General features: G+C 72.7%; 54 protein-coding genes and 2 pseudogenes (1 of these 56 cut by a window edge). 13 read left to right on the forward strand and 43 right to left on the reverse strand.

Going from position 1 to position 57,252, the window contains the following annotated elements:
- Positions 1 to 659 carry the beginning of a gamma-aminobutyraldehyde dehydrogenase gene (locus tag J2S63_RS04885; RefSeq protein WP_310299374.1) on the reverse strand. The gene continues 772 nt to the left of window position 1, outside the view, so the window shows 659 of its 1,431 coding nt (coding positions 1-659); it begins with the start codon at positions 657 to 659; its stop codon lies off the left edge, out of view.
- Positions 660 to 837: 178 nt separating this feature from the next.
- Between J2S63_RS04885 and J2S63_RS04890 the strand changes: the two genes are divergently transcribed.
- Entirely contained in the window at positions 838 to 2,253 is a 1,416-nt protein-coding gene (locus J2S63_RS04890) for an aspartate aminotransferase family protein (RefSeq protein WP_425573321.1), read from the forward strand.
- A gap of 277 nt (positions 2,254 to 2,530) precedes the next feature.
- On the opposite strand, the gene J2S63_RS04895 is transcribed toward J2S63_RS04890, so the two are convergent.
- From J2S63_RS04895 to J2S63_RS04910, 4 genes are read right to left on the reverse strand one after another with little or no spacing between them, the layout of a single operon-like run.
- Complete coding sequence (locus tag J2S63_RS04895; protein WP_310299375.1) at positions 2,531 to 3,337, reverse strand: ABC transporter permease; 807 nt, start codon at positions 3,335 to 3,337, stop codon at positions 2,531 to 2,533.
- The gene (locus J2S63_RS04900; RefSeq protein ID WP_310299377.1) at positions 3,334 to 4,233 is read right to left on the reverse strand and encodes an ABC transporter permease; all 900 of its coding nucleotides are present in this window, start codon (positions 4,231 to 4,233) and stop codon (positions 3,334 to 3,336) included. Before J2S63_RS04900 ends, J2S63_RS04895 begins: the two co-directional genes overlap by 4 nt.
- 12 nt (positions 4,234 to 4,245) lie before the next feature.
- The gene (locus tag J2S63_RS04905; RefSeq protein WP_310299379.1) at positions 4,246 to 5,400 is read right to left on the reverse strand and encodes an ABC transporter ATP-binding protein; all 1,155 of its coding nucleotides are present in this window, start codon (positions 5,398 to 5,400) and stop codon (positions 4,246 to 4,248) included.
- A gap of 29 nt (positions 5,401 to 5,429) precedes the next feature.
- The gene (locus J2S63_RS04910; protein ID WP_310299381.1) at positions 5,430 to 6,644 is read right to left on the reverse strand and encodes a polyamine ABC transporter substrate-binding protein; all 1,215 of its coding nucleotides are present in this window, start codon (positions 6,642 to 6,644) and stop codon (positions 5,430 to 5,432) included.
- A gap of 156 nt (positions 6,645 to 6,800) precedes the next feature.
- Here J2S63_RS04910 and J2S63_RS04915 point away from each other — a divergent pair, with 156 nt between their 5' ends.
- From J2S63_RS04915 to J2S63_RS04925, 3 genes are all read left to right on the forward strand, one after another.
- Positions 6,801 to 7,283 carry an Lrp/AsnC family transcriptional regulator gene (locus tag J2S63_RS04915; protein WP_310299383.1) on the forward strand — a complete coding sequence of 161 codons (483 nt, stop codon included), beginning with the start codon at positions 6,801 to 6,803 and terminating at the stop codon, positions 7,281 to 7,283.
- 71 nt (positions 7,284 to 7,354) lie between these two features.
- Positions 7,355 to 8,641 (forward strand): NAD(P)/FAD-dependent oxidoreductase, encoded by a 1,287-nt coding sequence (locus J2S63_RS04920; protein WP_310299385.1) that lies wholly within the window; start codon positions 7,355 to 7,357, stop codon positions 8,639 to 8,641.
- Between the two features lie 156 nt (positions 8,642 to 8,797).
- Positions 8,798 to 9,625 (forward strand): hypothetical protein, encoded by an 828-nt coding sequence (locus J2S63_RS04925; protein WP_310299387.1) that lies wholly within the window; start codon positions 8,798 to 8,800, stop codon positions 9,623 to 9,625.
- A 163-nt stretch (positions 9,626 to 9,788) separates the two neighbouring features.
- Here J2S63_RS04925 and J2S63_RS04930 read toward each other — a convergent pair whose 3' ends face one another.
- A complete protein-coding gene (locus J2S63_RS04930) occupies positions 9,789 to 11,687 on the reverse strand; it encodes a propionyl-CoA synthetase (protein ID WP_310299389.1) in 1,899 nt (632 codons plus the stop codon).
- Between the two features lie 19 nt (positions 11,688 to 11,706).
- Entirely contained in the window at positions 11,707 to 13,170 is a 1,464-nt protein-coding gene (locus J2S63_RS04935; protein WP_310299391.1) for a M1 family metallopeptidase, read from the reverse strand.
- A gap of 179 nt (positions 13,171 to 13,349) precedes the next feature.
- Here J2S63_RS04935 and J2S63_RS04940 point away from each other — a divergent pair, with 179 nt between their 5' ends.
- Positions 13,350 to 14,246: a serine protein kinase RIO gene (locus J2S63_RS04940; RefSeq protein ID WP_310299393.1), complete on the forward strand. Its 897-nt coding sequence runs from the start codon at positions 13,350 to 13,352 to the stop codon at positions 14,244 to 14,246.
- A gap of 2 nt (positions 14,247 to 14,248) precedes the next feature.
- On the opposite strand, the gene J2S63_RS04945 is transcribed toward J2S63_RS04940, so the two are convergent.
- On the reverse strand, positions 14,249 to 14,914 hold the full coding sequence (locus J2S63_RS04945) for a response regulator transcription factor (protein ID WP_310299395.1): 666 nt from the start codon (positions 14,912 to 14,914) through the stop codon (positions 14,249 to 14,251).
- A gap of 129 nt (positions 14,915 to 15,043) precedes the next feature.
- Here J2S63_RS04945 and J2S63_RS04950 point away from each other — a divergent pair, with 129 nt between their 5' ends.
- The 4 genes from J2S63_RS04950 to J2S63_RS04965 are packed head-to-tail and all read left to right on the forward strand — an operon-like array spanning position 15,044 to position 18,045.
- Positions 15,044 to 15,694 carry a PIG-L deacetylase family protein gene (locus J2S63_RS04950; RefSeq protein WP_310299398.1) on the forward strand — a complete coding sequence of 217 codons (651 nt, stop codon included), beginning with the start codon at positions 15,044 to 15,046 and terminating at the stop codon, positions 15,692 to 15,694.
- Positions 15,687 to 16,274, forward strand: coding sequence for a class I SAM-dependent methyltransferase (locus tag J2S63_RS04955; protein ID WP_310299400.1), 588 nt, complete (start codon positions 15,687 to 15,689; stop codon positions 16,272 to 16,274). The genes J2S63_RS04950 and J2S63_RS04955 overlap by 8 nt, the downstream gene beginning before the upstream one ends.
- Entirely contained in the window at positions 16,271 to 17,272 is a 1,002-nt protein-coding gene (locus J2S63_RS04960; RefSeq protein ID WP_310299402.1) for an acyl-CoA dehydrogenase family protein, read from the forward strand. Before J2S63_RS04955 ends, J2S63_RS04960 begins: the two co-directional genes overlap by 4 nt.
- Complete coding sequence (locus J2S63_RS04965; protein ID WP_310299403.1) at positions 17,269 to 18,045, forward strand: glycosyltransferase family 2 protein; 777 nt, start codon at positions 17,269 to 17,271, stop codon at positions 18,043 to 18,045. The genes J2S63_RS04960 and J2S63_RS04965 overlap by 4 nt, the downstream gene beginning before the upstream one ends.
- Here the strand turns inward: J2S63_RS04965 and J2S63_RS04970 are convergent.
- Positions 18,000 to 20,660 (reverse strand): hypothetical protein, encoded by a 2,661-nt coding sequence (locus J2S63_RS04970; protein WP_310299405.1) that lies wholly within the window; start codon positions 20,658 to 20,660, stop codon positions 18,000 to 18,002. The two genes, J2S63_RS04965 and J2S63_RS04970, sit on opposite strands and share 46 nt — an antisense overlap.
- Before the next feature lie 214 nt (positions 20,661 to 20,874).
- Here J2S63_RS04970 and J2S63_RS04975 point away from each other — a divergent pair, with 214 nt between their 5' ends.
- Positions 20,875 to 21,369, forward strand: a complete 495-nt coding sequence (locus J2S63_RS04975) for a flavodoxin family protein (RefSeq protein WP_310299407.1) — start codon at positions 20,875 to 20,877, stop codon at positions 21,367 to 21,369.
- Positions 21,370 to 21,490: 121 nt separating this feature from the next.
- On the opposite strand, the gene J2S63_RS04980 is transcribed toward J2S63_RS04975, so the two are convergent.
- The 8 genes from J2S63_RS04980 to rpsB all read right to left on the reverse strand — a co-directional run bounded on the left by J2S63_RS04980 (position 21,491) and on the right by rpsB (position 27,665).
- A complete protein-coding gene (locus J2S63_RS04980) occupies positions 21,491 to 21,814 on the reverse strand; it encodes an IS3 family transposase (RefSeq protein ID WP_374725103.1) in 324 nt (107 codons plus the stop codon).
- Between the two features lie 14 nt (positions 21,815 to 21,828).
- Positions 21,829 to 22,149, reverse strand: coding sequence for a transposase (locus tag J2S63_RS04985; RefSeq protein ID WP_310299409.1), 321 nt, complete (start codon positions 22,147 to 22,149; stop codon positions 21,829 to 21,831).
- Positions 22,150 to 22,219: 70 nt separating this feature from the next.
- Entirely contained in the window at positions 22,220 to 23,344 is a 1,125-nt protein-coding gene (gene rlmN, locus J2S63_RS04990; RefSeq protein ID WP_310299411.1) for a dual-specificity RNA methyltransferase RlmN, read from the reverse strand.
- 5 nt (positions 23,345 to 23,349) lie between these two features.
- Positions 23,350 to 24,225, reverse strand: a complete 876-nt coding sequence (locus J2S63_RS04995; protein WP_310299413.1) for a phosphatidate cytidylyltransferase — start codon at positions 24,223 to 24,225, stop codon at positions 23,350 to 23,352.
- Positions 24,226 to 24,249: 24 nt separating this feature from the next.
- Positions 24,250 to 24,804: a ribosome recycling factor gene (frr, locus tag J2S63_RS05000; protein ID WP_425573323.1), complete on the reverse strand. Its 555-nt coding sequence runs from the start codon at positions 24,802 to 24,804 to the stop codon at positions 24,250 to 24,252.
- A 47-nt stretch (positions 24,805 to 24,851) separates the two neighbouring features.
- Entirely contained in the window at positions 24,852 to 25,571 is a 720-nt protein-coding gene (gene pyrH / locus J2S63_RS05005; protein ID WP_310299417.1) for a UMP kinase, read from the reverse strand.
- A 147-nt stretch (positions 25,572 to 25,718) separates the two neighbouring features.
- A complete protein-coding gene (gene tsf / locus J2S63_RS05010; RefSeq protein WP_310299419.1) occupies positions 25,719 to 26,531 on the reverse strand; it encodes a translation elongation factor Ts in 813 nt (270 codons plus the stop codon).
- An 81-nt stretch (positions 26,532 to 26,612) separates the two neighbouring features.
- On the reverse strand, positions 26,613 to 27,665 hold the full coding sequence (gene rpsB / locus J2S63_RS05015; protein WP_310299421.1) for a 30S ribosomal protein S2: 1,053 nt from the start codon (positions 27,663 to 27,665) through the stop codon (positions 26,613 to 26,615).
- A 371-nt stretch (positions 27,666 to 28,036) separates the two neighbouring features.
- On the opposite strand from rpsB, the gene J2S63_RS05020 reads away from it, so the two are divergent.
- Positions 28,037 to 28,639, forward strand: coding sequence for a murein hydrolase activator EnvC family protein (locus J2S63_RS05020; protein WP_310299423.1), 603 nt, complete (start codon positions 28,037 to 28,039; stop codon positions 28,637 to 28,639).
- A 66-nt stretch (positions 28,640 to 28,705) separates the two neighbouring features.
- Complete coding sequence (locus J2S63_RS05025) at positions 28,706 to 31,111, forward strand: hypothetical protein (protein ID WP_310299426.1); 2,406 nt, start codon at positions 28,706 to 28,708, stop codon at positions 31,109 to 31,111.
- A gap of 116 nt (positions 31,112 to 31,227) precedes the next feature.
- Here J2S63_RS05025 and J2S63_RS05030 read toward each other — a convergent pair whose 3' ends face one another.
- From J2S63_RS05030 to J2S63_RS05110, 17 genes and pseudogenes are all read right to left on the reverse strand, one after another.
- Positions 31,228 to 32,154, reverse strand: a complete 927-nt coding sequence (locus tag J2S63_RS05030) for a tyrosine recombinase XerC (protein WP_310299428.1) — start codon at positions 32,152 to 32,154, stop codon at positions 31,228 to 31,230.
- Positions 32,155 to 32,226: 72 nt separating this feature from the next.
- Positions 32,227 to 33,447 carry a DNA-processing protein DprA gene (dprA, locus tag J2S63_RS05035; RefSeq protein WP_310299430.1) on the reverse strand — a complete coding sequence of 407 codons (1,221 nt, stop codon included), beginning with the start codon at positions 33,445 to 33,447 and terminating at the stop codon, positions 32,227 to 32,229.
- Positions 33,444 to 35,003, reverse strand: a complete 1,560-nt coding sequence (locus J2S63_RS05040) for a YifB family Mg chelatase-like AAA ATPase (RefSeq protein ID WP_310299432.1) — start codon at positions 35,001 to 35,003, stop codon at positions 33,444 to 33,446. The genes dprA and J2S63_RS05040 overlap by 4 nt, the downstream gene beginning before the upstream one ends.
- Positions 35,004 to 35,042: 39 nt before the next feature.
- Positions 35,043 to 35,408 carry a YraN family protein gene (locus tag J2S63_RS05045; RefSeq protein WP_310299434.1) on the reverse strand — a complete coding sequence of 122 codons (366 nt, stop codon included), beginning with the start codon at positions 35,406 to 35,408 and terminating at the stop codon, positions 35,043 to 35,045.
- A 112-nt stretch (positions 35,409 to 35,520) separates the two neighbouring features.
- Positions 35,521 to 35,985 carry a TadE family protein gene (locus tag J2S63_RS05050; RefSeq protein ID WP_310299436.1) on the reverse strand — a complete coding sequence of 155 codons (465 nt, stop codon included), beginning with the start codon at positions 35,983 to 35,985 and terminating at the stop codon, positions 35,521 to 35,523.
- A complete protein-coding gene (locus tag J2S63_RS05055) occupies positions 35,985 to 38,237 on the reverse strand; it encodes a TadE/TadG family type IV pilus assembly protein (protein WP_310299438.1) in 2,253 nt (750 codons plus the stop codon). The genes J2S63_RS05050 and J2S63_RS05055 overlap by 1 nt, the downstream gene beginning before the upstream one ends.
- 15 nt (positions 38,238 to 38,252) lie before the next feature.
- Positions 38,253 to 38,753: a hypothetical protein gene (locus tag J2S63_RS05060; RefSeq protein WP_310299439.1), complete on the reverse strand. Its 501-nt coding sequence runs from the start codon at positions 38,751 to 38,753 to the stop codon at positions 38,253 to 38,255.
- A 180-nt stretch (positions 38,754 to 38,933) separates the two neighbouring features.
- Positions 38,934 to 39,242, reverse strand: a complete 309-nt coding sequence (locus J2S63_RS05065) for a DUF2469 domain-containing protein (protein WP_310299441.1) — start codon at positions 39,240 to 39,242, stop codon at positions 38,934 to 38,936.
- Positions 39,239 to 39,931 carry a ribonuclease HII gene (locus J2S63_RS05070; RefSeq protein WP_310299443.1) on the reverse strand — a complete coding sequence of 231 codons (693 nt, stop codon included), beginning with the start codon at positions 39,929 to 39,931 and terminating at the stop codon, positions 39,239 to 39,241. The genes J2S63_RS05065 and J2S63_RS05070 overlap by 4 nt, the downstream gene beginning before the upstream one ends.
- The gene (gene lepB / locus J2S63_RS05075) at positions 39,928 to 40,755 is read right to left on the reverse strand and encodes a signal peptidase I (protein ID WP_310299445.1); all 828 of its coding nucleotides are present in this window, start codon (positions 40,753 to 40,755) and stop codon (positions 39,928 to 39,930) included. Before lepB ends, J2S63_RS05070 begins: the two co-directional genes overlap by 4 nt.
- Positions 40,756 to 40,802: 47 nt before the next feature.
- Entirely contained in the window at positions 40,803 to 41,156 is a 354-nt protein-coding gene (gene rplS / locus J2S63_RS05080; protein WP_310299447.1) for a 50S ribosomal protein L19, read from the reverse strand.
- A gap of 198 nt (positions 41,157 to 41,354) precedes the next feature.
- A complete protein-coding gene (gene trmD, locus J2S63_RS05085; RefSeq protein ID WP_310299449.1) occupies positions 41,355 to 42,524 on the reverse strand; it encodes a tRNA (guanosine(37)-N1)-methyltransferase TrmD in 1,170 nt (389 codons plus the stop codon).
- Between the two features lies 1 nt (position 42,525).
- Complete coding sequence (gene rimM, locus J2S63_RS05090) at positions 42,526 to 43,065, reverse strand: ribosome maturation factor RimM (RefSeq protein ID WP_310299451.1); 540 nt, start codon at positions 43,063 to 43,065, stop codon at positions 42,526 to 42,528.
- Between the two features lie 123 nt (positions 43,066 to 43,188).
- Entirely contained in the window at positions 43,189 to 43,428 is a 240-nt protein-coding gene (locus J2S63_RS05095) for an RNA-binding protein (protein ID WP_310299454.1), read from the reverse strand.
- 140 nt (positions 43,429 to 43,568) lie between these two features.
- Positions 43,569 to 44,015, reverse strand: a pseudogene (rpsP, locus tag J2S63_RS05100) (30S ribosomal protein S16); the annotation flags it as partial.
- 124 nt (positions 44,016 to 44,139) lie between these two features.
- Positions 44,140 to 45,039: an EamA family transporter gene (locus tag J2S63_RS05105; RefSeq protein WP_310299456.1), complete on the reverse strand. Its 900-nt coding sequence runs from the start codon at positions 45,037 to 45,039 to the stop codon at positions 44,140 to 44,142.
- Position 45,040: 1 nt separating this feature from the next.
- Positions 45,041 to 46,131 (reverse strand): annotated as a pseudogene (locus J2S63_RS05110) (amidohydrolase family protein).
- 9 nt (positions 46,132 to 46,140) lie between these two features.
- Between J2S63_RS05110 and J2S63_RS05115 the strand changes: the two are divergent.
- The gene (locus J2S63_RS05115) at positions 46,141 to 46,602 is read left to right on the forward strand and encodes a hypothetical protein (RefSeq protein WP_310299460.1); all 462 of its coding nucleotides are present in this window, start codon (positions 46,141 to 46,143) and stop codon (positions 46,600 to 46,602) included.
- Here J2S63_RS05115 and ffh read toward each other — a convergent pair.
- From ffh to J2S63_RS05160, 9 genes are all read right to left on the reverse strand, one after another.
- Entirely contained in the window at positions 46,589 to 48,139 is a 1,551-nt protein-coding gene (ffh, locus tag J2S63_RS05120; protein ID WP_310299462.1) for a signal recognition particle protein, read from the reverse strand. The genes J2S63_RS05115 and ffh overlap by 14 nt on opposite strands.
- Before the next feature lie 59 nt (positions 48,140 to 48,198).
- Positions 48,199 to 50,421 (reverse strand): [protein-PII] uridylyltransferase, encoded by a 2,223-nt coding sequence (locus J2S63_RS05125; protein WP_310299464.1) that lies wholly within the window; start codon positions 50,419 to 50,421, stop codon positions 48,199 to 48,201.
- A gap of 1 nt (position 50,422) precedes the next feature.
- Positions 50,423 to 50,761: a P-II family nitrogen regulator gene (locus J2S63_RS05130; protein ID WP_310299466.1), complete on the reverse strand. Its 339-nt coding sequence runs from the start codon at positions 50,759 to 50,761 to the stop codon at positions 50,423 to 50,425.
- Entirely contained in the window at positions 50,758 to 52,149 is a 1,392-nt protein-coding gene (locus J2S63_RS05135; RefSeq protein WP_310299468.1) for an ammonium transporter, read from the reverse strand. Before J2S63_RS05135 ends, J2S63_RS05130 begins: the two co-directional genes overlap by 4 nt.
- Before the next feature lie 145 nt (positions 52,150 to 52,294).
- Complete coding sequence (locus J2S63_RS05140) at positions 52,295 to 52,633, reverse strand: P-II family nitrogen regulator (protein ID WP_310299469.1); 339 nt, start codon at positions 52,631 to 52,633, stop codon at positions 52,295 to 52,297.
- The gene (locus J2S63_RS05145; RefSeq protein ID WP_310299471.1) at positions 52,630 to 53,964 is read right to left on the reverse strand and encodes an ammonium transporter; all 1,335 of its coding nucleotides are present in this window, start codon (positions 53,962 to 53,964) and stop codon (positions 52,630 to 52,632) included. The genes J2S63_RS05140 and J2S63_RS05145 overlap by 4 nt, the downstream gene beginning before the upstream one ends.
- Before the next feature lie 247 nt (positions 53,965 to 54,211).
- Complete coding sequence (ftsY, locus tag J2S63_RS05150) at positions 54,212 to 55,363, reverse strand: signal recognition particle-docking protein FtsY (protein WP_310306595.1); 1,152 nt, start codon at positions 55,361 to 55,363, stop codon at positions 54,212 to 54,214.
- Positions 55,364 to 55,405: 42 nt separating this feature from the next.
- The gene (locus tag J2S63_RS05155) at positions 55,406 to 55,597 is read right to left on the reverse strand and encodes a hypothetical protein (RefSeq protein WP_310299473.1); all 192 of its coding nucleotides are present in this window, start codon (positions 55,595 to 55,597) and stop codon (positions 55,406 to 55,408) included.
- Positions 55,598 to 55,714: 117 nt separating this feature from the next.
- Entirely contained in the window at positions 55,715 to 57,247 is a 1,533-nt protein-coding gene (locus J2S63_RS05160; protein WP_310299475.1) for an alpha/beta hydrolase family protein, read from the reverse strand.
- Between the last annotated feature and the right edge of the window lie 5 nt (positions 57,248 to 57,252).

A 57,252-nucleotide genomic window follows, 5' to 3' on the forward strand; every position in this document is an offset into this window, starting at 1 on the left:
TGCGGGGTCTTGTGCTCCACCAGCGCGCGGCCGGTGTCACGGTCGCCGCACACGACGTTGAGCACGCCCGGGGGCAGGAACTCCTGGGCGATCTCGGCCAGCAGCGTCGAGGACGCCGGGGTGGTGTCCGACGGCTTGAGCACGACGGTGTTGCCGGCCGCGAGCGCGGGCGCGATCTTCCAGATCATCATCAGCAGCGGGTAGTTCCACGGCGTCACCTGGCCGACGACGCCGATCGGCTCACGGCGCACCCACGAGGTGTGGTCGGCCATGTACTCCCCCGCCGACCTTCCCTCCAACACGCGGGCCGCGCCGGCGAAGAACTTGAAGTGGTCGGAGGCGTAGGGCATCTCCTCGTCCATCGTGAGGCCGAGCGGCTTGCCGGTGTCCTTGCACTCGACCGCGTTGAGCTCCTCGACCCGCTCCTCGATCGCGCCGGCCAGCTTGAGCAGCGCGTTGGAACGGTCCTGCGGGGTGGCGTAGCCCCAGCCCTCGAAGGCGGCGTCCGCTGCGGCGTAGGCCCGGTCGATGTCCTCCGGGCCCGACTTCGGTGCGGTCGCGTAGGCCTCGCCGGTGGTCGGGTCGATGACGTCGTACGTCGCCCCGGAGGCCGAGTCGACGAGCTCACCGTTGACGACGTTGCGGAAGTTCTGAGTCATGGGCCCGAGACTATCCAGGCGAGACGGTGATCCGAAAGGCCTCGGAGGCACTGATTCCGTCGTTGACGCCTCACCCGACGGCATGATGCCGGGGAAAGGGCGGATCCTGACGACGGAATCGCTTGCTTCGCCCCACCCGTAACGGGCACCATGGAGGCGACCCTACGAAGGAGACATCGTGTCCACAGACCCGATCGGCCCGGGCGCCGCCCCGCAGAGCCCGGGGAGCCAGGGGGGCCTCGACCTGCAGCAGGTCGCCAAGGACCACCTCTGGATGCACTTCACCCGCCACTCGACCTACGAGACCGCCGACGTGCCCGTGATCGTGCGCGGCGAGGGCCCCTACATCTGGGACGCCAACGGCAAGCGCTACCTCGACGGGCTGGCCGGCCTGTTCGTCAACCAGCTGGGCCACGGCCGTCGCGAGCTGGCCGAGGCGGCCGCCCGCCAGGCCGGCGAGCTGGCCTTCCACCCGCTGTGGTCCTACGCGCACCCGACCGCCATCGAGCTCGCCGGCCGCATCGCCGAGATGGCGCCGGGCGACCTGGACAAGGTCTTCTTCACCACCGGCGGTGGCGAGGCCGTGGAGTCGGCGTGGAAGCTGGCCAAGGCCTACTACAAGCTGACCGGCAAGCCGACCAAGCACAAGGTGATCAGCCGCAACGTGGCTTACCACGGCACGCCGCAGGGCGCGCTGTCGATCACCGGCATCCCCGGCATGAAGTCGATGTTCGAGCCGCTGGTGCCCTCGACCTTCCGGGTGCCCAACACCAACTTCTACCGCGCGCCGGAGCACGGTGACGACCTCGAGGCCTTCGGCCTGTGGGCGGCCGACCGCATCGACGAGGCGATCGAGTTCGAGGGTCCCGACACCGTCGCGGCGGTGTTCCTCGAGCCCGTGCAGAACTCCGGCGGCTGCTTCCCGCCCCCGCCCGGCTACTTCCAGCGCGTGCGCGAGATCTGCGACAAGCACGACGTGCTGCTGGTCAGCGACGAGGTGATCTGCGCCTACGGCCGCCTGGGCCACATGTTCGGCGCCGAGCGCTACGGCTACCAGCCCGACATCATCACCTCGGCCAAGGGCCTGACCTCCGGCTACTCGCCGCTGGGCGCGATGATCACCACCGACCGCCTGATGGAGCCGTTCAAGCAGGGGCAGAACACCTTCCTGCACGGCTACACCTTCGGCGGACACCCGGTCTCGTGCGCGGTCGCGCTGGCCAACCTCGATCTGTTCGAGAAGGAGCAGGTCAACCAGCACGTGCTCGACAACGAGCCCCGCTTCCGCGCGACGCTGGAGAAGCTGCTCGACCTGCCGATCGTCGGCGACGTCCGCGGCGACGGGTACTTCTACGGCATCGAGCTGGTCAAGGACAAGGCGACCAAGGAGACCTTCGACGACGACGAGGCCGAGCGCCTGCTGCGCGGCTTCCTGTCCAAGGCGCTGTACGACGCCGGCCTCTACTGCCGCGCCGACGACCGGGGCGACCCGGTCGTGCAGCTGGCCCCGCCGCTGATCTGCGACCAGGAGCACTTCGACGAGATGGAGCAGGTGCTCCGCTCCGTGCTCACGGAGGCCTGGACGGTCCTCTGAGCCGAGGCGAGGGGTGGAAAGAGCCCCCCGGACCAGTGGTCCGGGGGGCTCCTTCGCGTCCGGGCTCGACGAGCCCCGAGCAGGTCGAGTGCGTGGAAGGTCGGGCGGATTTCCACGCACCCGAGAATGTGGGTGCGATGCTGCTGGTCATGCTGTGCAAGGTCTGTTAAACCTTGTGCACCCCAATCTAGCCGGTCCTTCCGGAACACGCAACAACTCTGCGCAAAGTATGTGCAAGGTTGTGACGCACGCCGCATCGGCGCACCTGGGAGGTGCGTCAGGCCGGGCGCGACCGGGCCCGGGTGACCAGCTGCTGGCCCACCACCAGCGAGAGCGCCAGCAGGAACATCACCGTCCCGATCACGTTGACCTGCATCGGCACACCGCGCTGGGCCGCCCCCCAGACGTACATCGGGAACGTGACGGTCTGCCCGGAGTTGAGGTTGGTGATGATGAAGTCGTCGAACGACAGCGAGAAGCTCAGCAGCGCCGCCGAGACGATGCCCGGCACCACCAGCGGGAACGTCACGCGCCAGAACGTCTGCCACTCGTTGGCGTAGAGGTCGGCCGCTGCCTGCTCGAGCCGGGGGTCGAGCCCGGCCAGGCGCGCCTTCACCGTGATCACGACGAACGACAGGCAGAACATCACGTGGGCCACGAAGATCGTCCAGAAGCCGAGCTTGCCGGCCAGGCCCCCGTTGACGAACAGCGCCAGCAGCGACGAGCCGAGCACGATCTCGGGCGAGGCCATCGGCAGGAAGATCATCAGGTTGGAGGCGCTGCGCCCCCGGAAGTGGTGGCGCACCATCGCGAAGGCCATCAGGGAGCCCAGCAGGGTGGCCAGGCCCGTCGCGAGCAGGCCGATGCGCAGGCTGACCGAGACCGACGAGCACAGCTGGTAGGGGTCGCACAGGTGGGTCCAGTTGCCCAGCGTGAAGCCCTGGAAGTCGTAGCCCAGGCGGCTCTTGGGCTGGTTGAAGCTCATCAGGATGACCACGAGGACGGGCAGGACCATGTAGAACAGGACGGCCAGCGCGAACAGCAGCACCAGGTGCCGTCCGACCCACTCGCGCGCGGCCCTCACACCAGCTCCTCGGTGCCGGCCTTGCGGACGTAGAGGAACACCATGCCGACGATGACGACCATGAGGATCACCGACAGCGCCGACGCCGCGGGCAGCGCACTGGCGTTGAAGAGACCCTGGATGTCGTTGCCGATCATGCGGGTGCGGGTGTTGCCCAGCAGCTCGGCGTTGATGAAGTCGCCGCAGGCCGGGATGAAGGTCAGCAGCGTGCCCGCCACGAGGCCCGGCATCGCCAGCGGCAGGGTCACCAGGCGGAACGTCGTGATCGGCGAGGCGTAGAGGTCGCTGCCCGCCTCGAGCAGTCGCAGGTCGATCTTCTCCAGGCTGGCGTAGAGCGGCAGCACCATGAACGGGAGGAAGTTGTAGGTCAGCCCGGTCACCACCGCGAACGGCGTGGCGAGCAGCCGCAGCCCGTCGATGCCCGGCAGCGAGTTGATCAGGTTGGTGATGAACGAGTTGTCGCCCAGCAGGAGCTTCCACGACAGCGTCCGCACCAGGAAGCTGGTGAAGAAGGGCGCGATGACCGCGACCAGCATGAGGTTGCGCCAGCGCCCGGCCTTGAACGCGATGGCGTAGGCCAGCGGAAACCCCAGCAGGATGCACGTGAGCGTGGCGATCGCGGCGTAGACGAACGAGCGGACGAAGGCCGGCCAGTACTCCGCGATCGCGTCGGAGTAGTTCGCCACGTGCCAGGTCATCTGGTAGCCGTCGAGCAGGGACCCGCTCGGGTCGTAGAGGCTGCTGGCGACCAGCGTCACGGTCGGGACGACGAAGAACATCACCAGCCAGAACGTGCCCGGCAGCATCAGGAGGTAGCCGGTCCACCCGCGCTTCTGGGCCTCCTCCCCCGACACCTGCGCCGAGGTGGGTCCGGGCACGTGCCCCAGTGCGGTCACGAGGTCACTTCCTCACTCGTCGTCGATCTCGGAGCCGGCCGAGGCGTCCTGCGCGCTGTCGAGCAGGAAGGTGTGGTCCGGCATCCAGGTCAGGTCGACCTGGTCGCCCACCGCGAAGGACGACCGCTTTCCGGTGTTCTGCTCGAAGGCGGCCAGCTCCTGGCCCCAGGGCATGCCGATGAGGTACTGCGTGCTGACGCCGACGAAGCTGACGTCCTCCACCCGGCCGCCGGAGAGCCGGTTGAGGCCCGCGTCGTGGCCCTCCCCGGGCGGCTGCAGGGTCACCTTCTCCGGACGCACCCCGATCCAGCACCGCCCCGAGATGCCGGAGGCGGTGACCCGGGTCGCGCGGAGCCCGGCGCCCTGGACGGTCACGTCGTACTCCCCCGACCCGGCGCGGGTGACCACGCCCTCGAGCAGGTTGGACTGACCGAGGAAGTTGGCCACGAACGTCGACTGCGGGTGCTCGTAGAGGTCGGCGGGTGCGCCCAGCTGCTCGATGCGCCCGGCGTTCATCACCGCGATGGTGTCGGCCATCGTCATGGCCTCCTCCTGGTCGTGGGTGACGTGGACGAAGGTGATGCCGACCTCGGTCTGGATGCGCTTGAGCTCCAGCTGCATCGACCGACGCAGCTTGAGGTCCAGCGCGCCGAGCGGCTCGTCGAGCAGCAGCACCTGCGGGCGGTTGATCAGCGCGCGCCCCAGGGCGACGCGCTGCTGCTGGCCGCCTGAGAGCTGCGCCGGACGGCGCTTGGCGTACTGCTCGAGCTGGACGAGCTCGAGCATCTCGCCGACCTTGGTCCGCACGTCCGAGGCGCCGGTGCGCCTGAGCCCGAAGGCGACGTTGTCCTCGACCGTCATGTGCGGGAACAACGCGTAGCTCTGGAACACCGTGTTGACCGGCCGCTTGTAGGGCTTGAGACCGGCGATGTCCTTGCCCCCCAGCTCGATGCGACCGGAGGTCGGCGTCTCCAGCCCCGCCACCATGCGCAGGGTGGTGGTCTTGCCACAGCCCGAGGCGCCGAGCAGGGCGAAGAACGAGCCCTGCGGCACTGTGAGGGTCAGGTCGTCGACGGCGACGAAGTCACCGAACCGCTTGGTCACCGACACGATCTCCAGGTCTCCCTGGTGGTCGAACCGACCCTGCTGCTGGGCTGTGCTGGTCACCGGTGCTCCGCTCGTGCTGCTCGTGCTGCTCAGGCGCTGATCGCGGTCTGGAAGTCGCGCTCGTACTTCTCCGAGGTCTTGTCGTCGGTCGCCTGGAACGAGAACGCCTTGTCCAGGAAGTCCGGGGACGGGAAGATCAGCGGCTCCTCGACCAGGGTCTTGTCGACCTTGGCCATGGCCTCCTGGGTGCCCTTCACCGGCGAGATGTAGTTGACCCACGCCGAGACCATCGCGGCGTTGGCCGGGTCGTAGTAGAAGTTCATCAGCTTCTCGGCGTTGGCCTTGTGGGTGGCCTTGTTGGGCACGAGGAAGTTGTCGGACCAGATGACCAGGCCCTCCTCGGGCACGACCCACTTGATGTCGGGGTTGTCGAACTGCATCGCGATCACGTCGCCCGACCACGCCTCGCAGGCCACGATGTCACCCTTGTTGAGGTCGTCGACGTAGTCGTTGCCGGTGAACCGGCGGACCTGCCCGCTTGCGACGTAGCCCTTGAGCTTGTCGATCGCCTCGCCCCAGGCGTTGTCGTCGAAGTCGGTCGGGTCGCCGCCGGCCAGCTTGAGCATGAACGACATCGTGTCGCGCATCTCCTTGAGCAGGCTGACCTTGCCCTTGAGGTCCTTGCGGGTCATCAGCTCCTCGAAGGAGCCGACGGGCTTGGTGTACTTCGCGTTGTAGGCGATGCCGGTGAAGCCGCTCTGCCACGGCACGCTGTAGTCGCGGTTCTCGTCCCACTGCGGGCTCTTGAGGTTGTCGACCAGGTTGGCCTCGACGTTGGGCATGTTGCCGTGGTCGAGCTTCTGCAGCCACCCGGCGTTGACCATCTTCTCCGCCATCCAGTCGGTGAGCACGAACAGGTCGCGCCCGACCGGCTCGCAGGCACCGAGCTGGTTCTTGACCTTGGCGAAGAAGTCGTTGTTGTCGTTGACGTCGGTGTTGTAGGTGACCTTGATGCCCGACTCCTTCTGGAACTTCTCCAGCGAGGGCATCCGGTTGCCGTCGACGTCGATGTACTCGGGCCAGTTGGACCACACCATCGACTTGTCGGTCGAGGACTTGTCGGTGCTCGTGCAGTCGTCCTTGGCGCTGATCTTGGTGCCCGACGTGCCGCACGCGGCCAGCAGCGACGACCCGCCGAGACCGAGTCCCGCGGCCCCCAGACCGCGCAGGAACAGTCGTCGGTCGACCTCGGGAAGGTGCTCCAGCATCGGCAGCGGAGCGGGGGTGCGACGGGTTCGGGGCATGGGGCGGCCTCCTCGATCGGTTGGTGAGGATAATCGCATGATGACCTGTCAGCGACAAGGGAATCAGTTGTTACGTTTTCGTGTCACTGCGGATTCGTTTGCTTTTGCGCCCCGGAAACCTTTGACGAGGCTCACCTCTGGTGCGACGATCGGCCCGTGAGCAAGCCTCAGCCCCGGTCCCCGCGGTCCCGCAACCACCTCGACGACGTCTCCAAGGCCATCATCGAGCAGCTGCAGCAGGACGGCCGGCGCTCCTACGCCGCCATCGGCAAGGTGGTGGGCCTCTCCGAGGCCGCCGTCCGCCAGCGCGTGCAGCGCCTGATCGAGTCCGGGGTCATGCAGGTGGTCGCGGTCACCGACCCGACCGAGCTCGGCTTCAGCCGCCAGGCCATGATCGGCGTGCGCGCCTCGGGCGACCTCGAGCCGCTGGCCGACGCGATCGCCGAGATGGAGGAGGTCGACTACGTCGTCATCGTGGCCGGCTCCTTCGACCTGATGGTCGAGGTCGTCGCCGAGAGCGACGAGCACCTGCTCGAGATCGTCTCCAAGCGCATCCGCTCGCTCGCCCCGGTCACCTCCACCGAGACCTTCGTCTACCTCAAGCTGCGCAAGCAGACCTACTCATGGGGTGTCAGATAACCGGACCGCTGTGGTGGGACGGCCCACCCGCCACCGTCCGCCCATCTCTTCCTGGCTCGCTCTCGTGCGACGTGGCCGTGGTGGGGGCGGGGTTCACCGGCCTGTGGACCGCCTCCTACCTGCTGCGCGAGGACCCCTCGCTGCGGGTGGTCGTCCTCGAGGCCGAGACCGCGGGCTTCGGCGCCTCGGGCCGCAACGGCGGCTGGTGCTCCGCCCTCTTCCCCGCCGGCCCGGACCGGCTCGCCCGGCTGCGCGGGTCGTCGTACGCCGGGGCGCGGGCGCAGCACGCCGCCATGCGGGACACCGTCGACGAGGTCGGGCGGGTCGTGGCCGAGGAGGGCATCGACGCCCACTGGGTCAAGGGCGGGACGGTGGTGGTCGCCCGCACGCCGGTGCAGCTGGAGCGGGCCCGCGCGGAGGTCGAGCACGCCCGGGCCTGGGGCCGCGACGACCTGACCCTCCTGTCCGCGGCCGAGACCGCCGAACGGATCGGCATGACGCGGGCGCTCGGGGCGACGTACACCCCGGACTGCGCGGCGGTCCACCCCTACCGGCTCGTCCGCGGTCTGGCCGAGGTCGTCGAGCGGCTCGGCGGCGTGGTCCACGAGCGGACGCGGGTGACCGCGATCGAGCCCGGCGTGGTCCGGACCGACCACGGCGACGTGCGCGCCGACGTGGTGGTGCGGGCGACCGAGGGCTTCACGCCCGGCCTGCGCGGCCAGCGCCGGGCCGTGGTGCCGGTCTACTCCCTCATGGTCGCGACCGAGCCGCTGCCCGACGCGGCGTGGGACGAGATCGGGCTGGCCCGGCGCGAGACGTTCAGCGAGCACCGCCACCTGGTGGTCTACGGCCAGCGGACCGCCGACGGACGGCTGGCGTTCGGCGGCCGTGGCGCCCCCTACCACTTCGGGTCCTCGGTCTCCCCCGCCCACGACGCGCACCCCGCCGTCTGGGAGTCGCTGCGCGCCACGCTGCGCGAGATGTTCCCCGTGCTCCGCGAGGCGACCTTCACCCACGCGTGGGGCGGGCCGCTCGGCATCCCGCGCGACTGGTGCGCCTCGGTCGGCCTCGACCGGCGCACGGGCCTGGCGTGGGCCGGCGGCTACGTCGGCGACGGCGTCGGCACGACCAACCTCGCCGGGCGCACCTTGCGCGACCTGGTGCTCGGCCGCTCCACCGAGCTCACCGCGCTCCCCTGGGTCGACCACCGCTCCCGCCGCTGGGAGCCGGAGCCGCTGCGGTGGCTGGGCATCAACGCGGGCCTGAGGGCGATGGGCCTGGCCGACGGCGAGGAGCGGCTGACCCGCCGCCCGTCCCGGATCGCCCGCGCGATGGCGCCGCTCATCGGCGGCCACTGACCCCTCCTCGACCCCGCGCGGCCCGACGGACAGGACACTCGGCGCCACCCCCGCGCCGACCGCGCTCGTGGTGGCGGCACCGAGCACGAGGTGCCTGTCGGCGGGGCCTGTGGAGAGCGTCGACGGGCCGGCAGCCGGGCCGGTGAGACTGCCCCCGTGGCTGACGAGAGCGTGCGGCAGGCGCTCGCCCTGCACGGCGGGGTGGCGACCCGGCGACAGCCCCTGGCGGTCGTCGGCAAGCGCGCAGTCCGTCGCGCCGTGTCCTCCGGGACGGTGCACCGCGTGGCGCGGGGCCGCTACGCGCTGCCCGACCTCGACGCGTCCCTGGCCGAGGCGACCCGCCTCAGCGCGACGGTGTCGCACCGGAGCGCAGCCCTGCGCCACGGCTGGTCGGTGGCCACCGTCCCCGAGCGTCCCGAGCTGACCGTGCCTCGCAAGCGGCACCTGTCGGCGGAGCGCCGCGGCGATGCGGACGTCCACTGGCGCGACCTGCCCGAGGGGTCGGTGGACCGCTCGAACGGCACCGCGGTCACCCGGCCTGCGCAGACCGTCGTCGACTGCGCGCGCGACCTGCCCTGGGCCGAGGCCCTCGCCGTCGCCGACTCCGCGCTGCGCTCCGGTGCCGTGACCCGCGCGCAGCTCCGTGAGGCGGCCGAGCAGGTGCGCACCACCGGGCGTGCGCGCGTACGACGGGTGGTCGAGTGCGCGGACCGGCGCGCGGCCAACGCCTTCGAGTCCGTGCTCCGCGCGATCGCCCTCGACGTGCCCGGTCTCGTCGTGGAGCCGCAGGTCCGCATCGACGAGCGCGGGCTGCGGGTCACCCCCGACCTCGTCGACCGCGAGCGCAGGATCGTGATCGAGGCCGAGTCGTGGGAGTTCCACGGCCACCGCAAGGCGCTGCACCGCGACTGTGCGCGCTACAACGCGCTGGTGCTGCGCGGCTGGACCGTGCTCCGGTTCTCCTGGGAGCACGTGATGCTCTAGCCCGGCTACGTGCGCGACGTGCTGCTCGCGGTGGTGGGCGGGCCCGGAGGACAGGCAGCTCTCACCCAGAGCCTGGTCTGGGCACCGTGAGTGCCCACCGAGGCCCGAGAGTGTCCTGTCGTCCGGGCCGGGCCGGGCTGCCGCCGGGCCGCCGCCGCGGGGCTCATCCCTCCCGGCGCAGGGTGGGGCGCAGGGCGTCGAGCACGCCGGCGTCCTCGATCGTCGAGGGCGGCGTGGGGTCGGCGCCGTCGGCGATCTCGCGCATCGTCTTGCGCAGGATCTTGCCCGAGCGGGTCTTGGGCAGGCCGGGCACGACGTCGACCTCCCTGAACGCCGCGACCGGGCCGACCTCGTCGCGCACCATCGCGACCAGCTCGCGCTTGACCTCCTCGGGGTCGGACTCGACCCCGGCCTTGAGCACGACGAACCCGCGCGGCGCCTGACCCTTCATCGGGTCGGCCACCCCGATGACCGCGCACTCCGCGACTGCCGGGTGGGAGGCGATCACGGCCTCCATCGAGCCGGTGGAGAGGCGGTGCCCGGCGACGTTGATCACGTCGTCGGTGCGGCCCATGACGAACAGGTAGCCGTCCTCGTCGAGGTAGCCGCCGTCGCCGGAGAGGTAGTAGCCGTCGTAGGTCGAGAGGTACGACGAGACGTAGCGCTCGTCGTCACCCCACAGCGTCGGCAGCGTCCCCGGCGGCAGGGGCAGCCGGATCGCGATCGCGCCCTCGGTGCCCGGCGCCACGGGTGACCCGGTCGGGTCGAGCACCTGGACGTCGTACCCCGGGACCGGGACGGACGGCGAGCCGGGCTTGATCGGCATCGGCGCGAGCCCGCGCAGGTTGGAAGCGATGGGCCAGCCCGTCTCGGTCTGCCACCAGTTGTCGACGACCGGCACGCCCAGGGTCGACGACGCCCACTCGTAGGTGTCGGGGTCGAGCCGCTCCCCCGCCAGGAACAGGTTGCGCAGCGCGGAGAGGTCGTGACCCTCGAGCATCGCGCCGGAGGGGTCCTCCTTCTTGATCGCACGGATGGCGGTCGGGGCGGTGAACAGCCCCTGCACGCGGTGCTCCGCCGCGACCCGCCAGAACGCGCCGGCGTCCGGGGTGCCGACCGGCTTGCCCTCGTAGAGGATCGTCGTCGCGCCGGCGATCAGCGGCGCGTAGACGATGTAGGAGTGGCCCACGACCCAGCCGACGTCCGAGGCCGCCCACCACGCCTGACCCGCGTGCACGTCGTAGACGTTGGGCAGCGACCACGCCATGGCCACCGCGTGACCGCCGTTGTCGCGCACGATCCCCTTGGGCTTGCCGGTCGTGCCGGAGGTGTAGAGCACGTAGAGCGGGTCGGTGGCGCGGACCTCGACGCACGCGGCCGGGTCGGTGCGCCCCGCGCGCATGGCGACGTCCCAGTCGAGGTCGCGTCCCTCGAGCAGCGACGCCTCGGCCTCGGGCCGTTGCTTGACCACGACCGCGGCCGGGGCGTGGGTGGCGAGGTCGAGCGCGCGGTCGAGCAGCGGCTTGTACTCCACGACGCGGGTCGGCTCGATGCCGCAGGAGGCGGCCACCACGACCGTCGGTCGGGCGTCGTCGATGCGCACGGCGAGCTCGTGGGCGGCGAAGCCGCCGAAGACCACCGAGTGCACCGCGCCGATGCGGGCACAGGCCAGCATCGCGATGACGGCCTCGGGGACCATCGGCATGTAGATCACCACGCGGTCGCCCTGCTCCACGCCCAGCCCCCGGAGCACCCCCGCGAACGCGGCGACCTCCTGGAGCAGCCGGGCGTAGGTGTAGGTCTGCTTGGTCCCGGTCATCGCGCTGTCGTAGACCAGCGCGGCCTGGTCGGCACGGCCCTTGGCGACGTGGCGGTCGAGCGCGTTGTAGCAGGTGTTGAGGGTCGCGTCGGGGAACCACCGGTAGAACGGCGGCCGGCTGTCGTCGAGCACCTGCTCGGGCTTGCGGATCCAGTCGACCAGCGCGGCCTGCTCGCCCCAGAAGCCGGCCGGGTCGGTGACGCTGCGGGCGAGGACCTCGGCGTACGACGTGGAAGCAGTCATGGGGCGATTGTGCCTCGCCTCAGGAGCAGCCCGTCAGACCGTTGGCCCGCGTGCGTGCCGGACGCTCCCTCACGTCGAGCCAGGTGTGGAAGAACGTCGACAGCCCGGCGCCCTCCCGTGCGGCCGCCAGGTCACGGAACTGCCGGCCCGTCCCGGTGCCGTCGCGGTGGCGGTCGACCCACGCGCGCACGAGGTCGCGCATCGGCGCCTTGCCGATCCGGCAGCGCAGGGCGCCGAGCATCATGCCGCCGCGGTCGTAGACCGGGGTGCTGAAGATCTCGGTGGGGCCGGGGTTGCTGACCTGCAGGTCCCAGAAGGTGGAGGACGGGACGTAGCTGTCGTAGCGGGAGGTCAGCGTGTCCTGGACCGACCGTCGACCGTGGCCCTCCTGCCAGAGCCACTCGACGTACGTCGCGAAGCCCTCGTTGAGCCAGGTGTCCCGCCAGCGCTGCAGGGCGACCGTGTCGCCGAACCACTGGTGGGCCAGCTCGTGGACGACGACCGTGCCCGCGCTCGAGCCGAACCAGGAGTAGAAGGGCCGCGAGGCGTTCTCCAGCGCGAACCCGGTGTAGACCGAGGAGACCACGCCCCCGGCCGTGGCGTAGGGGTAGGCGCCGAACCGCGACTCCATCCACCGCAGGATGCGCGGGGTGTCGTCGAGCAGCGCGAACGCCTGCTCGACCTCCTTGGCCGACAGCTGCCTCGACACCGCGTAGAGCACCGGCCGGCCGTCGGCGGTGGTGCGCCGGATCTCGAAGCGCCCGGCGACGAAGTAGGCGAGGTAGGTGCTGATCGCCTCGTCGACCTTCCAGCGCCACGCCGTCCAGTCGCCGCTCACCGTGCGCGAGACCAGCCGGCCCCCGCTGACCGCCTGCTGCCCCGTGGGGACCCGGATCGTGATGTCGAAGGTCGCCTTGTCGCGCGGGGTCTCGTTGGCCGCGAACCACCAGGGGCCGATCTGCGGCTCGCCGACCGCGGCGGTCTCGCCCGGCTGGTGGAAGTAGCCGTCCCACGCCGTCGCGCTGCGCAGCCGCGACGGGGTGCCGTGGTAGCGCACGGCGACGGTGAACGGGCTGCCTGCCGCGACGGGGGTCCGCGGGGTCACCTCGAGCTCGTGACCGCTGGGCTTGGAGAAGGTCGCGGGCTCGCCGTCGACGGTGACCGCGTCGGGGGTCAGCCGCAGGTCGAGGTGGAACGCGGAGAGCGCCGACGACCCGGCGACCGCGCGCAGCGTCGTACGCCCGGAGAGCGCGTCGGTGGAGGGCTGGACGCGGTCGTCGATCGTGTAGTGGGTGACCTGGTAGCCGCCGTTGCCGTCCCGGGGGAAGTACGCGTCGGGCCCGTCGGGCGACCCGACGACCGCCGTCGCCTCGGCGGCGACGGCCGCGGCGCCCCCACGGGCGCCGAGCGGGCCGAGGGCGCCGAGGGACAGGGCGAGCGAGGCCGCGCAGAGGAGCGCGACGGCGGGCCGGTGGTGCGACAAGGGACCCTCCTCGGGTGACGCACCAGGGTACGTCGAAAACCCGTTGCGCCTGCCCGCTCCGGCACATCACGCTGGACCCCCACGCGCGCCGCCGGCGCCGGAGGCAGAGAGGAGGGCTGACCCCATGACCGTCCTGGGTCCCCGCACGCCCGTCCGTCCCTCTCCCCTCCGGAGCACACGTGAGCCTCTTCTCTGACCAGCACGACCAGCACGACCAGCACGACCAGCACGACCAGCACGACCAGCCCCTCTCCTCCTTCCCCGCCGCCTGGGCCCTCGACTTCACCGTCTTCGAGGACGACCTGCCCGCCGGCCAGCGGTGGAGCACCTACCTCGACGTCGAGCGCCTGTGCCGCGGGCCCGCACCGGTCCCCGACTGGGTGGTGACCACCCGCGGCGCGGTGGACACCGAGCTCGGCGTCCTCAAGACCGGCAAGGAGGCCGACGTCTTCCTGCTGCGCCGGGCCGAGCCGGGCACCGACGGCGTCGTGATGGCGGCCAAGCGCTACCGCGACGAGCAGCACCGCTCCTTCCACCGCAGCGCGGCCTACACCGAGGGCCGACGCGTACGACGCTCGCGCGACCAGCGCGCGCTCGCCAAGGGCACCGCCCACGGGCGGGCCGTGGCCAGCGGCCAGTGGGCGATCGCCGAGTGGAACGCCCTGACCCGGCTGTGGGAGATGGGCCTCCCGGTCCCCTACCCCGTGCAGATCGACGGGACCGAGCTGCTGATGGAGCTCGTCACCGGCCCGGACGGCCTCCCCGCACCCCGGCTCGCGGCGGTGCGGCCCGACGCCGACCTGCTCGCGTCGTACTTCGAGCAGGTGCGGGAGGCGCTGTCGGTGCTGGCCCGCGCGGGCCTCGCCCACGGCGACCTCTCGCCGTACAACGTGCTGGCGGCGGGTGAGCGGCTCGTGGTCATCGACCTCCCGCAGGTGGTCGACCTCGTGGCCAACCCGGCCGGCCCGGACCTGCTGCTGCGGGACTGCACCAACCTGTGCACGTGGTTCCGTCGCCGGGGGCTCGAGGCCGACGAGCACGAGCTGTTCGGCGAGGTGATCTCCCAGGCCTGGTGAGGTCAGGACCCGCCGCGCCGCACCCGGAGCGTGTCCGGCCGGAAGCCGTTGTCGATGCCCCAGAGCACCGCTCGGCTCCGGCTGGTCGCGCCGATCTTGTGGTAGGCGTGCCGGATGTAGGTCTTGACCGAGTTGATCGACAGGTGGGTCTGCGCGGCGATGTCGTTGTTGCTGAAGCCCTGCGTGATGAGGGCCAGCACCTCCGACTCGCGTGCGGTGAGGCCCTGCTCGCGACCCGGCCAGTCACCCTCCGCGGGCTCCGGGACGGGTCTCGCCTCGACCTCGTCGAGCTCGAGCGTCCGGCCCTTGGCGACGTCGCGCAGAGCCTCGGCCAGCTCGTCGGAGGTCATCGACTTGGCGAGGTAGCCGCTCACGCCGGCGTCCAGGGTGCGCCGCTGGAGCGCCCCGTCGACGTTCCAGCTGTAGACGACCACGTGCCGCACGCGCGGGTTGTCGACCAGGGCGGTGACCTCGGGCGCGTCACCCTCGGCCTGTGCGAACGTGTCGTAGAGCGCGACGTCGACCGGCTCCACCACGTCGGTGTTGGAGTCCAGCTCGACGATCTCGATGTCCTCGAACCGCTCCAGCATGTGAGCCAGCCCCCGCACCACGACCTCGTAGTCGTTCACCAGGGCCAGTCGCAGCCTCGTCGGACCTGCCGTGGCCATGATCACTCCTCCGTCTCATCCACCCATTGGGGGATGTCTCCCCCGGGCATCAGTCCCTACGTTGCCCACGTGGCCCTCATGCAAGCACCCTGCGCGCCGCCGCGTGACCCGGATCTCTGGGCGGACGCCGTGACAGGGCGTCTCGAGCTGCCCGACCTCGACGACCTCCTCGTGGTCGCCGCCCACCCCGACGACGAGACGATCGGGGCCGGCCGGCTGCTCGCCGCGCTCGACGTCACCGCCCGGGCGGTGACCCTGACCGCCGGGGAACGCTGCTTCGACGGCACCGGCGAGGACCCCGACCGGGTGGCGCACGCGCGGCTGGCCGAGTGGCGCTGCGCGCTCGGGGAGCTCGGCGTGGAGCCCCTGCGCTGCGGGCACCTGCCCGACGGCGGTCTCGAGCACCACCTCGACGACGCGGTGGCGCTGCTGGCCGACGCCCTCGCGTCCGGGAGCGCCGTCCTCGCGCCCTGGCGGCACGACCCCCACCCGGACCACGCGGCGGCGGGGACCGCGGCGGCCCGGGTGGCCGAGGCGGCCGGCGTCCCCCTGCTGGAGTACGTCGTGTGGGCGCCCTACTGGCTCGACCCCTCCGACGTCGCGGCCCACGGAGGGGTGCTCGTGGCCGCGCCCACCGGGCCGCGCGAGGACGAGCGCTGGCGCCGGGCGCTGGGGTGCTTCACCTCCCAGTTCCACCCGTGGCGGCCCGGCTGGCCGCCGGTGGTCCCCGCCGACCTGGTCGACCGCCACCACCGGCAGTGGCTGGTCGCGCGTGGCTGAGCCGACCGGGCCCGTCGACTTCGACGGGCGCTACCGCGAGGACCCGGACCCCTGGGGCGTGCACTCCCGGTGGTACGAGCGACGCAAGACCGCCTGCCTGGCCGCCGCCCTGGCGCAGGAGAGGTACGCCGTCGCCTGGGACGCCGCGTGCGGCGTCGGCCAGGTGGCCGCCCTGCTCGCCGACCGCTGCGACCTGGTCGTCGCCAGCGACCTCTCGCCGCGGGCGGTCGAGCTCACTGCCGCCCACACCGCCGGTCGCGTCGAGACCGTGGTCAGCCGGCTGCCGGCGGTGCCCGCCCTGGCCGGTGACGCCGAGCTCGTCGTGCTGGCCGAAGTGGTCTACTACCTCCCACCGGCCGAACGGGCCCGGCTGGCCGAGGTGCTGACCTCCCTGCCGGGTGCGACCGAGGTGGCGGCCGTGTCCTGGCGCCACGAGGCCGAGGACACGTGGGGCTCCGGCGCCGACTCCCTGGCCGAGCTCGGCGGCCTCCTCACCCGCTCCGACTGGAAGGAACACACGTGGCTGCAGGACCCCAGCTTCGAGATCCGCACCTGGGTGCGCTCCCCGGGCAGCGCGTGAGCCGGGACCGCGGCCGCGGCGCCCCTCTCCCCCTGGCCCTGGTCGCGGAGGACCGCCGCTCCCCCGACCCCGCCACGCAGCGGCGGGCCGTGCTCCACCTCGCCGCCCAGGTCGAGGTCGAGGGCGCGAGCTGGCCGTCCTTCCTCGAGGGCCTGCTGCGGCTCGGCGCCACCGACGTCGTCCTCGCCCGGCTGACCGAGGGCCACCTCGACGCGCGCCGCATCCTCTGCGAGGCGGGAGTCACCCCCGTCCCGGAGTCGATGTACGCCGTGTGGGCCAGCCGGTCGCAGGGCACCGGCGTCCACGCCGAGCGGGTCGACGGCGGCTGGGTCCTCGACGGCACGCTGCGCTTCGCCTCCGGGTCCGGCGTCGTCGACCGCGCGCTGGTGCCCGTGTGGACCGCCGACGGCCGCCACCACCTGCTCGACCTCGACGCCTCGGGCTGGGCCTACGACCACACCGTGTGGCACTCGCCGGCGATGGCGCTCAGCCGCACCCACACCGCCCACCTGGACCGCGTCCTCGCCGCGGACGAGGACACCACCGTCGTCGGGCCGCCGGACTTCTACCTGACCCGGCACGCCTTCCACCTCGGTGGCATCGGGGTCGCGGCGGTGTGGGCCGGCTGCGCGAGCCACGTGCTGCGGCTGGTCGCCTCCGCGGTGCCGGCCGCTCGTCGCTCCCCTGCCCAGGAGCGGCGCCTCGGGCTGGCGCAGGTCGACGCGCTGGCCGCAGCGGCCGTCGTACGCCAGGCGGGGCGGGAGGCGGAGGAGGGCTCCCCCGAGACCCTCGACCCGCGGTTGCTGGCGACCTGGGTCCGGTCGTCGGTCGTCGCCGCGACGCACGAGGTGGTCGATCACGCCCGTCACGTGGCGGGGGCCGCGGCGCTGGCCTACGACGCCGACCTGGCCGCGGCGCTGCACGACCTGCCGATGTACCTCGCCCAGCAGGACGCCGACAAGGACGCCACCTGGCTGGCGCAGCAGGGCGACCTGTGACCGCTCCTGCGGTGGTCGTCGCCGTGCCCGCGCGCGACGAGGAGCGCGACCTGCCCGTCTGCCTGGCGCACGTGCTGTGCTCCCTGACCCACGCGCGTGCCCTCGGGGAGGTGGGGCGGACCGTCGTGGCCGTCGCGGCCCACCGCTGCCGCGACCGCACGCGGGCCGTCGCCGCGGAGATGCTCGCCGGGCACGAGCAGGTCGAGGGCGTCGTGGTGGAGGACACCACCTCCCCGAGCGTCGGCGCGGCCCGCCACCGGCTGGTCCGCTCGGCGCTCCGCGACCGGTCGGGTGCCGCGGAGGACTGGTGGGTGCTCAGCACCGACGCCGACTCCGTCGTCCCGCTCACCTGGGTCGGCAGCACCCTCGCGGCGGCCCGCGCCACCGGGTCGGTGGCCGTCGCCGGGCTGGTCGAGGTGCGGGAGTGGGAGGCCGAGCCCCACGTCCGCGCGGCCTACGACCAGCTCGTCTCGGCCGGCGTCGGGGAGACCGGCCACTCCCACGTCTACGGCGCCAACCTCGCCGTCCGCCTCGACGCGTACGACGCCGTGGGCGGCTTCCGCGACCTGCCGCACGGGGAGGACCAGGACCTCGTGGACCGCGTCCGGGCTGCCGGGCTGGGCGTCGCGACGCCGCTGGGCCCGCGGGTGACGACCTCCGGACGGGTGCCCGGACGCGCCGACCTCGGCCTCGCCGCCCTGCTCGGTCGGCTGGCCGACGAAATCGGTCAGCGCACCGCCACGTCGAGCGGCACGCTCTCCGAGCCGGCGTAGCCGGTGACCGGGGACAGCACCGCCCGCCACGTGCCGGTCGCCTTCGGGTAGACCCGTGCCGTCCACGCGCCGGTGCTCCCCGTCGTCGCGGTGGTCACCAGGGCCGGGACCCCACCCGACGGCGTGACGTAGAGCCGCACCCGCTGGGCCGCGGCCGGCTTGGTCGTGCCCTGGTAGGTCTTCCGCACCGACCCGCTGAAGGTCACGTAGCCCCCCGGCGCCACGGAGTACGTCGACGCCGCCGCGGTCACCGCCGTGGTCCAGGTGCCCGCCGTGGCCTGCCCCAGCTCGACCGCGGCGGCGGGCTGGCCGGCCGTGCCGGCGTACACCGCCTTGAGGGTGCCGGAGGCGCGCAGGGCACCGGCGACGGTGAAGGTGCCGTCGGTCCGCGTGCGGCCGCTGCCGACCACGACCGGCGCCTTGCCCGGCGCGGTGACCGTGAGCGAGACGGTCGCCGAGGCGATCGGGGTCACCGTGCCCCCGGCGTCGCGCCGCAGCCGGCCGGTGGCGGAGACCGGGTCGCCGTAGCCGACGTCGAGCGTGGCGGCCGACGCGCTGAGGTTCGTCAGCGGCAGCGTCACCGTGACGACCGGGCCGTTCACACTCATCGGGGAGAGCCCGGTGGTGCCCGCCACCGACGCGACCAGGCGGCCGGACGCCGTCGGCTTGTAGACCGCGCGGTAGGTCCCGTCCGCGGCGCTCCTGGCCGTGCCGAGGCTGGCCAGGGCGCCGTTGTCCTTGAGGAGCTTGACCGCCACGGAGACGCCCCCGACCGGCAGCGCCGTGCCGGCGACGTCGCGGGTCACCGTGCCGGTCACGGTCACGGGGTCGCCGTAGTAGACGTCGGTCGGGCTCGCGTCGGTGGTGAGGTCGAGGGTGCACCGCGACGGCACGGCACGCATCGTCACCGGCGTCGCCGCCCGCCAGAGGCCCACGGCCGTCGACCTCGCCGTGAGCGTCGTGCCGGTGGTCACCGAGGTGGAGAGCACCGAGGTGCCGGTCGCGTCCGAGGCCCTGGAGCCGACCGTCGCGACCGTGAGCGACCCGTCGGCCTGCTTGGTGCCGGCCAGGGTGAGGCCCTTCACCGGCACGCCGGTCGCGGCGTCCACGGCAGTGAGCCTCACCGGGAAGACGGTGCTCGTGCAGACCGACGCGCTCGCGCCGTCCTGCCCGTCGAGGGAGACCGCGAGGCGCACGTCCCGTGGGGTGGCGGTGGTGAACGTCAGCGGGCCGGTGACGGACTTCGTCGCGCCGGTGGAGTCCTTGAGGGTGGCGGTCACGCTGGTGGCCGTCGCGACGCCGGCGTTGCAGACCACCCCGGTGACCAGCTCGGTCGGCGCGGTGAAGGCGCAGTCCGACCGGGCCGCCTTCCAGGTGACCGAGGTCAGCGTGCGGCCCGCCGGCAGCGACGGGCTGATCTCGGCCTGCGTGGGCAGCCCCGGGATCGCGGGGTTGTTGACCGAGAGCGTCGCCCCGAGGACGGTCGGTGCGCCGGCCGACCCGCCCCCGCTGCCGTCACCTCCGCCGATGAGGAAGCGGCTGTCGGCGGCGTTCCAGTGGGTGTCGAGCCACGAGCCGGGGTCCGGGTAGGTGCTGAAGTAGTCGTCGGAGCGGCAGTCGAGGAGGTACTCCTGCGACGGGTCGCAGACCTGGACCATCGCGTGGCCGCCGCCGTCGGCGTAGCACATCGTGTCGGACTCGTCCCAGCAGTGGCCGTTGGTCGTGCCGTGGGGCGCGGTCCGCATGACGCTGCCCAGCGTGTGCACGATCTCGTGCGCCTCGACGCTGTGGTCGTTGCTCCCGTTGCCGAAGCCCCAGCACCCCGAGTCGATGCGCGCGTACTGCGCGTAGGACCCGTTGTTGGGGTTGCCCTGGCCGTCCGAGTCGTAGGGGTACGTCGTCGCGATGCCGCACAGCGACGTCGCGTCGGTCCACATCAGGTACTTGCGCGCCGGGTCGGTGTAGCCCAGCGCCTGCACGGCGCTGATGGTGGCGTTGAAGCTCGACATCGAGCCGTCCGGGACGGTCACGTTGAGGACCTTCGCGGTGCAGCCCCCGGACCCGTCGGGCTCGGTGACGTAGCGCAGGTGGCGCACGCCGCCGGTCAGGGCGGCCGACCGGTTCACCACGTCGTCGGTCCCGGCGGCCCACAGCTTGAAGCTGCTCAGCAGCGAGCTGAACCGGTTGGCCCGGCTCGCCTCCACGACGTACATCGGCTGGACGCGGTAGCCGCTGGTCCCGTCGCCGTCGCACGGCACGCTCGGGCTGGTGGCGTTGGAGGGGTAGTAGCCGGGGACGCCGAGGTCCTCGGCCGCCTGGTACGCCGCGTCGGCGGCTCCCTGCCGCTGCTGCAGCTCGGTGGTGCTCACCGGCTCGGTGACGTCGACGCCGGGGGGTGCCGCGTCAGCGTGGGTGCACACGACCGGGCCGGCAGCGAGCGCGAGCGGCTGCCCGCCGAGGCCGCAGACCGGCGCGGCCTGGGTCGCGCTGAGCACGAGGCCCGCACCGGCCCCTCCCAGCCCGACGAGCAGGGCGCCGAGCACGGCCACCAGGCGGCGGCCGGCGGGTGCGTGGTCCTCCTGCGCGCGCGCAGGCTCCTCCGAGAAGTGCAGCATCGGGTCGTCCCTTCCACCGATTCGTGCGGGGCGCGGTTCCCAGCGGGCGTCCCTGCCCTCCGCGCAGGACCATGGTCCCGAAAGCCGCAGGTCACCGCGCGGCAACCGCGGTTTCTTGACCTTGCGCCCCTGCGCGTGACCGAGCAGACACCTCGCCGACCCCACCCCACCCCGTCGCGGGAGGACGATGGAGGAGGGGGTCAGGAGGAGCGTCATGAGAGCACTGGTCGTCTTCGAGTCCCTGTGGGGCAACACCGAGCAGGTCGCCCGCGCGGTCGCCGCCGGCCTCGGCGAGTCGGCCGAGGTGGAGGTGGTCGACGTCCGCGAGGCGCCCGCGCTCCCGGACGGCGTCGACCTCGTCGTCGCCGGCGGCCCGACGCACGCGTTCTCGATGACGCGCGCCTCCACCCGCGCCGACGCGGTCAAGCAGGGCGCCCCGCACGGCACCGGTGAGCCCGGCCTGCGCGAGTGGCTCGAGGCGCAGCCCCGGACCGGCCACCACCGCATCGCGACCTTCGACACCCGCGTGACCAAGGTGCACCGACTGCCCGGCTCGGCCGCCCGGAGCGCCGCGAGGTCGGCGAGGAAGCACGGCTACGCCGTCGCCACGGAGCCCACCAGCTTCTACGTCGACGACACGGCCGGCCCGCTGGCCGACGGGGAGCTCGAGCGGGCGACCGCGTGGGGCCGCGAGCTCGCGAGGCTCTGACTGGGTGTGTGAATCGCCCCGGGTTTCGTGGAGGCTCGGTTAGTTGGATCCGCCCTCGGTGAGGACCCGGTTCTCACGGTAGTGCTCGGGCGGGGTTGCCGCCCAGTGGTTGGCCTCGAACTCAGCTGGCGGGACGAGCCCGATCTCGCCGTGCAGGCGCCGGTGGTTGAACCAGTCGACGTACTCTGCATCGCGCGACCTTGACGCCTTCGCGGTTGAGCTCGGCGTGGATCTTGCGGGCGCCGTAGACACCGAGGTTGGCCTGGTGGGCGACCCTGATGTCCTCGACCAACTCGGCAACACGCACGCTGCGTGCCGACGGCGGCCTGGTCTTGGCTGCGTAGTAGGTGCTCGGGGCGATCTGCACGCCGGCGTCCTTCAGGACTGCGCACATCGGCTCGACCCCGAACCGATCGCGGTGGCCGTCGATGTAGTCGACGACCACCGCGGTGGGCACCTCTACTTGATCTTGCAGTCGAGCTCCGCGGCCGCGGAGCTAGCTGCGCTCGTCTTCAGGATCTCGTTGGCTCGACGCAACTCCCGCACCTCACGCTCGAGCTCAGCAAGCCTCTGCGCGTCCTCGGTCGTAGTGCCCGGTCGGACACCGCCGTCGATCTCGGCCTGACGGACCCAGTTTCGCAGCGCCTCGGGGTGGACCCCCAGCTGATCGGCGACCCGCTTGATCGCCCCACGCGCCGACTCCGGATCTTTCCTGGCGTCCAACGCCATCCGCGTCGCTCGCTGCTGGAGCTCAGCGCTGTACTTCCTCGGTGCTGCCATGACTCTCATCATCCATTCCAGGATTGAGAGCCTCCATCAGACCGGGGGCGATTCACACACCCAGTGAGCGCTACTCGTGCGCGGCCAGCTGGCCGCAGGCGCCGTCGATCTCCTGGCCGCGGGTGTCGCGGACCGTGGTCGGCACGCCCTTGGCCTCGAGCCGGCGGACGAACTCGCGCTCGTCCTCGCGCCGGCTGGCCGTCCACTTCGACCCCGGCGTCGGGTTGAGCGGGATCAGGTTGACGTGCACCCAGCCCCAGTCGCCGTACGACGTGAGGACGTCGCCGAGCAGGTCGGCGCGCCACGCCTGGTCGTTGACGTCCTTGATCATGGCGTACTCGATCGACACGCGCCGCTTGGTCCGCTCGGCGTAGCGCCACGCCGCCTCGACGGCCTCGCGCACCTTCCACCGGGTGTTGATCGGGACCAGCTCGTCGCGCAGCTCGTCGTCGGGGGCGTGCAGCGACAGGGCGAGGGTGACCGGGATGCCCTCGTCGGCCAGCTGGTCGATCCGCGGGACCAGGCCCACCGTGGAGACCGTGATGCCGCGGGCCGACATGCCGAGCCCGTCGGGGGTCTTCTCGGTCAGGCGGCGCACCGCCCCGATCACGGCCTTGTAGTTGGCCATCGGCTCACCCATGCCCATGAAGACCACGTTGGAGACGCGACCCGGGCCGCCGGCCACCTCGCCCCGCGCGAGCGCCCGGGCGCCCGCGACGACCTGCTCGACGATCTCGGCGGTCGACATGTTGCGCTGCAGGCCGCCCTGGCCGGTCGCGCAGAACGGGCACGCCATGCCACAGCCGGCCTGGGAGGAGACGCACATCGTGGCGCGGTCGGGGTAGCGCATCAGCACCGACTCGACGAGGGCGCCGTCGAACAGCCTCCACAACGTCTTGCGCGTGGTGCCGGCGTCGGCCTCCATCGTGCGCAGCGGGGTCATCAGCGTCGGCAACAGCTGCTCGACCAGCTGGTCGCGGTGCTCCGCGGGCAGGTCGGTCATCTCGGCCGGGTCGTCGACGAGCCGGGAGAAGTAGTGCGTGGAGAGCTGCTTGGCCCGGAAGCCGGGCAGGCCCGCCTTCTCCAGCAGCTCCTTGCGACCCGCGGCGTCGAGGTCGGCGAGGTGCTGCGGGGGCTTGCGGCGCCCGCGGGGCTCGTCGAAGACGAGCGGGAGGGTCCTGGTGGGCTCGGTCATCTCGTTCACCGGTCGAAGACGAGGTAGTGCAGCATCAGCCAGATCGGCGCCGCGGTGGCGAGCAGGGAGTCGAGCCGGTCCATCAGGCCGCCGTGCCCGGGGATGATCTGCGACATGTCCTTGATGCCGAGGTCACGCTTCATCACCGACTCGCAGAGGTCGCCCAGGGTGGCCATCACGACCGTGACCAGGCCGAGCAGGACCCCGACCCACCAGCGGCCGTCGAGCAGGAGGACGACGAGCGCGGTGCCGCCCGCGACGCAGGAGACCGTCGACCCGGCGAAGCCCTCCCACGACTTCTTGGGGCTGATCACCGGGGCCATCGGGTGCTTGCCGAACAGCACGCCCGCGGCGTACCCCCCGATGTCGGAGCAGATCGTGACGCCGATGAAGGTGCAGATCGCGCCCACGCCGTCGTCGGAGATGCCGCCACCGATGCGGTCGCCCTCGGCGAGCAGCAGCGCCACGAACGAGCCGAGGAACGGCACGTAGACCAGCGCGAGGATCGAGGCCGACGCGTCGCGGACGTAGCCGTCGACCCCCCGGCGCAGCAGCCACAGCATCGTGGAGAGCGCGGTGACCGCGGTGGCGGTCACCAGGGCCGGGGCGCCGTAGAGGTAGGCGACCACCACCATGACGACGCCGCCCAGCATCAACGGCTCCTGGGGCAGGTTGATCGCCTTGGCGCGGAAGCCCTGGTCGAGCTCCCAGACCGCCACGACGACGGCGGCGACCACGATCACCATGAACAGCGCCTTCTCGAAGGCGAGGGAGGCGAGGATCAGGGCGATGAGCACCACGGCCGACCCGACCGCGGCCGGCAGGTTGCGCCCGGCACGGCTCGCCTTCGGAGCGGGGGTGGTCTCGGGGGGTGTCGCCATGTGAGGTGGGGCCGCTCGGAGGTCTCAGACCTCGAGCAGCTCGGCCTCCTTGTGCTTGAGCATCTCGTCGATGTGGTCGGTGTGCTGCTTGGTCATCCCGTCGAGCCGCTTCTCCGCGCCGGCCACGTCGTCCTTGCCGACCTCGCCGTCCTTCTCGAGCTTGTCCAGGGTCTGCTTGGCGTGGCGGCGGATGTTGCGGATCGCGACCCGGCCCTCCTCGGCCTTGGTCTTGGCCATCTTGATGTAGTCCTTGCGGCGCTCCTCGGTGAGCTCGGGCAGGACCACCCGGATGGTGCGACCGTCGTCGGTCGGGTTGACGCCGAGGTCGGAGTCGCGGATGGCGCGCTCGATCGCGCCCATCGAGCCCTGGTCGTAGGGGCTGATGATGATCACGCGCGCCTCGGGGGCGGTGAAGGAGGCCAGCTGCTGCAGCGGGGTCGGGGTGCCGTAGTACTCCGCGGTGAGCTTGTGGAACATCGACGGGTTGGCCCGGCCGGTGCGGATGGCGGCGAAGTCCTCGCGCGTGACTGCGACCGCCTTGTCCATCTTGTCCGCGGCCTCGTTCAGGGTCTCGTTGATCACCGTTGCTCCTCGTTGCTCTCTTCTGGTCCTGAGTGGGCGCTGGGTCAGCCGTCGCGCGAGATGGTCGTGCCGATCTTCTCACCCGCGACGACGCGGGCGATGTTGCCTTCGACCGACAGGTTGAACACGATCATGTCGATGTCGTTGTCGCGGCACAGGCTGGCGGAGGTGGCGTCGGCGACCTTGAGGCCGCGGGTCAGGAACTCGTCGTAGCTGAGCCGGTCGAACTTCACCGCGTCGCTGTCGAGGTTGGGGTCGGCGTCGTAGACCCCGTCCACGCCCTGCTTGCCCATGAGGATGACCTCGGCGTGCACCTCGAGCGCGCGCTGCGCGGCGACGGTGTCGGTGGAGAAGTAGGGCATGCCCGCACCGGCGCCGAAGATGACGACCCGGCCCTTCTCCAGGTGGCGGATCGCGCGGCGCGGGATGTAGGGCTCGGCGACCTGCCCCATCGTGATCGCGCTCTGCACGCGGGTCTCCACGCCCTCCTTCTCCAGGAAGTCCTGGAGGGCCAGGCAGTTCATCACCGTGCCGAGCATGCCCATGTAGTCGGCGCGGGAGCGGTCCATGCCGGACTTCTGCAGCTCGGCCCCGCGGAAGAAGTTGCCGCCGCCGACGACGATGGCGACCTGGGTGCCCCGGCGCACGACCTCGGCGATCTCGCGGGCCAGGCCGCGGACCACCAGGGGGTCGACGCCGACGCTGCCGCCGCCGAAGACCTCGCCGGAGAGCTTGAGCAGCACCCGTTGGTAGGAGTCGGTCACGTCTTTTCCCTCTCCGGTGGTCGAGCTCGTCCAGGTCAGACGGAAGGCCGGTCGGTGGTGCTCGTGGGCTCCACCAACCGGCCTCCTGTACGTCGTCGGTCCTTGCACCCTACCGTCGTACGACGGTGGTGTCGGCCCCGCGGTCGGTCAGGCGCCGACCTCGAACCGGGCGAACCGCTTGACGGTCACACCGGCCTCGTCGAGCACCTTCTTGACGCTCTTCTTGCTGTCGGTCACCGACGGCTGGTCGAGCAGCGCGACGTCCTTGAAGAAGCCGTTGAGCCGGCCCTCGACGATCTTGGGCAGCGCGCCCTCGGGCTTGCCCTCCTCGCGAGCGGTCGCCTCGGCGATCTCGCGCTCCTTGGCCACGACGTCCTCGGGGACCTCGTCGCGGGAGACGTAGATCGGCCGCATCGCGGCGATCTGCATCGCGGCGGCACGCGCGGCGTCGGAGTCCGCGCCGTCGTACTCGACCAGGACGCCGACGGTCGGGGGCAGGTCCGCGGCGCGACGGTGCATGTAGACGACCGTCGACCCGTCGAAGTAGGCCACGCGGCCGAGCTCGATCTTCTCGCCGATCTTGACCGCGAGCGCCTCGACGGCCTCGCCGACCGTGCCCTCACCGAGGGAGACGGCCTTGAGCGACTCGGCGTCGCCGGCGCCCTGGGCGTCGGCGGCCTCGGCGATCTGCTGAGCGGTGCTGACGAACTCGTCGTTCTTGGCCACGAAGTCGGTCTCGCTGTTGAGCTCGACCAGCGCGCCGCCGGCGGTGGCGACGAGGCCGGCCTTGGCCTCGCGCTCCTCGCCGCGCTTCTTCATCTTGTCCATGCCCTTGATGCGGAGGATCTCGGCGGCGGACTCGAAGTCGCCGTCGGCCTCGGTCAGGGCCTTCTTGCAGTCCATCATCCCGGCGCCGGTCTGGTCGCGGAGCCGCTTGACGTCAGCAGCGGTGAAGCTCATGGAAGTTCCTTCTCAATGCCTCGGAGGGGCGACGGTGGGCCCGGTCGGGCCCACCGTCGATGGGGCTGGGTGAGCCGGGGCTCAGGCCTGCTCGGCGGGCTGCTCGGCAGCCTCGGCGGCGGGGGCCTCGTCCGCACCGGACTCAGCGGCGGGGGCCTCGGCAGGGGTCTCCGCAGGGGTCTCCGCAGGGGCGTCCGCAGCGGCCTCCGCAGGGGCCTCGGCCGCAGGCGCGGCGCCCTCGGCGGGAGCGGCCGGCTCCTCGGTGCCCTCGGAGGACGCACCGGTCGCCTCGGCGGCCGGGGTCTCCTCGGTCGCGGCGTCGCCACCGGTCGCCTTGACGGCGGCCTCGTCGGCGCTGCCCGAGAGCAGCTCGCGCTCCCAGTCGGCCATCGGCTCGTCGGCGGCCAGCTCGGCGCCGGTCTCGGCGTCGCCGCCCTGCACGCCTGAGCGCGACATCAGGCCGTCGGCGACCGCGTCGGCGACGACGCGGGTCAGCAGCGCGACCGCGCGGATGGCGTCGTCGTTGCCCGGGATCGGGAAGTCGACCTCGTCGGGGTCGCAGTTGGTGTCGAGGATGCCGATGATCGGGATGCGCAGCTTGCGCGCCTCCTCGACCGCCAGGTGCTCCTTCTTGGTGTCGACGATCCACACCGCGGCGGGGGTCCGGCTCATCTCACGGATGCCGCCGAGGGTCTTGTCGAGCTTGTCGCGCTCCCGCTTCATCTGCAGGAGCTCCTTCTTGGTGCGACCGGAGCCGGCCACGTCCTCGAAGTCGACCTCGTCGAGCTCCTTGAGCCGGTTGATCCGGTTGTGCACGGTCTGGAAGTTGGTGAGCATGCCGCCCAGCCAGCGCTGGTTGACGTAGGGCATGCCGACGCGGGTGGCCTGCTCGGCGATGGCCTCCTGGGCCTGCTTCTTGGTGCCCACGAACATCACCGTGCCGCCGCGGGCGACGGTCTCCTTGATGTAGGCGTAGGCGCGGTCGATGTAGGCCAGCGACTGCTGCAGGTCGATGATGTAGATGCCATTGCGCTCGGTCATGATGAAGCGCTTCATCTTGGGGTTCCAGCGACGGGTCTGGTGCCCGAAGTGGACGCCGCTCTCGAGGAGCTGGCGCATGGTGACGACGGCCATGGGCGGTCGACTCTCCTTGTGCTCGCGGCTCGGCGCGCTGCCAGCCTCGGGGCTGGAGCGGTCCGGCGCCTGTCTCGGTTGTCGTGGCCCGCGTGTGCGGCCCACCCTGACGCCCGGCGAGGACCCCACCTGGTCCCCTGGCGGGGACCGGACCGAGGTGTCCTGCCCGCGGGCCCCGAGGGGCGCTGTGCGGTTGGACGGGCGTGCGATAGTCGATCTGCTTGCGCGGATCGCCACCGGTCATCCTACGGCAGCCGACCCGCTGGTCCTAACCGAGCCGGGTCCTCTCCACAGGGCCGCTGAGGGCGCGGCCGTCCACGGTCCACCGCGCTCCCGGCCCACCGCCTGCTCCCCGGCCGCAGGCTGGCCGCATGCGACGCCCCCTCCAGCTCCTCCTCGTGCTCCTGGCCCTGCTCCTCGCCGGCGCCCTGCTGCGCCCGGCGGCGGCGATGCCCGACCAGGCGGTGCGGGCCCCCGCGTCGCTCCCCCGGGCCCCGGGCGGCCCGGGCGGTCTGGTCGCGGGACCGGCGCTCACCCGTGTCCTGCCGCTCGCCCCCACCCGCGCGCGAGGCGCCTGGCCGCTGGACCCCCGGCCCGAGGTGGTGCGCGGGTTCGACCCGCCTGAAGTCACCTACGGCGCGGGCCACCGGGGCGTCGACCTGCACGCACGGGTCGGGCAGCAGGTCCGGACCGCGCTGGCCGGTGAGGTGAGCTTCGCCGGCCGGCTGGCCGGGCGCGGGGTCGTGGTGGTCTCGCACGGGGCCACCCGGACGACGTACGAACCGGTGACGGCGAGCGTGCACCGCGGCGACCACGTGGACACCGGGCAGTCGATCGGGACGCTGCAGTGGTCGGGCAGCCACTGCCTGCCGCTGGCCTGCCTGCACTGGGGACTCCGGCGCGGGGACACCTACCTCGACCCGCTCACCCTGGTCGGGGGTGGTCCGCAGCCGGTGCGGCTCTATCCCTGGTGACGCGGACGGAACGCGAACCTGACTCAGCACTGCGTGACCCGGTGGCCACGGGGTCGTTGGTGGGGCATGCGAAAGCGTCTGCTGCTCAGGCTCGTCCTCGCCCTGGGCCTCTCCGCCTCCGTCGTGTCCCCCGCGGTGGGGAGCCCGCAGGAGGGCTATACCCGGCCCCACGTCGGCAACGGCAACGTGCCGGCCGGGTGCATCGTCGACCGCGACCCGATCAACCCCGACAACCACTGCTACCACATGAAGGTCGGGCTCAACGCGCTCGATTCGCCCAAGGTCGACGTCGACGTCCTCATCCCGGTCTCCCCCGCCGCCGAGCGTGACCTCCGGGTGGCCACCCAGGCGGTGCAGATGTGGGACGACGGCCTGCACTACCTCGCGCGTCAGATGCGTCTGGCCTGGCTGGCGCGCGGGTTCGACATGAACGTCCGCACCCACGACGTGGTGATGAACCCCGACGGCTCGCTGCAGGACCCTCTCAAGCTGGTCGATCCCGAGATCGTGGTGGTCGTGTCCAACCCCGCCGGCGGCATCGGGATCGGCATCGACCCGTCGTACTTCGCCGGCGAGCTCGGCATCGTCGACGACAGCGGCGTGCCCTGCGCCCCCGTCGAGAACCCGTTCAGCATGAAGGCGTGGAAGGCCAAGCCCGGCTTCGAGCAGCACGGCGGCGAGCCGGGCGGCATCTACGTCGAGGACTGCGGCGGCGGTGTGGGCGGCAACGTCTGCTTCGCGGTCAACGGCGCGGTCGACCCGGTGACCGGCGCCAGCGACTTCTTCCCGCTGTTCGACCTGGTGAGCCACGAGTTCGGCCACTGCCTGACGCTGGGCCACGTGGGCGACGGCGCCGACGGACCGTGGGGGCCGACGCCCACGAACGACATCATGGCCTACAGCACCGACCCGCCCCTGATCAACAAGTGTGTCTCCTCGCTCGACGTCGAGGGCTTCGCGCTGCGGATGAGCAAGTACCTCGACGTCAACGGCGACCGCACGGTCGACCGGGACGACCTGATCAGGCCCAACGACGTCAAGGGCGACGGGGCGAACTCGTTCCAGGTGCAGCATCCCGCCGACCACACCTACGCCTCCTCGACCGGGGACCCCGGTGACTGCCCGCAACCCGACCTGAGCCTCACCCCGCTGGCCGAGGGCGACTTCATGCCCGAGCCCCGGGCGACCACCCGCCCGCAGCTGCGCCTGCGTGCGGTCTCGGCCGCCCGCGGCCGCCTCCGCGTCGCGGGCACCGCGGTGCGGGTGCCGCTGGCCGAGCAGCCCACGGCCCGGTCGGCCTCGCTGGCCGACGCCTCGGGCGACGCCCACTCCCCCGTCACCGACCTGCAGGGTCTCAGGGTCAAGGTGACCCGGACGGCCGTCGAGGCCACGATGAAGGTCGGCCAGGTGTGGCCGGTCACCCAGGGCACGTCGCTGGTGGCCTACAGCCTCACGATCGACGGACGCCGTCTGGACTCGTTCATCCCGACCGGGAGCAGCGACGGCAAGGTGATGGTGCTCGACAACGGCACGGGCTACCCGCTCCCGGCCGGCACGGCGCGGTGGGACACCACGGCCAACACCGTGACGTTCAAGGTGCGCCGCGACTACCTCGCCGACCAGCAGGTCCGGGCGCCCTACAACGTCTACGCCGTCACCGGCTACCACACCCGCACCAACGACTGGGTGGCCAACGACGACCTGGCGCCCGACAAGGTGGACCTCGACCTCGCCGCCCCGGCGATGGGTCCGGAGACCCGTGACGCCCCGGTCGCCTCCCGCGTGCGGACCGTGACCTCCAAGGCGGGCTCGGGCTCGTTCACCCCGGCCGACTCGACCCTCGGCGTCGGGCTGGTCAGCGCCGTCGACAGCCGCGACTACGTCCGGGTGCCCGTCGAGGAGCAGTCCTCGGCCCTGGTCACCCTGCGGTGGAACGGCGACGCCAGCATGGGCCTCACCGTCGGCGGCGGCTCCTCGCAGAAGCCGGTGGCGACCAAGGAGGCCAACACTCTCAAGGTCCTTGTGCCCTGGGCCCGCCGCGACCTCACGGTCACCGTCGACCCGCAGGAGGTCCTCGACCCGACCGACTACACGCTCACGGTCACCCGCACCACGGTCGTCGCCGACCGAGACCGGGACCACGTGCCCGACGTGGCGGACGGCTGCCCTCGCGCCAAGGGCCCGAGCGCCGGCGCCGGGTGCCCCGACACCGACCGGGACTCGGTCTTCGACAAGGACGACGCCTGCCCACGCGTGGCCGGCATCGGCGCGAGCGGGTGCCCGACCCGACGGGGCGAGAAGGTCGTCGCGCTGGTCGACGGCAGGCGGGTCGCCGCGCGCAGCGTGATGACCCGGCACGGCGGCTACGGCTTCGTCCTGAGGTCCGCGGTCGCCCGCGGGCGTCACCGGCTCGTGGTCAGGTGGGTCGACGACGGCAGGGTGGTCGCGCGCGTCTCGCGCTCGATCGGCTGACCCACGAGGACCGACGGGGTCGGAGCACCTGGGAGAGGTGGTCCGGCCCCGTCGCCGCGCCCCGGACGGCAGCCGCCGCCGCGGGGCCGCCGGGCCGCCGGGCCGAGCGCCGGCGGTCAGGCCCTCGGGTGCGCCTGGGTGTAGGCCGACCGCAGCCGCTCGGCGGAGACGTGGGTGTAGATCTGGGTGGTGGCGAGCGAGGCGTGCCCGAGCAGCTCCTGCACGCTGCGCAGGTCGGCCCCGCCCTCGAGCAGGTGGGTCGCCGCGGTGTGGCGCAGGCCGTGGGGACCGAGGTCGGGCGCCCCGGGCACCTCGGCGAGGCGGGCGTGGACCAGCGCGCGCACCGCTCGCTGGTCGACCCGACCGCCTCTGACCCCGAGGAACAACGCCGGGCCCGAACCGCTGACCGCGAGCTCGCCGCGGGCGGCGAGCCAGTCGACCAGCGCCCGCTCGGCCGGCACCCCATAGGGGACCGTGCGCTCCTTGCGGCCCTTGCCGAACACCCGCACGACCCGCCGTCCGTGGTCGAGGTCGTCGACGTCGAGGGCGCACAGCTCCCCCACCCGGATTCCGGTGGCGTAGAGGAGCTCGAGCACCGCGAGGTCCCTCGCCCCCACGGCCCCGTCGGTCAGCGCGTGCTCCGCCGCGGCGTCGAGCAGCTGGCGCACGTCGTCGTGCCCGAGCGCGGGGGGCAGGGTGCGGTGGGCCTTGGGGCTGCCGAGCGCGGACCCGGGGTCGGCCTCGAGGCGGCCCGTGCGGTGCAGCCAGGCGGTGAAGACCCGGACCGCCGTGGCCCGGCGCGCCAGCGTCGTGCGGGAACGGCCACGGGTCTGCTGGTTGGCCAGCCAGCTGCGCAGGGTGCGCAGGTCGAGGTCGGCCAGGTCGTGCACGCCGAGGTCGGCGGCGTGGGCCAGCATCGAGCGCACGTCCCCGAGGTAGGCGCGCACCGAGTGCGCGCTCAGGTCGCGCTCGCTCACCAGGTGGCGCCGGTAGTCCTCCAGCACCCCGGCGTGGGGCGTCTGGGGCTCGCGGTCCTCGGGCACGTCCCGAGCGTAGGCCGGGCCGGCGCCCCGGCCATGGCGACCCGCGGCCCGCGCCGGGGACGTGGTCGCCGGTCACGGTGGCCCCTCGGCACCTCGCGGGTGCCCCGCCGGACCGCGCGAGGCACCGGCGGTGACGGGGCTCGGCTGCGAGCGCCTCGCCGCCGGGTCCTGGGCCTGTCGCCACGCGCCGGCCGCCCCGAGGACCCAGCCCTCCTCCTGCAGCCGGAGAAGCGACTCGCGCGCGGCCGTGGTCGGGACCCCGGCGGTGCGGGCGATCGAGGCCAGCGGCGCCGCGGAGGCGACCGGGACGGCCTCGAGCACGCGGCGGTCGTCGTCGCGCAGCAGGTCGAAGAGGGTCTCGGGGGCACGCGGCGGGGTCCACAGGACCTCGCCGACCGCGCCGACCAGGTCCTCGACGTGCTCACCGCGGGAGACCAGGCTGGCCGTCCCGGCGTGCAGCAGCTCGTGGACGCCCTCGGAGGAGGCGTTGACCACGGGCCCGGGCACTCCCATCACCACCCGATGCAGCAGCCCGGCCCAGCTGGCGGTGTTGAGGGCTCCGCTGCGCACCGCGGCCTCGACGACCACGGTGCCGCGGGTCAGGGCGGCGATGAGCCGGTTGCGCGCGAGGAACCGGTGCCTGGCCGGGGCCCAGCCGGGCAGTGCCTCGGAGACCACCACCCCGTCGCGGCAGATCTCGCGGAGCAGCTCGGTGTTGCGGACGGGGTAGGCCTTGTCGACGCCGCCGGCCAGGACGGCGACGGTGGGGCCCGCCGACCCCAGCGCCGCCCGGTGGGCCGCGGTGTCGATCCCGAAGGCGGCGCCCGAGACGACCGTGCGGCCGGCCCGGGTCAGGTGCGCCGAGATGTCACCCGCCACGCCCTCGCCGTACGGCGTGCAGCTGCGCGAGCCGACCACCGCCACCGACCGCTCGCAGAGGGAGACCAGCGACCCGGCCCCGCGGACCCAGAGGCCCAGCGGCGCTCCCGCCATGCCGTTGAGGGTCTCGGTGCCGTCGAGGTCCATCAGCTGGGCGGGCCACTCGTCGTCGCCCGGCACGACGTAGCGGATGCCCACGCGACGTGCCCGGTCGAGCACCCCTGCCGGGTCGAGGGCGGCGAGACGGGTGGCGGACGTCGCCCGCAGGTCGTCGAGGGACGGGTCGGCGAGGAGCCGGTCGTAGAGCTCGACCGCCCCGAGCCGGGCGACCATCAGGCAGACCTTGGGCGAGGCCGGCTCGAACAGCGAGCTGAGCGCGACCCGGGCCAGGCGCTCCCGCGGGTCGGCGGTCACCGGGCCGCCTTCGCCAGCGCGCTGGACGGCAGGTCCCGACCCAGCCGCAGCAGCAGCGCCAGGTCGGTCTCGTCGGCCCCCGGTGGGACGCCGGGAGGCAGCCCCCGCAGGTCGGCCACGGTCCAGGCGAGCCGGTGGACCCGCACGGCGCCGCGCCGGGTGAGCGACCCGTCGCAGACGTGACGCTCCACCAGGGCCGCGGCCTCGGCAGCGAGCGGCCAGCGCTCGGCGAGCTGGGGCCCCGGCACGTCGGCGTTGAGCCGCCACGGCGTGCCGGCGTAGCGCTCCTGCTGGCGGGCCCGGGCTCGCTCGACCCGCGCCCGCACGACCGCGGTCGGCTCCGGCCGCGAGAGCGGGTCACCGATCTCGTGGGGCCGCACCGGCTGCACGTGGCGGCGGATGTCGAGGCGGTCCTCGACCGGCCCGCTCACCCGGGAGCGGTACTGCCGGCGGCGCACCTCGGTGCACGAGCACCGGCTCAGCCGCACGTCGGGGTGGTAGTCGCCACAGGGGCACGGGTTGCTCGCGAGCACGACCAGGGTGCGGGCCGGGAACGTCGCCACCTCCTCGCCGCGCGCGATCGTCACCTCGCCGCTCTCCAGCGGCTGGCGGAGCGCGTCGATGATGTCGAGGCTGAACAGCGGGAACTCGTCCAGGAAGAGCACGCCGTGCAGCGCGCGCGAGATCTCCCCCGGGCGGACGCGGCCGGAGCCCCCGCCCAGCAGGCTCGTCCTGCTCGCGGAGTGGTGCGGTGCCCGGAACGGTGGCCGCACCAGCCGCCCGAGCGACGGCACCAGCTCGCCGGCCAGCGACGAGACCGCGCACAGCTCGAGCGACTCCTCCACGGTCAGGTCGGGCAGCAGTCCCGGCAGTCGCTCGGCCAGGGTGGTCTTGCCCGACCCTCGCGGACCGGTCAGCAGCAGGTGGTGCCCCCCGGCCGCGGCGACCTCGAGGGCGTAGCGGGCCTCGCGCATCCCGTGGACGTCGACCAGGTCGAGCTCCTCGGCACGTCCCTCGCCGCGCCAGCGGAGCACCTGGCCCACCACCCGCGGCGCCACCTCGGGCGCCTCGGGGACCTGGGTGCCGGTCAGCAGCGCCACGACCTGCTGGAGCGAGCGCACCCCGATCACGTCGACCCCCGGCACCAGCGCCGCCTCCTCGGCCTGGACGTCGGGCACCATCACGCGGCGCAGGCCCCGGTCGCGCCCGGCGAGCACCATGGGCAGGACCCCGGGCACCGCGCGGACGCTGCCGTCCAGACCGAGCTCGCCGAGGAACAGCCAGCCCTCGGGGTCGAGACCCTTGACGTCGCCCGCGGCGGCGAGGATCGCGGTCGCGATCGCCACGTCGAAGTGCGGCCCGCTCTTGGGCAGGTCCGCCGGGGAGAGCAGGACCGTCACCCGCCGCGTGGTCGGCCAGGTCAGGCCGCTGTTGACGATCGCCGCGCGGCAGCGGTCGCGCGCCTCGTTGATCGAGGCGTCGGCCCGGCCCACCAGCGTCGTCGCGATCACGCCCTGGGTGACGTCGGCCTGGACGTCGATGAGGTGGCCGCTCATGCCTTGCAGGCACACGGTGCGGGTGGTCGCGACAGCCACTCAGCCCACCCCCCGCACGTGGTCCAGTCGCTCGGCGACCGGCAGGCTCAGGTCGATGCCGACGAGGTCGATGCGCACCTCGGTCGCCGACACCTGGTGCTCGCGCAGCCAGCGGGCGGCCAGCCGCCGCAGCCGGCAGAGCTTGGCCCCGGTCACCGCCTCCAGCGGGCTGCCGAACGCGGCGTCCCGACGCGTCTTGACCTCGCAGACCACCACCACCGGCCCGTCGCGGAGCACCAGGTCGAGCTCCCCCTCGGGGCACCTCCAGTTGCGGTCGAGGACCACCATCCCGTCCGCCACCAGGTGGCGGGCGGCGAGGTCCTCGCCGTACACCCCCATCGCGTTGCGCTGTGCTGCCGTCGTCATCGCACACCTCCTTGGGACCGGAGCGTGCCGCGTCGGGAGGACGTACGACGGCCAGGTGCGTCGCGCTGGGGACGGCGCCGGCGTCCCCACACCTGGGGAGGGAAGCGGGCCTCTAGTAGGTGCCGGGGTTGTCGCAGGGCGGGGGGCTGTCGGGGACGTTCTCGACCTGGCGCCGCGCCGACTGGGTCACCCGGCCGTCGTCGGGCATCGGCAGGAAGGGCAGGTTGAGGTCCAAGGTCTCGAAGGCGACCGTGACCCGGACGTAGTCCCCGCGCCGGACCGGGCGGCCCAGGGCGTTCCCGTCGGCGTCGGTCCACTCGAAGCCCGCCACGACCGGCGAGACGGCCGGCTGTCCCGCGTGGTCGTCGATCCGGGGCTCCACGCAGGTCGCCCAGTCCTGCCCGACGACCATCTTGCGCGCGGCCTCGCGGGCGTTGGCGCTGGCGGTCGTGAGGGCCCAGAAGAGGTAGCCGTACTGGATCAGCCCGAACACCAGCAGCAGCATCAGCGGGGCGACCAGGCCGAACTCGAGCGCGGTCGCTCCGGTCTCCGCCCGTCCGGCGGTGCGCCGCCTCATCACTTCACCAGCCGGATGATGCGGGGACCGACGCCGAGGTAGTCCACGGTCGGACCGTCGTAGGAGCTGCCCACCGGCGGGAGCGCGTCGGGGGCGATCGTCATGAACCGAGCGGCCTTGAGCCGGCCGTTCTGGACGACGAGGCCGGCCTGCTCGCGGCCCATGTCGACGCCGAGCCCGTTGGCCAGGGTCTGCAGCGCGGCGTCGACGTTGCCGCTGTCGAGCTGGTTGAGCGCGGTGGTGATCCCGATGCCGCTGAGGAAGGTCTGCACGATCGGGCCGAGGATCCCCAGGCTGGCGGTCACCTCGTCGACGGCGTCGTCGAGGTTCTGCTGCACGGCCTTGGGCAGCGGGTCGATCACGCCTGTCGGCTGGATGCCGGCGATGTTGAGCGAGTCGGCCGACCCGTTGTCGATGAAGACCGGCCGGAAGGTGAGGACGGGGTAGTCGACCTGCCCGGGGGCGTTGAGGCTGACGTAGCTCAGCACCGGCACCCACCCGAACCGCGGGGAGGAGTAGATCTCGCTCTTGATCGTGTCGCTCGGGGTGATCAGCGGCAGGTTGGGCAGCAGGTAGGTGTCCAGGGCCATCGCGAGCTGGCTGTCCAGCAGGGTGCCGGACCCGCTCTTGAGGTAGTCCTCGAGCCCGTCGTCGTTGTAGAGCCCGGCGAAGCCGAGGACGCTGAGGTCGACCTTGTGCCCGCTGGCGCAGGCGCTGGCCCGGTTGCAGCTGAGCCGTCCGTAGCCCGGCTCCGCCGGGCTCGACGCCGTGTTCTTCAGCATCCCGTCGGTGAACTCCTGCTCGGCCGCGGCGTCGCTGCGCAGGCGCACGCAGTTGGCCGGGGCGCCGCCCAGCAGCGTCGCGTCGTACGTCGCCTGGGTGTCGAGGCGGTTGTACGCCGTGCCGGCGCAGCCGAGCAGGCCGTACGCCGGGTTGGCGAGCACGTTGGTCACGGTCCCGTTGATCACCGACACCAGCCCCGCGGCGCTCCCGTCGAGACCCGACAGGTCGGCCCCGCCGAGCGCTTGCACGAGGGCCTCGTTGCGGGTGACGGAGTGGTCGAGGCCCTCCTGGAGGTTGCGGGTCAGGGCGGGGGTGCCGTGGTCCTTGGCGCGCGGCGAGTCGAGCAGCCGCCCGCAGGCGACCGTGTCGCTGAGGTTGAGCAGGCCGCCCATCGCGGTGACCAGGGACCCGACCACGCTGGTCTGGGCGGGGTAGACGTCGAAGGACACCGTCCCGGTCGACCACTTCGGGGCCGACGGCGTGAGGCCGAGCCCGAGGGAGATCAGGCTGGTGGGCAGGCGCACCTTGACGTACCACCGGCCCGGGGTGTTCCTCACCGCGTCCGGGATCGCCACGGTCACGAGCTTGGTGGTGGTCGACAGGGTCGAGACGTCCACCGGACCGATCGTGGTGTCCCCGCGCTTGAAGACGATCTTGCTGTCCGAGGCGTTCAGCGACAGGATCGCCGGCGACCCCACCCCCACCGTGAGCACGGAGCCGTCGGTGGAGGGGTTGGACACGGTCACCAGGTCGCTGGCGTTGGCGCCGGAGTAGGTGGTGTCCCAGGGGGTGAGCGCGGGCTCGTTCTGGGTGGGCAGTGACCCGCTGGAGGAGTAGTTGCCGGGGACGACGTAGCTGATCGGCAGCAGCTTGTCGACGCCCGAGCCGAGTCCGGCCTGGTTGACCACGCCGGCCAGGCACTGCAGCGACAGCCCGATCGGGAGCAGGCCGCCGGGCGAGGACACCTTGGCGGTCGCGGACTTGCTCTGGGTGACGTTGCTGGCCCCGGTGACACCGGCCCACACGTAGTCCACCCGCGCCTCGGGCCCGATCACCTGCACCTGGGTGCTCGAGGGGAAGGTCACCTTGCCGGTGGTGACGAGCTTCTGGGCGTAAGTGTCCAGCGTGCCGGAGGAGCTCGAGGCCGGGCAGTCGGGGATCGAGGGGTCGAGGGTCCGCTGGCCGACGACGGGGTGGCACGCGAGGTGGTAGGCCACCCGCTTGGCCACTGCCAGCCGGGTGGCGTCGTCGGCGGCGGGCAGCGCCTCGGCGGCGAACGTCGCCGCGCCGTCGGCCTGGGCCTGGAGCTGGCCACGGCGCATCCAGGTGTTGCCGATGTCGACCACGAACGCGGCGACCACCAGCAGGATCATCACCACCAGGGCGGACAGCAGCGCGACCGCTCCTCCCTCTCGGGAGCGGTCCCGCTCTCGGCGCGGCCTGAGCCGGGCGTCGGCCCAGTCCCCCACGGTGGCTACCTCGGGTCAGCAGGCCTGGACGTCGAGTCGAACGTTGTCCAGGTGGACGGACGTGTCGGAGACGACCTCCCCGTCGTTCGGCAGCAGACCGCTCATGGCCGACTGCGCCACCGACACCTTGACGCTCAGTTTGACATCGACGCCGAGCTGATGAGGGACGAAGTCGACGATCTGCGCCGTCACGTCCGAGGCGTCGACGCCGGTGGTGCCCGACGAGGCCGCGGTGGCCTTGTTGGCGTTGGCGGCCACGGTGTCGCGCAGCAGGGTGCGCAGCGACTCGCAGCTGGTGAACGCGCCGTACACCGCGGCCTGGTCGACCTGCGGCTCGACGGCGTCGCGCTGGGCCTGCCAGAAGTACTGCCCGTAGGCGAGCACCCCGATCATGAGCGGGCTGAGCAGGGCACTGATCAGGCCGGCCTCGACGGCGGCCACCCCCTGCTGGTCGCGTCGTCGGCTGGTGCGTCGGCCGCCCTCCCGGTGGCCGCGCAGGTGCGTGCGTGCGTTCATCGGATCCCTCCCCAGGAACCTCGACGACTCGCAGGACTCCCACCCTGCGCCCTCGCCACCCCTGACGAGTGAGCCGCCGGACCGGACTTGTACGCCCGACCAAGAACAGCGTAAGTGACCAAGGTCCCTAATCGGAAGTAACCGGCAAGATTTCACCTGGGGCGTGTCGGCGCCCCCGGCTCAGTCCTCCGGCGGCTGGAGGTCGGACTCGGCGAGCTCCTCGACGTTGACGTCCTTGAACGTGAGCACCTTGACGTTCTTGGCGAACCGGGCGGGGCGGTACATGTCCCAGACCCAGGCGTCGGTCATCGAGACCTCGAAGAACACGTCGTCGGCCTCGGTGCGCGCCTTCACGTCGACCTGGTTGCACAGGTAGAAGCGGCGGTCGGTCTCCACGACGTACTTGAAGATGCCGACGACGTCGCGGTACTCGCGGTAGAGCTGCAGCTCCATCTCCGCCTCGTACTTCTCCAGGTCCTCGGCACTCATCTCGTCTCCTCCAGCACGCCCGTCTCCGTGGCGTCATTGTCGCCCAGGACCCGGCGGACGTTGACGAAGCAGCGCCGGTGGATGGGCGTCGCTCCGTGGCGCTCGAGCGCCTCGGTGTGCGTCGGGGTGATGTAGCCCTTGTGGGTCAGGAAGTCGTAGTCCGGGTAGCGCTCGTGCTCCCCCACCATGATCCGGTCGCGGGTCACCTTGGCCAGCACGCTCGCCGCGGCGATGCAGGCCGAGACCCGGTCGCCCTTCCAGACCGCCAGGCCCGGGACGCCGAGACCGTCGACGGGGAACCCGTCGGTCAGGACGTACGACGGCCGCACGTCCAGGCGCGCGAGCGCCCGTCGCAGCGCGGCGACGTTGGCCACGTGCATGCCGAGGCGGTCGCACTCCCCGGGCGGGACGACGACCACCGACCACGACAGCGCCCGGCGCACGACCTGGTCGTAGCAGCGCTCCCGGGCGGCGGCGGTGAGGAGCTTGGAGTCGGCCAGGCCCGGGACGACGCCGCGGTCGCCGTCGGGGAGGATCGCCGCCGCGGCGACCAGCGGACCCGCGCACGCGCCGCGCCCGGCCTCGTCGACCCCGGCGATCGGGGTGAGGCCGTGGCGGCGCAGCGCGCGCTCGTAGCCGTAGAGCCCCGCGTCGCGTCGGACCGTGGCACCACGGGGCAGCTCGCTCATCGGGCGTCGCCCCCGCACTGGTCGGGGTCGGCGTCACCGCCGGGGACCGTCTCGAAGGTGGAGGGGCGGTGGATGATCGTGGCGTGGGTCAGCGGCCACACGACGGAGAACACCTTGCCGACCACGTCGTCCACCGGCACGCACCCGCCACCGGGGTCGCCGAGGTGGACCCGGGAGTCGGCCGACTCGCCGCGGTTGTCGCCCATCACCCAGAGGTAGCCCCGGGGGATCTCCACCTTGAAGGTGATCAGCGACGGCTTGGCGCCGGGGGCGAGGTAGTCCCGCTCCTCCAGCGGGGTGCCGTTGACCCGCAGGCGGCCCAACTTGTCGCAGCAGCGCACGGTGTCACCGCCGACCCCGATCACGCGCTTGACCAGGTGACCGCCGGTCGGGAAGAGGCCGAAGGCCTCCAGGGTCTTGGCGAGCGGGTTGCGGGCCTGCGGGGCCTGCTGCTCGTCGAGCCAGCCGCCCGGGTCGGCGAAGACCACGATGTCGCCCCGCTGGGGGCTCCCGTCGCCCCAGTAGGAGACCTTCTCCACCAGGATCCGGTCGTTGAAGACCAGGGTGTCGTTCATCGAGCCCGACGGGATGTAGAAGGCCTGCATGAACAGGGCCTTGATCCCGACGGCCAGGATCAACGCGACGACGAGCAGCAGGACCATCTCCTGCCAGAACGGCAGGTGGTCGCGCTCGTCCTCGCCCTCCTCGAGCTCCTCGTGCTCCGACCCGGGGTGCCGGTCGTCGGCCCCGACGGGGTCGGAGGAGGTGGTCGCCCGGTCCGCTCGATGACGTCCCGGCACCGGGCGATCCTCGTGGTCGGTCACCCCGGGAGCCTAACCGGGCGGGGTCTGGTGACCGGAGGCGGCGCGGGTCAGCGGACCTCGCGCTTCTCCTTGATCTTGGCGGCCTTGCCGCGCAGGTTGCGCAGGTAGTAGAGCTTGGCGCGGCGGACGTCACCGCGGGTCACGACCTCGACATGGTCGATGATCGGGGTGTGCAGCGGGAAGGTGCGCTCGACGCCGACGCCGAAGGAGACCTTGCGGACCGTGAAGGTGCGCCCGACGCCCGAGCCCTGGATGCGGATGCAGACGCCCTGGAAGACCTGGATGCGGGAGCGGTTGCCCTCGACCACGCGGACGTGGACCTTGAGGGTGTCACCGGGGCGGAACTCCGGGAGGTCGTCGCGCTTGTGGCCGGCGGCGAGCTGGTCGATGACGTTGGTCATGGTGTCTCCTCGTCGGCGCCACAGGTCGCCCACGGTCGTGGGGGTGGATCGGTGCCCGGCGTGCTGTGTCAGTGGCGGCGTGCCCCCTGTGGCAGGTGCACCGCTGACCGTCGCCCCACGAGGGAGCTTGCGCGGTCGTCGTGACGGCCGGACCAACCCAGGATTCTGCCACAGGGGCCGCGGCCGGACGAAATCGCCTCAGCGCCGGCGCTTGGTCATCCACATCGTCGGGTCGCCCGGGGTGAAGCCGGCCGGGCGGTAGCCCGCGCGGCGGTACATCCGCTGGTTGCCCGCGCTCGTCCCGCCGGTCACCAGGCCGTAGGACGTCGCCTCGGCCGGCGCCCACTCCTCGCAGCGTTCGAGCAGCCAGCGGCCCAGCCCGCGGCCCTGCAGGTCGGGGGCCACCATCAGGCGGCCGACGACCCAGGTGGTGCCGTCGGAGCCGCCCAGCTGCCCCCGGACCGACCCGACCAGCCGGCCGGCGCTGCGCAAGACCCAGGTGCGCCAGCGGTCGAGGTCCGAGACGACCTGGTCGAGGTCCTCGTGCAGCGCCGGGACCTCCAGGGTGTCGAGCCCCAGTGCCTCCTGGAGCCAGCACGCGCGCTGCAGCGTCCAGAGCTCCCCCGCGTCGGCCCGGGTGGCCGGCCGCCACTGCGCGTCGGTCACGGTCGCCGGGGCGAGCAGTGCGCTCGGCGGGAGCAGGTCCGGGCGGCGCGCCGCCGTACGGGCGAGGGACTGGGTGTGGCGCCACCGCTCGATCGCGCCGTGGTCGCCGCCGAGCAGGACCTCGGGGACCTCGAGGCCGCGCCAGGACGGGGGGCGGGTGTAGACGGGGTACTCCAGCAGGCCCGACTCGTGGGACTCCTCGAGCAGCGAGTCGGGGTTGCCCATGAACCCCGGCAGGAGGCGTACGACCGCCTCGAGCACCGCGAGCGCGGCCACCTCGCCGCCGTTGAGCACGTAGTCGCCGAGGCTCACCTCGAGGACCCGCACCCGGGTGGCGGCGTGGTCGAGGACGCGCTGGTCGATGCCCTCGTAGCGGCCGCACGCGACGACCAGGTGCTCCTCGGCCGCCAGGGCGCGGGCGTGGATCTGGGTGAACGGGACGCCGGCGGGGGTGGGGACCACCAGGACCGCATCGTCCGTGGCGAGCGCGTCGAGGGCCTCGCCCCACGGCTCGGGGCGCATCACCATGCCCGCTCCCCCGCCGTAGGGCGCGTCGTCGACGGTGCGGTGACGGTCGTGGGTCCAGTCCCGCAGGTCGTGCACGCGCAGGTCGAGCAGGCCGCTGCGGCGGGCCTTGCCCGGCAGGGAGAGGTCGAGGGCGTCGAGGTACGCCGGGAAGATCGACACCACGTCGACGCGCACGTCAGTCCTCGGGGTCGAGCAGCCCGGGCCGGTCGGCGACCGTGATGGTCCCCGCGGTCAGGTCGACCTCGGGGACCAACGCCGAGACGAACGGCACCATCGCCTCGCGGCCGTCGTCACGTCGTACGACGAGCACGTCCTGGGCGCCGGAGTGCAGCACCTCCGCCACGACCCCGACCCGCTCCCCCTCGAGCGGCTGGACGGCCAGGCCGACGAGCTGGTGGTCGTAGAATTCCTCGGGGTCCTCGGGCCGCTCCTCAGGGGTGACCTCCACCGACAGGAGGCCGTTGCGCAGGCCCTCGGCCGCCGTACGGTCCGAGACGCCGGCGAAGGTCGCGAGCAGCCGCTCCTGGTGCCAGCGGGTCCGCTCGACGGTGAGCGTGGAGGGCCCGGGTGCCGCGCCGCGGGGCGCCTGCAGCCTCACGACCGCCCCCGGGGCCAGCCGGCGCTCCGGCTCGTCGGTCCGCAGCTCGAGGCTCACCTCACCGCGGATCCCGTGCGGCCGCCCGATCCGGGCGACGACGACCTGTCCCGGCTCCATCGCTCCTCCTCAGGTGGGGGGTGCGGTTTCACTAGGTACCTAGTGAAACTGGCACTCCCCGAGCGAAACTTCGCTCGGGGAGTGACAACACCACTAGGTACCTAGTGAAACCGAACCAGGGCCTCAGCGGCGGCGGTCGACGTCCACGAAGTCGATGCGCGCGCCCCCGCGGCCCAGGGCCCCGACGACGGTGCGCAGCGAGGTGGCCGTGCGGCCGTTGCGTCCGATCACCTTGCCGAGGTCGTCGGGGTGCACCCGCACCTCGAGCAGGTCACCACGACGGGTCTGCTTGTCGCGCACCGAGACGTCGTCGGGGTGCTTGACGATCCCCCGGACCAGGTGCTCCAGCGCGTCGGCGAGCATCAGGACTCGGTGGTCTCGGTCGACTCGGAGGCGGCCTCGACCGGAGCGGCCGGGTCCTCGATGCCCTCCGACGAGGCGCCCGTGGCCTCGACGGCCGGGGTGTCCTCGGTCGTCGCGTCGCCACCGGTGGCCTCGACACCGGCCTCGGCGGTCGCCGCGGTCGCCTCGGGGGTCTCCTCGGCGGCGGCCTTCTTGGCCGGCTTCTTCTCGGCCTTCTTGGTCACGGCCTCGGTGTCGAGCGAGCCGCCGGACTCCTTGAGGATCTCGTTGAAGATCTCCTGCTTGGACTTCTTGGGCTCGGCGACCTTGAGGGTGCCCTCGGCGCCCGGCTCACCGGTGAACTTCTGCCAGTCGCCGGTGATCTTCAGCAGCGCGGCGACGGCCTCGGTCGGCTGCGCGCCGACACCCAGCCAGTACTGCGCGCGCTCCGAGACGACCTCGATGACCGAGGGGTCGTGCTTGGGGTGGTACTTGCCGATCTCCTCGATGACCCGGCCGTCACGGCGGGTGCGGGAGTCGGCGACGACGATGCGGTAGTAGGGCTGACGGATCTTGCCCATCCGCTTCAGGCGAATCTTGACGGCCACGAGTGTGGTGTCTCCTCAGGTGTGGTGTTCGGGTTGAGGCGACCACGACCGGTGGGGAAACATCGGCGGGTCAGTCTCGAGTGGGCCTGCCCGGTCGGGTGAGAGGGGCCGTCACGGTCAGGACTCAGCGGGTCATTGTGCCAGACACGTCGGGATCGGTTCCAATCGGCGCGACCGACCCCCTCCCGAGCACGAGCACGCCCGCGGCGACGACCGCCGCCATCCCGGCCAGCTGCGAGAGGTGCAGCGTCTGGCCCAGCACCCACAGCCCCATCAGCGCCGCCGCGGCGGGCTCGAGGCTGAGCAGCACCCCGAAGACGCCTGCGGCGAGGCTGCGCAGCGCCACCAGCTCCAGGGAGTAGGGCAGCGCGGAGCTGAGCACCGCGACCCCGAGCGCCAGGCCGAGCACGCCGGGGTCCTGGAGGCCCGACGCCGGCGCGGCGAGGAAGTACGGCGCCGCCAGCACAGCGGCCACGCCCATCGACAGCGCGATCCCGTCGAGGCCCTCGAAGTGCGCACCGGCGCGCCCGCTCAGCAGGATGTACGCCGCCCAGCAGGCGCCTGCGGTCGCGGCGAGCCCGATGCCGACCAGGTCGAGGTCGGCGGGCGAGACCCGGAGCACCTCGCAGATGAGCACCACCCCGGCGACGGCCAGCCCCACCGCCGCGACGTCGCGCACGTGGCGCGAGGACAGGGCGGCGAGCAGCAGCGGCCCGGTGAACTCGATCGTCACCGCGACCCCGATCGGCAGCCGGTCCAGCGAGCCGTAGAACGCGGTGTTCATCGCCAGCAGCGCCAGTCCGAACGCGACGGCGGTGCCCCACTCCTGGCGGGTCCGGCCGGTCAGGCGTGGCCGCGCGATCGCCAGGAGGAGCGTCGCGGCGAACCACATCCGCAGCGCCACCGAGCCCAGCACCCCCACCTCGGGCAGCAGGGTCGCGGCGAACGCCCCACCCAGCTGGACCGACAGGACTCCCGCGACGACGAGGACGACCGCCCGGCGCTCGGCGGATGCGGAGGTCAACTCAGGCCACGACGCGGCCGCGCAGGACGACCTGCTTCGGCTTGAACAGCAGGTCGAGGTCGGCACGCGGGTCGGCGTCGTAGACCACCAGGTCGGCCGGCGCCCCCTCCTCCAGCGAGGGCCGACCGAGCCACGACCGGGCACGCCAGCTCGCTGCGCCCAGCGCGTAGTCGACCGGCATCCCCAGCCCGACCATCGCCACCACCTCGCCGGCCAGGTTGCCGTGCCGCGAGATCCCGCCGCCGTCGGAGCCGGCGTACATCGGGACACCCGCCTCGTACGCCGTCATCAGGGTCGAGCGGGTCCGCGCGTGCAGGTCGGTCATCGTCGAGGAGTACGCCGGGAACTTGGCGCGCCCCGCGGCGGCGTACTCCGGGAACTTGGCCAGCTGCATGACCGTCGGGACCAGGGCCGTCCCCTGCGCGACCATCTGGTCGACGAGGTCGACGCTGAGCCCCGTGCCGTGCTCGATGCAGTCGATGCCCGCGTCGAGCAGGCCCTGGAGCACGTCGCGGCCGAAGCAGTGCGCGGTCACCTTGGCGCCCTCGGCGTGGGCGGCGTCGATCGCGGCGGCGAACGCCTCGGCCGGGAACGACGGGACCAGGTCGCCCGCGTCGCGGGAGATCCAGTCGCCGACGAGCTTGACCCAGCCGTCACCGGCCCGGGCCTCCTGCGCGGCGTACTCCGCCAGCTGATCGGGCTCGACCTCGTGGGCGTAGTTGCGGATGTAGCGCTTGGTCCGCCCGATGTGGCGTCCGCAGCGGATCAGCCGAGGCAGGTCCTCGCGCTCGTGGATCCACCGGGTGTCGGCGGCCGACCCGGCGTCGCGGATGAGCAGCGCGCCCGCGTCGCGGTCGAGGACCGCCTGCTCCTCGGTCTCGGCGGGCCCGACCGGACCGTGCTCCTCGAGGCCGAGGTGGCAGTGGGCGTCGACCAGGCCGGGGACGATCCAGCCGTCGACGCGCTCCGCGCCGGCCTGCGGCTCGTAGGTGACGTGTCCGTCGACGACGTACAGGTCGCGCGTCTCGCCGTCGGGGAGGACAGGTCCGGAGAACCTCAGTGCGGGCGGTGTCGGCATGCTGCCGAACCTATCCTCGCCCGATGGAGCCGGACAGCGGGGTCGTGCGTCCCAGTGGCGTGCGCCGATCGTTCCTCGCCCTGCTCCTGGCCCTGCTGGCACTCACGCTCCTGCCCGCGGGCGGGCCCGCGAGCGCGTCGTGCGCCGGCCCGACGGTCCAGGTGCCGCCGGTGCTCGCCCCCGGCGCAAGAGCCCAGGTGAGGGGCGAGCGCTTCGTCGACGGGTGCCGCGACTCGATGAGCTGCCCGGCGTTCGGCTGCGGCGAGTGCGAGTACGACGACCCGCCGCCGGTCCCGACCCCCGACGTGACGCTGCGGCTGACCCAGCGGGGCCGCACCTGGGACCTCGGGGCCGCCGACGCCGACCGGCGCGGGAGGGTGAGGTGGACGTTCACGGTGCCCGACGACGTACGCCCCGGCCCGGCCCGGCTCAGCTGGGGCGACGAGCAGAGCGTGCCGGTGCGGGTCGGGCCTACTGCTGGTTGAGGTACTTCGCGACCTCGGGCGGCAGGTTGAAGTCGCTGGGGTCGAAGTCCTGCTCCTCGGTGGGCAGCCCGAACGGGTTGGCGACAGGCGCCTTGTCCGCGGCGGCCTGGGCATCCTGGGCGCGCTTGGCCGGGTTGCCGGACTTGCGGGCGCCCTTGCCCTTCTGCGGCTTCTTCTTCTGCTGCGCGCGCTTGCCGGCCCCGGGGATGCCCGGCATGCCCGGGATCCCGCCGCCGCCGGCGAGCGACTTCATCATCTTGCGCGCCTCGAAGAACCGCTCGACGAGGTTGTTGACCTCGGAGACGTGCACCCCCGAACCGCGCGCGATGCGGGCGCGCCGCGACCCGTCGATCATCTTCGGGTCGTTGCGCTCGGCCGGGGTCATCGAGCGGATGATCGCCTGCACGCGGTCGATCTCGCGCTCGTCGAAGTTGGCCAGCTGGTCGCGGAACTGCCCCATCCCGGGCAGCATCCCCATGATCTTGGTCAGCGAGCCCATCTTGCGCAGCTGGAGCATCTGCTCGAGGAAGTCGTCGAGGGTGAACTCCCCGCCCTGCCCGGTCAGCTTGGCCGCGGCCTTGGCGGCCTGCTCGGCGTCGAAGGCCTTCTCGGCCTGCTCGATCAGCGTGAGCACGTCACCCATGTCGAGGATGCGCGAAGCCATCCGGTCGGGGTGGAAGGTGTCGAAGTCGGTGAGCTTCTCGCCGGCGGAGGCGAACATGATCGGCCGGCCGGTGATCGAGCGGATCGACAGCGCGGCGCCACCGCGCGCGTCGCCGTCGAGCTTGGTCAGCACGACCCCGTCGAACCCGACGCCGTCGAGGAAGGCCTGCGCGGTGTTGACCGCGTCCTGGCCGATCATCGCGTCGACGACGAACAGCACCTCGTCGGGGTCGACCGCGTCACGGATGTCGGCGGCCTGCTGCATGAGGTCGGCGTCGACGCCGAGTCGACCGGCGGTGTCGACGATGACCACGTCGTGCAGGGTGCGGCGGGCCTCCTCGACGCCACCGCGGGCGACCGCGACCGGGTCGCCGACGCCGTTGCCCGGCTCGGGCGCCCACACCTTGACCCCGGCGCGCTCGCCGTTGACCTGGAGCTGGTTGACCGCGTTGGGCCGCTGGAGGTCGGCGGCGACCAGCAGCGGGCTGTTGCCCTGCTCCTTGAACCACAGCGCGAGCTTGGCGGCCAGGGTCGTCTTGCCGGCGCCCTGGAGGCCGGCGAGCATGATCACCGTCGGCGGCTGCTTGGCCATCCGCACGCGGCGGGTCTCGCCGCCGAGGATCGTCACGAGCTCCTCGTGGACGATCTTGACGACCTGCTGGGCCGGGTTGAGCGCCCCGCTCACCTCGGCGCCGCGTGCCCGCTCCTTGACCGCGGCGACGAACTGCTTGACCACCGGCAGGGCGACGTCGGCCTCGAGCAGCGCGATGCGGATCTCGCGCGCGGTGGCGTCGATGTCCGCCTCGGAGAGCCGGCCCTTGCCCCGGAGGTTCTTCAGGGACGCGGTGAGGCGGTCGGACAGGGTGGCGAACACGGGCAGTCAGTCCTCGAGAGGTCGGTACGGCGGGCGGGCGCCCCTGCGGGGCCGCCCGGTCAGGCGTCCAGGGTATCGGCGGGGCCGAGTGAGCGTCGTACCGCTTCCGCAGCGGCCCTCGCCGCCTCCGGCGAGAGCTGCCCGCCCGAGGCGTCCTGGAGGTAGAACACGTCGACGACCTGGGGGCCGACGCTGCCGACGTGCGCGGAGCGAACGGACAGGTCGAGCCCGGAGAGCGCGCGCAGGACGGCGTAGAGGGTGCCCGGACGGTCCGAGGCCCGGACCTCCATGACGGTCGAGTCCGCCGACGCGTCGGGCAGGAGCACCTCGGCCGGCAGGCCGGTGGCGTCGGCCAGCGCCCGGTCGGCGGCGGCCGGCGGCCCGCCGCCGTCCAGCGCGGCGGTCACCCGGCGGACCAGCCCGGCGGGGTCGGGCACCTCCCCCTCGAGCAGCCACTCCGAGCCGGCGTGGCCGTCCTGGGTCCACGCCCGCGCGGCGACCACCGGCGTGCGCGAGGCGAGGAACGTGCCGGCCAGGTCGGCCAGGATGCCGACCCGGTCGGGCTCACGGACCCGGACCACCAGGCCGACCGGGTCGGGCAGCACCTCGACCCGCTCCGCGCTCAGCTCGGGGTACGACGACGGGGCGGTCTGTGCCCGTCCCGCGAGGGCGTGGCGCGCGGACTCGGCCAGGTCGGCGACGAGCCCCGCGCGCCACCGGGTCCACGCCTTGGGGGCGGTCGCCCGGGCATCGGCCTCGGTGAGCACCTCGAGCAGGTCGAGCACGGTGGCCTCCTCGACCCGGGTGGCGACCTCCTCGGCCGTGGCCGGGTCGTCGAGGTCGCGGGTCGTGGCGACCCGGGCCAGCAGCAGGTGGTGGAGCACGAGGCGGCCCACCACCTCGACGTCGTCCTCGTCGAAGCCCCAGCGGCGCGCCACCGTCCGCGCGATCGGGGCACCGGCCTCGCTGTGCTCGACCGTGCCGCCCTTGCCGATGTCGTGCAGGAGGGCGCCGACCATGAGCAGGTCGGGCCGCGAGACGCGACGGATCAACCGGGAGGCCTCGACGCAGGTCTCGACCACGTGCCGGTCGACGGTGAACCGGTGGACCACGGAGGCGTGCGGCAGCAGCCGGATGCGCTCCCACTCGGGCAGGAAGAGGGCCAGCGCGTCGGTCTCGTCGAGGGTCTCCCAGACCGGCAGGAGGCCACGCCCGGAGGCGAGCAGCCGCACCAGGAGCGAGCGGGCCTCCGCGGGCCAGGGCTCGGCGACCGGGGCCGACTCGCGCACGAGGCGCGCGACCGAGGCCGGGGAGAACGGCAGGTCGCGCTCGGCCGCGACGACGGCCGCGCGCAGGAACAGCAGCGGGTCGCGCCGCGGGTCGGCGCCCTTGTCGAGCACGACCTCGCCGGCCGACACGGCCACCCCGGCGGCTGCCCGCTCGAGGGACGGGACGCGTCCGTGGGCGGCGCTGGGCGGGGGGTCGAGCACGCGGTCCACCCGTCGCCACGAGATCCGCGACAGGTGCGTGATGCGGCGCCCCAGCTGACGGACGTGTCGCTGCGCCGCGGCGGCGTCGGGCAGCCCGAGAGCCTCCGCGACGGCAGCCCACTGCTCGGGCACGACGCGGTCGACCGCACGCCCGGCGACCTCGTGCAGGACGTCGCGCACGTCGAGCAGCGCGAGCCGGCTGCGCTCGAGGTCGGCGTGCGGCACGTCGACCATCCACGTGGCGACCAGCGCCTTGAGCATCGTGGCGTCGCGCAGGCCGCCGGCCGACTCCTTGAGGTCGGGCACCGACGCGTGGGCCAGCTCGCCGCGCTGCTCCGCGCGACCGCGCGCGAGGTCGCGCAGCAGCGGCAGGTTGCGGCGCGCGTCGCGCCGCCAGGTCGACAGCACGCCGGCGCGGAGCCGCAGCGACACCGCGGTGTCGCCGGCGAGGTGGCGGGCGTCGAGCAGCCCCAGCGCGACGCGCAGGTCGTCGCGCGCCGCGGCGGTCACCTCGTCGAGCGCGCGGACGGCGTGGTCGATCTTCGTGCCCGAGTCCCAGAGGGGGTACCACAGCTCCTGCGCCAGCGACCCCACGTCGACGTCCTCGTCGTGCACCAGCACCAGGTCGAGGTCGGAGTACGGCGCCAGCTCGCTCCGCCCGTAGCCACCGACCGCGAGCAGTGCGACCCCGGGCAGCGGGTCGCTCTCGTCGCGCCCGGTCACCCCGTGCAGGGCGGCGGCACAGACCTGGTCGGCCTCGGCCGTGCGGGCCAGCCGGTCGGCGGCGGTCACCTCAGAGGGCGGCCTGGTCCTGGTCGCCGGTGCGGACCCGCACCAGGCGCTCGACCGGAGCGACCCACACCTTGCCGTCGCCGATCCGCCCGGTCTGGGCGGCGCCGATGACCGCGTCGACGACCGCGTCGGCGTCGGCGTCGTCCACCACGATCTCGATGCGGACCTTGGGGACCAGCGCGATGTCGTACTCCGCGCCGCGGTAGACCTCGGTGTGGCCCTTCTGGCGGCCGTAGCCCGAGACCTCGCTGACCGTCATCCCCCGGACGCCGATCGCCTCCAGGGCCGCACGGACGTCCTCCCACTTGTGCGGCTTGATCACCGCGGTCACGAGCTTCATCGTCGTCCCTCTCCCTGCTGTGGTCGGTCCGGTCGGTCGGCGGGCAGGCCCATCGCGGCGGCGGTGCCGCCGCTGACGCCCCCACTGTGCCCGAAGTGCGGCCTGCCGCCGCTGGCGACGTGCAGGTCGTAGGCGGTCTCGGCGTGGACCACGAGGTCGAGGCCGGTCATCTCGTGGTCCTCGTGGATCCGGAAGCCGACGGTGCGCTCGAGCCCCCACACGATCGCGGCGGTGGCGAGGAACGAGTAGGCCAGCGTCACGACCATCGCGACGAGCTGGCGGACCAGCTGGTCCGCGCCGCCGCCGTACAGCAGGCCGTCGACGCCGGACGGTGCAGCGGCGCTGGCGAGCAGCCCGATCGCGGCGGTGCCGACGAGCCCGCCGACGAGGTGGACGCCGACGACGTCGAGGGAGTCGTCGTAGCCGAAGTGGTACTTCAGCCCGACCGCCAGCGCGCACACGACGCCCGCGAGGGCCCCCACCACCATCGCGCCCAGCGGGGTGACCGCGCCGCACGACGGGGTGATCGCCACGAGGCCGGCGACGACCCCGGAGGCCCCGCCGAAGGACGTGGCGTGGCCGTCGCGCAGGCGCTCCACACCGAGCCAGGCGAGCATGCCCGTGCTGCCGGCCAGCAGCGTGTTGACGAAGACGACCGCCGCGGTGTTGCCGGCGGTCAGCGCGGACCCGGCGTTGAACCCGAACCAGCCGAACCACAGCAGGCCCGCGCCGAGCATGACCAGCGTCAGGTTGTGCGGCTTCATCGGGTCGCGCCCGAAGCCGATGCGCGGCCCGAGCACGAGCGCCGCGGCGAGACCCGCCGCACCGGAGTTGATCTCGACGGCGGTCCCGCCGGCGAAGTCGATGACCTTGAGGTCGTTGGCCATCCAGCCGCCCACGTGGCTCCCGGCGGAGAGGTCGAAGACCCAGTGCGCGACCGGGGCGTAGACCACGACCATCCAGACCGCGCAGAACACCAGCCAGGTGCCGAACCGCGCCCGGTCGGCGATCGCCCCGGCGATCAGGCCGACGGTGATGATCCCGAACAGCCCCTGGAAGACCGCGAAGAGCGTCACGGGCAGGTCGCCGGTGTCGCCGGTGGCGTCCGGCAGCATGCCGCGGAAGGCGAGGTACTGCGCCGGGTCACCCAGCAGCCCGCCGCCCAGGTCGTCGCCGAAGGCCAGGGAGTAGCCGACCAGCACCCACACGACGGCGCCGACGGCCAGGGCCCCGAAGACCATCATGATCATGTTGAGCACGCTCTTGGAGCGGACCATGCCGCCGTAGAACAGCGCCAGGCCGGGCGCCATGAGCAGCACCAGGGCCGAGGCGGCCAGCAGCCACGCGGTGTCGCCGGTGTTGACGGGGGTGGTCACGAGCGGTGTCACGGGGGCTCACCCTGCTGGGCGATTGTTTCCTCCGCCGTCACGTCGTGTTACGGCCAGGTGAACCGGCCTCACCCCCCGAGCCGGGTGCGGGCTCGGGGGGCGAGGTTCCACGCTGGGCGACCCCGGCGTCGGAGCGAGACCGGTCCTAGACCGCCGCTTCGTCCCTGTCGCCGGTGCGGACCCGGACGATGGTCTCGACCGGGGCCACCCAGACCTTGCCGTCGCCGATCCGGCCGGTCGCGGCGGCCTTCACGACGATGCCCACCACGTCCTCGACGTCGGTGTCGTCCACGACGATCTCCACGCGGACCTTGGGGACCAGCGCGATGTCGTACTCCGCACCGCGGTAGACCTCCGTGTGGCCCTTCTGCCGGCCGTAGCCGGAGACCTCGCTCACGGTCATGCCGGTCACGCCGAAGGCCTCGAGGGCGGCGCGGACGTCCTCCCACTTGTGCGGCTTGATCACCGCGGTCACGAGCTTCATGCGAGGGCCCCTTCCTGGGCCTTGGCGCCGAGGACGCCGCTGCCGATCCCGCTGTTGCCGGCCAGGGTGCCGCCGCCACGGTTGACCAGGTCGTAGGCCGCCTCGCCGTGCTCGGCGAAGTCGATGCCCTCGACCTCCTCCTCCTCGGCGATCCGCCAGCCCATCGTGAGCTTGATCGCGAAGCCGAGGACCGCGGTCACGACGCCCGACCAGACGATGGCCACCAGCGCGCCGAGCACCTGGTCGCCCAGCGAGCCGAACCCGCCGCCGTAGACGAGCCCGTCGACGCCTCCGGCGCCGTCGGAGGTGGAGAACAGGCCGATCAGGACCGTGCCCACGATGCCGCCGACGAGGTGGACGCCCACGACGTCGAGGGAGTCGTCGAGGCCGAGCCTGAACTTGAGGCCGACCGCCCAGGCGCAGACACCGCCGGCGATCGCGCCGATCGCGATGGCGCCCATCGGGTCGACCGCGCCGCAGGCCGGGGTGATCGCGACCAGGCCGGCCACGACGCCGGAGGCTGCACCGAGCGAGGTGGCCTTGCCGTGCAGCAGGCGCTCGACGAGCAGCCAGCCGAGCATCGCGGCCATCGTCGCGACAGTGGTGTTGAGAAACGTGCGACCGGTCTCGGAGTAGAACTGCGCGGTGTTGGCCGCCGCGCCGGAGGCGGTGCTCCAGTCGTCACCGAAGACGATCGAGCCGACGTTGAAGCCGTACCAGCCGACCCAGAGCAGACCCGCGCCGAGCATGGTGAGGGTCAGGTTGTGGGGACGCATGGGGTTCTGCGGCCAGCCGACCCGCTTGCCGATGATCATCGCCAGCACCAGCCCGGCCACACCGGCGTTGATGTGCACCGCCGTGCCGCCGGCGTAGTCCTGGGCGCCGATCCTGGAGCAGATCAGGGCGGCGTCGGTGCAGCTGAACACCATGTGCGCCAACGGGAAGTAGCTGAAGGTCACCCACAGCGGGAGGAAGACCACCCACGCGGAGAACTTCACCCGGTCGGCGATGGCGCCGCTGATCAGGGCCGCGGTGATCACCGCGAACGTGAGCTGGAACATCACGCCGACGTAGCCGTCGGGGGCCACGTCCTTGAGGCCGAACAACGTGAACGGGTCGGCGAAGAACGTGCCGTCGCCGCCGAAGGACATCGACCAGCCCCACAGCACGTAGACGATGCCGACGACGCCCATCGCGACGAACGACATCATCATCATGTTGAGCACGGACTTCGATCGGGTCATGCCGCCGTAGAACAGGGCCAGCGCGGGCGTGGTCATCATGAGGACCAGCAACGTGGCCACGATCATGAACGCGTAGTAGCCGTCCACGAAACCTCCAAGTCATCGTCGCCGGGCCACAGGGCCGACCCGGCCGGAACGCGTCCAGCGTCGGCCACGCAGGTTTCGACGGCGGGCGGCTCGTGTTGCGGTGGCGTGACGAATCGGTGGGTCGTGTTTCGGCGGCGTGAACGCCCCCTACCGACGTACGACGGCCCTCACCGCAGCGCGGTGAGGGCCGTGGGCCGGTGATCGAGCCCGGTCGAGATCGGTCGAGATCAGTCGAGATCAGTCGAGATCAGTCGCCGAGCAGCGCGTCGACGAACGTGCCGGGGTCGAAGGGGGCGAGGTCGTCGGGACCCTCGCCGAGCCCGACGAGCTTGACCGGGACGCCGAGCTCGCGCTGGACCGCCACGACGATGCCGCCCTTGGCGGACCCGTCGAGCTTGGTCAGGACGATGCCGGTGACGTCGACGACCTCGGAGAACACGCGTGCCTGGATCATGCCGTTCTGGCCGGTCGTGGCGTCGAGGACGAGCAGCACCTCGGTGACCGGTGCCTGCTTCTCGACCACGCGCTTGACCTTGCCGAGCTCGTCCATGAGCCCGGCCTTGTTCTGCAGGCGGCCGGCGGTGTCGACGATGACCGCGTCGACCTCCTGCTCCATGCCGGTGCGCACCGCCTCGAACGCGACGCTCGCGGGGTCGCCGCCCTCGGGCCCGACGACGGTGTCGACGCCGACCCGCTCGCCCCACGTGGTGAGCTGGGCGGCAGCCGCGGCGCGAAAGGTGTCGGCCGCACCGAGCACGACCGAGCGGTCCTCGGCCACGAGGATGCGGGCGAGCTTGCCGACGGTGGTGGTCTTGCCGGTGCCGTTGACCCCGACCATGAGGACGACGGCCGGGCGGCCCTCCTGGCGGCTCACCGAGAGGCGGCGGTCCATGGTCGGGTCGACCAGCGCGAGCAGCTCCTCGCGCAGCACCTCGCGCACGGGGGCGGAGTCGGCCCCCTCGACCCGTAGCCGGGTGCGCAGGCGCTCGACCAGCTCCTGGGTCGGGCCCACCCCGATGTCGGCGGTGATGAGGAGGTCCTCGATCTCCTCCCAGGTGTCCTCGTCGATCTTGTCGCGGGACAGCAGCGCGAGGAGGCCGCGGCCCAGGACGCCCTGGGAGCGCGCGAGCCGCTGGCGCAGCCGGACCAGGCGACCGGCGGCCGACTCCGGCCGCTCGAGCGTGGGGGCCGGTGGCGCGGGAGGCGCCCCGAGGGTCTCGGCGGGGGCGGTCGGCGCCTCGGGCGCCGGCCTCGGCGGCGCGAGGACGTCGGTGCCGCCGCGCCGCTCGTCGAGCTCGGCACGTCCTCGCCGGGCACCCGTGGTGACGAGGCCGGCGACGACGACGATCGCCACGACGGCGATCGCGATGATCAGGGAGAGCAGTTCCACGGCGGCGATTCAACCACCCGGCCGGTCACCCGACCCAACTGGTCGGAGGCGTCAGTCGTTGCCGCGGGCGCCGTGCGAGCCGACCGGCTCGACGGTGGGGAGGGAGTCGACGAACCTGGCGAGGGCGTCTCCGGCGGCCGGGACCACCGGGAGGTCGACGCCGCGCCGCGGGAACGCGACGTAGGCCGCCACGACGCCGGCGGCGAGCAGGCAGAAGACCATGAAGAGCACGATGAACAGCAAGGGGTTCCCCGATCGGTGCGCGGTCAGGACCTCTCCACCCTGCCACAGGTGTGGGTCCGCTCCGACCTGACGTACCCACCCGTCACACCCGTCACACACGCCCCTGCGGGCAGGTCCTCAGCGGCAGCCGGCACCCGTGACGTCCCCGTCGGCGTAGCGACGCCCCGCCTGGCGGAACGAGTACGCCGAGCAGAACTGGTAGCTCATCAGCTCGTGCGTGCGCAGCGAGACCGGCGCCCACCGCCCGCCGCCGACCGGCTCGAGGTAGCGCAGCCGCGTCGCCAGGAGGGTCGAGCGGGTGTCGCGGTGCTTGAGGTAGTGGTCGAGCCAGCCCTGGACGTACCTGCTGGTCAGGTCCTGGCCGTAGCGGCTGGCGGGCAGCGCGAGCGGGATGTCGGTGTAGTCGAGGTGGGTCGAGGCCCGCGGGACGACGAGCATCGTGTCGACGCCGGCCCTTCGCCACGGCTCGAAGCCCGTGCGGCGCTCCCGGCGCGGGTCGGGCCCGTCGGGTGACGGCTCGGGGTTGAGCGACGAGCCGCCCGCCAGGAACCAGGGCGCGACGGTGAAGCCGTACTCCGACTGGACGGCGAGACCGGGCACGACCGGCTCGGCGCCGGTCGCGAGCGCACCGGCTCCCTGGCTGCCACTGAGCTTGTCCAGGCCGACGACGGCGGCGACCCGCTTGTCGTCCTCCTGGACGATCGAAACCGCCGCGGCGCCGAGCGAGTGCCCGATGATCGCGATCCTGCTGGTCCTGCCCGGGGTGAACGGACGCCGGTCGGCGCTGCGGTCGAAGGACCGCCAGTAGGGGTTGAAGTCGTCCACCTGCGCGTCGGCCTTGTTCGGGTTGGCATAGTGCCGGCTCGGGGTGCTGGTGAAGAAGCTCAGCGCGTTGCGGGTGCCGATGGTGAAGTTGGCCAGCTGCTGGGCGGGCACGCCCGGGCAGCCGGACATCTCCCCGCTCTGCGGGTCGGCGAACGGGTTGCAGAACGGCACGGCGTCGGTCGGGCCGCCGTCCTCGTGCGGGAAGGTCTCCCCCGCCCCCTGGCCCTGCACGTCGTAGGTCAGGACGACGTAGCCGCGCTCGGCGAGGTCCTGGGCGAGCCAGCGGTACATCCCCTCGCTGCCCTGCACGGACCCGGTCGTGATGACGACACCTGGGAACGGGCCCGTGAGCGCGCGACCGGTGTAGGGGTCGACCGCCCCCGGCAACGGCTTGTAGACGGTGCCGTGCAGCAGCGCGCCGTAGCGGTTGGTGAAGGAGACCCGGCGCGACCGCCCGCGGGTGCCGTTCCAGCCTGCGCGCAGCGGGTTGCCGACGTTCCAGCCCGGGAAGACGACGCCGGGGGTGATCGCGGGCCGGCCCGGCTGGGCGGCCTGCTCGAGCAGCAGCGAGAGCGACTCCTGCGGGACCTGGGTGGCCAGCGCAGGGAGGTACGCCGGGTTGCGCAGCTGGCCGTTGGGCCCGGTCTGGCGTCCGTAGGCGTCGGCGATGTTCTGGGCGTCGCGCGCCTGGTAGTCCGGCGACCCGGGCTCGGGGCCGCTGGCCAGCGCGGGCGACGGCAGGGCGGCCGCAGCGGTCGTGAGCGCGGTCAGGGCGCCGGCGAGCAGGGTGGCGGTGCGTCGTCGCATGCGGGACCAACGAGCCACCCGGC

It is taken from the genome of Nocardioides marmoribigeumensis, assembly GCF_031458325.1.
GTDB lineage: Bacteria > Actinomycetota > Actinomycetes > Propionibacteriales > Nocardioidaceae > Marmoricola_A > Marmoricola_A marmoribigeumensis.

Coding starts and splice junctions, on each gene's coding strand:
- J2S63_RS04910 (WP_310299381.1), bottom strand. CDS start 6,644: ATGCCCCGAACCCGTCGCACCCCCGCTCCGCTGCCGATGCTGGAGCAC.
- J2S63_RS04930 (WP_310299389.1), bottom strand. CDS start 11,687: ATGACTGCTTCCACGTCGTACGCCGAGGTCCTCGCCCGCAGCGTCACC.
- J2S63_RS04945 (WP_310299395.1), bottom strand. CDS start 14,914: ATGGCCACGGCAGGTCCGACGAGGCTGCGACTGGCCCTGGTGAACGAC.
- J2S63_RS04970 (WP_310299405.1), bottom strand. CDS start 20,660: ATGCTGCACTTCTCGGAGGAGCCTGCGCGCGCGCAGGAGGACCACGCA.
- J2S63_RS04975 (WP_310299407.1), top strand. CDS start 20,875: ATGAGAGCACTGGTCGTCTTCGAGTCCCTGTGGGGCAACACCGAGCAG.
- J2S63_RS04985 (WP_310299409.1), bottom strand. CDS start 22,149: ATGGCAGCACCGAGGAAGTACAGCGCTGAGCTCCAGCAGCGAGCGACG.
- rlmN (WP_310299411.1), bottom strand. CDS start 23,344: ATGACCGAGCCCACCAGGACCCTCCCGCTCGTCTTCGACGAGCCCCGC.
- J2S63_RS04995 (WP_310299413.1), bottom strand. CDS start 24,225: ATGGCGACACCCCCCGAGACCACCCCCGCTCCGAAGGCGAGCCGTGCC.
- tsf (WP_310299419.1), bottom strand. CDS start 26,531: ATGAGCTTCACCGCTGCTGACGTCAAGCGGCTCCGCGACCAGACCGGC.
- rpsB (WP_310299421.1), bottom strand. CDS start 27,665: ATGGCCGTCGTCACCATGCGCCAGCTCCTCGAGAGCGGCGTCCACTTC.
- J2S63_RS05020 (WP_310299423.1), top strand. CDS start 28,037: ATGCGACGCCCCCTCCAGCTCCTCCTCGTGCTCCTGGCCCTGCTCCTC.
- J2S63_RS05025 (WP_310299426.1), top strand. CDS start 28,706: ATGCGAAAGCGTCTGCTGCTCAGGCTCGTCCTCGCCCTGGGCCTCTCC.
- J2S63_RS05040 (WP_310299432.1), bottom strand. CDS start 35,003: ATGAGCGGCCACCTCATCGACGTCCAGGCCGACGTCACCCAGGGCGTG.
- J2S63_RS05045 (WP_310299434.1), bottom strand. CDS start 35,408: ATGACGACGGCAGCACAGCGCAACGCGATGGGGGTGTACGGCGAGGAC.
- J2S63_RS05050 (WP_310299436.1), bottom strand. CDS start 35,985: ATGAGGCGGCGCACCGCCGGACGGGCGGAGACCGGAGCGACCGCGCTC.
- J2S63_RS05060 (WP_310299439.1), bottom strand. CDS start 38,753: ATGAACGCACGCACGCACCTGCGCGGCCACCGGGAGGGCGGCCGACGC.
- J2S63_RS05065 (WP_310299441.1), bottom strand. CDS start 39,242: ATGAGTGCCGAGGACCTGGAGAAGTACGAGGCGGAGATGGAGCTGCAG.
- J2S63_RS05070 (WP_310299443.1), bottom strand. CDS start 39,931: ATGAGCGAGCTGCCCCGTGGTGCCACGGTCCGACGCGACGCGGGGCTC.
- rplS (WP_310299447.1), bottom strand. CDS start 41,156: ATGACCAACGTCATCGACCAGCTCGCCGCCGGCCACAAGCGCGACGAC.
- rimM (WP_310299451.1), bottom strand. CDS start 43,065: ATGGAGCCGGGACAGGTCGTCGTCGCCCGGATCGGGCGGCCGCACGGG.
- J2S63_RS05095 (WP_310299454.1), bottom strand. CDS start 43,428: ATGCTCGCCGACGCGCTGGAGCACCTGGTCCGGGGGATCGTCAAGCAC.
- J2S63_RS05115 (WP_310299460.1), top strand. CDS start 46,141: ATGGAGCCGGACAGCGGGGTCGTGCGTCCCAGTGGCGTGCGCCGATCG.
- J2S63_RS05130 (WP_310299466.1), bottom strand. CDS start 50,761: ATGAAGCTCGTGACCGCGGTGATCAAGCCGCACAAGTGGGAGGACGTC.
- J2S63_RS05140 (WP_310299469.1), bottom strand. CDS start 52,633: ATGAAGCTCGTGACCGCGGTGATCAAGCCGCACAAGTGGGAGGACGTC.